We start from the raw sequence: 56,834 nt of genomic DNA on the forward strand, positions 1-56,834 counted from the left end.
ATTTTCACTCTGACCTGTTCCTTTCATTATAAATTAGTGAAGATTTTGTAAGAAAAAGGTTTAAGATAACTATTGTCAAAATTCAATTTATTTTTTGATAAATTTAGTTATTTGTTTAATTTAGGATTAGTTGGATCTGGTAATAAGAAGGGTGGGGCATCATTTAGAGATGATTCACCATAAGTTTCATATTCTCTATATCCACCCATTTTCCCATTTGTTTTCATTAAAGCGCTTACGAAGGCGAGTAGTAAGAAGACAGTAGGAGCCCCAATTATTAATGCAGCACCAAAGAGATATCCAACAATAAATTCTGGAAAACTATGATTTCCTAAAAATTCATGACTGCCCAAAAGAAAATCAAACATTTAGTTTTAAAATTTTTTTTATTATAAACTAAATTACTGTTTTAAGATTTTTTTTAATATATTCTTCTCCTCTTGTAGGATTTCCCCAAATAATTTCTCCATTTTTAAAGGAAACGCAACCCGGCCCTCCTCTTTTGATTTTTTGCAAATCTTTAATCTTTACTAAATTAATTGGAACTTTAATGTTTCTTTTTGCCTTGCTAAATAAAGCAGCTAAATCTGCAGCTATTTGAAGATCTTGTTCAGATGCTGCTTGAGATGAAGACTTCAAAACTACATGACTGCCTGGTGATTCCTGTGCATGAAACCATAAATCTCCTTTTTTTGAGTACTTAAAGCTTATCAAGTCATTTTGCCGCATATTTCTCCCTACCTGAAGCTTCAATCCTGTTGGAGTGTCTACTTGAATTGGTGAAGATTGTATCTCAGATGTACTCTTCTTATCTTCTCTTTGCCTCTTAATATTGATATTAAACTCGTTGCAAATTTCTTCCATAATTTCTTCTAGTAGTCTGATTCTCATAAAAGGTTTTTCATGATTTAAAGAATTTAAATTTTCTATGAGTGTAGTGAATTCATCCAATCTATCCATATTTGTTTTGTAAATACTTAATCTTTCTTTTATCAATTCTCTAGATCTCTTTAGTTTTTTTGACTTTTTATATAGTTTTTGTCCTTTAATAATATCTCGTTTCTTAATTTCATTTGAAGAGAATATATTGTCAGCTTTTTCTTTATATATCTCGTAGCTTTCCGATTTTGTAAGAAGATCATATTGAATATTAAAATTCTTTTTCTCAGTATTGGTCTGTTTAAAAATTATCCCTTCAATTTTCTTTTCCAATAATTCAAGTTTTTTTTGTTTCAGATAATAATCATAATAATTCTCTAAACTGGTGCATAAATCTATTTTATTTTCGCAATTAATTTCTTTATCAAAAAACCAAACGCAATAAAAATCTTTATTAAATTTGGAAAAGTTAAAGTTATTGTTTTTAAACCTATTTATCCAAATCTTCCAATTTTTAAAAATTTCCTTTAAGTCCGAATCGCCAATGAAATCGATATTTTTTTCCATTATTTTCGTATTGCCAGTTTTGCTAACAATCTCTAATTGTTTAGTGAGGATAGGGCTAACTCCTTGATAGGTATTTATTAAACAGTATTTCAAGGACTCAGGTACAGTTGAAATTGAGTCTTTCCATGATTGAAAAGACTCATCTTCTTTAGGTTTTTTTTTGAGATTGACTGGAGGGCTAGAATAAATTGATCCTGTTGAAATTGTTCTAAAACTAGATTGACTTGATTTAATTTGTTTACCAACTGCAATTATTTTATGTTTATTATCCAAATAGAAAATATTACTATGTTTTCCCATTAATTCAAAAATTAAATACTTATTAATTTCATCTCCAGGTTTTTTTGCAAAACTAAATTTTATAATTCTCTCGAAATCATCTTGATCAATCGAAATTAAAGCCATATACTTCAATCCGTATCTTATTTGTTTAGAAAGTGTGCTTTCTCTCCCAATCTTTTCTGGCTTATTTATCTTTAGTAGTCTAGGAGATTCTCCATTCCATGAAACTTCTAACCATGTTTGAGAATAAACTCCTCTGAAACATAATTGAATTGTATTAGGCTCTGGTTGTTGGGCAGTTTCAAACTTTGTAGGTAAAATGTTCTTTGTTAAATAATGCAAGACAGATCTAATAGATGTAATATCCATTATCTGTGGAACACCTTTTTGCATTATTCTTTTTTAATTCACAAGAAGTTTATTTTACTGTAAAAAATTTAATATGAAAAATCAAAAAAAACTTATTATCCTTACTGGACCTAGCGGGGTGGGTAAAGGAACAGTTATTAAAGAAATATTAGGTAAAGAAAAAAAATTTTGGCTTTCAATATCTGCGACTACTAGAGAACCTAGAGAGGGAGAGAAGGAAGGAGAAAATTACTACTTTTTAAATCAAGAAAAGTTTAAAGAAATGATTGAACAAAACCTGTTCCTTGAATGGGCTCAATTCGCTGGAAACTACTACGGAACACCTTTGTATTCTGTTAATGAGAAAATAAAAAAGGGATTTACAGTACTACTTGAAATTGAAGTAGAGGGTGCAAGGCAAATAAAAAATAAGTTTCCTAATTCAACTTCAATATTTTTACTTCCTCCGAATAAAGAAGAGTTAGAGAGAAGAATAAGAAATAGAGGTACAGAAAAAGAAGAGGCAATTAAAAAAAGACTCTCAAGGGCTAATTATGAGATTTCAGTATCAAATCAATTTGATTTTGCATTAACAAATCACAATGTTGATGAAACAGCAAAAAAAATAATCAAGTTAATAAAAACTTGATTATTTTCTCTTTTATCAGCTCATTGGATGGAATAATAAATCTGGGAAAAACCTATTAAATTCAATAATTATTCCAGCTGTAAGGCTTAGCCAAATTGCTGCTACCACTGGGGCAGATCTGACAAATTTTGTGTTTAGAATTTTGAACATTTGTTTTATAAAAGTTTTTTAAAGATGTTTAGCGAGGACCATTAAGTGTAATATTGTTGTCTTTCTCTCTTAAATCCCCATTCCTACCTTGTTTATTAGCAAGAAGAGGCCATTGCGCTCCTTTTACAAGACATTTTCTGGCTAAGTCTAGGTCAATAATGATCTCAAGATCTGCTGGATTCTTAGTCTTTTTTGATTCAATCAGATACTCTCTTCCTGACCAACCTATAATTCCAGCTATGTAAATAAACAATACTCCTGGAATAAGTAAATCTCCCTCATGACCTCTATTTAAAAGAGCACCCCATGGTTCAAGTGGAGGTCCAATAATTAAATGTGGAAGACCATCATCTCCGCATGATGCTTTTCCATATCTTTCAAATCTTGAGATGTCTTTTTGAGTAGTTGCAGAACTTGCTCTCTCAATGAATTTAGGGTTTTCAGAGCATTTTGTTAGGGCTGTTGCAGTATATTCTGTGCTTGCTCTGTCTACGTTTAAAGCAGGCCCATTGGCAGCTAGAGCAATTGGAGTAATTCCTAGGAACAGAAAAACTGAGGTTATAATTGAAAAAAAGAATTTCATAAGTTGCAATCTTTAATTCCTAAATAGTGTGTTAATTAAGAAATTAATATTAAAATAGAACAAGTTGTATCAAATATGCACAAAGTTTTAGCTATTGAAACAAGTTGTGATGAGACATCTGTCTCAATAGTTTCTAACATTAACGATAGTTTTAAAATTCATTCAAATATAATTGCAACTCAAATTAAAGATCATTCAAAATGGGGAGGAGTTGTTCCTGAGCTTGCAGCTAGAAAGCACTTGGAGTTATTACCTTTTGTTTTAGAAAAGGCTTTAAAAGAATCAAAAATCAAAATTGAGGAAATTGATTATATTGCATCAACTGTAGCTCCTGGATTAGTTGGATGTTTAAGAGTTGGCTCCATAACTGCAAGATCACTCTGCATATTACATTCAAAGCCATTTGTGGGAATTCATCATTTAGAGGGACATTTATCTTCAATTCTATTTTCAGAAAACTATCCAAAGCAATCTTACCTTACATTACTTGTTAGTGGAGGACATACTGAATTGATAAAGGTTGATGATAGAAGAGTGATGCGAAGACTTGGGAAAAGTTTTGATGATGCCGCCGGAGAAGCATTTGATAAGGTTGGAAGATTATTAGGTCTTAGTTATCCTGGAGGACCAGCAATTGAAAAGATTGCTAAAAATGGAGACCCTATGAAATTTAATTTACCAAAATGCAGGATTTCTGATAAAAAAGGTGGATTTCTTAAATATGATTTCTCTTTTAGTGGTTTAAAAACAGCTGTATTAAGACTAGTTGAGAAAATAAATTTAGATGGGAAGAACGTCCCAGTTTCAGATATTGCTGCGAGTTTTGAGAGAGTTGTTGCAGAAGTCTTGGTAGAGAGAACTATAAGATGTGCAGAAGATCATGGCTTGGATAATATTGTTGTAGTTGGTGGAGTGGCTGCTAATAATACATTAAGAAAAATGATGAAAAGTGAAGCTTGTAAAAAATCAATTAAAGTTCATTTAGCTCCCCTTAATCTTTGTACGGATAACGCGGCAATGATTGGAGCAGCGGCATTGTTCAGGATCAAATTTAAGGAGCATTTAAGTTCACTTAAATTAGGTGTTTCGGGAAGACTATCAATTGAACAAGCAAATACCCTTTATGAAGAAAATCCTCCTTTCTAACTGCAATGAATAAACAACCTAAAATAGAGATCAAAGAGACAAAAAACTTCGTTGATAAAAAAGAACTGAATTTATGGAAAAGAGGTTTTACTCCTCAAGCTGAAATATGGAATGGAAGAATGGCAACTGTCGGGATAGGAATAATTTTTATTATTATTGCTTTGATAAGCCAATTTTCTTAATAAAGATAAAATTCATTTGACTTAAAAGTATTTTTAAGAGATTCAATAAAAATTAGTTTTGTTCAGCCTATATATAAATTAAAAAGTATTGTATTTAATGGACTTGCGATAAGATTATTGATTTAATCAAAATAACTCATATTTTTATCATTTATAAGTTTATATGACGCCTGAAAGGCTTGGATTACTTTGGGGAATAACTGTATTCGCAGGCGCTTGTGCTAGATTATTTTCTTCTTTTACAGGATTCCCAAGTGTCGTTATTTTATTGCTTTCGGGATTATTCATTGGAAGATCAGGCTTTGGACTTGTTGAACCTTTGGATCTCGGACAAGGACTTGAAACTATTGTTGGTCTCTTAGTCTGCTTGGTTTTGTTTGAAGGAGGACTAAATTTAAAACTGCCTGAAGGGAATGTAAGAAATACCGTTTTAAAAATTTCATTGGTCAGACTATTTATTTCGTTATCCGCTGGAATTTTTATTGCTCATTGGCTGGCAGGCCTTTCATGGCCAGTAGCAGGAATATATAGTGCCATAGTACTTGCTACTGGACCAACAGTTGTCTCTCCATTAGTTGAACAAATAAAGCTAGCTTCACCTCTTTCGGAAGTTTTAAAAGCAGAGGGGTTGTTACTTGAACCAATTGGAGCAGTACTAGCATTGTTACTCTTAGAACTAACTTTAGGAGACCTACGTGGGATTAACGATGTATTTATTGCATTAATGCAAAGGCTGGGAGGCGGAGTTTTAATAGGTTTAAGTGCAGGTTGGTTACTATCAGAAATTTTAAAAAAAATAAAAAATGAAGCCTCATTTGGCATAGAGCTACAAGTTACCCTTGGCTTTATTTTCCTTGTGTATGGAATTTGTGAATATTTCTTGCCGGAATCAGGCTTGCCTGCTTCTGTAGCTTCAGGTTTTATTGTAGGTAAAAGAGAAGTAATTGATAGGGAAAGATTGGATAATTTAATAGGTGAATTAGCTCAATTAGCAATTACTGTTCTTTTCCCTCTTTTGGCAGCTGATGTTTCTTGGGGTGAATTAAGTCCGCTAGGTTGGGGAGGTGTTGTTTGCGTTTTTATGTTGATGATAATTGTTCGTCCTATAGCTATCTGGATTGCAACAAAGGGAAGAGAATTAGACTTAAAAGAGAAAATATTTTTAGCCTGGTTAGCCCCCAGAGGGATTGTGACTGCGGCGGTGGCCTCTCTTTTTTCTATAAGATTAGAACAGGCTGGTATTCTTGGAGCTGGACGTCTTCAGGGTTTAGTATTTCTTACAATTTTAATGACAGTAGGAATCCAAGGTCTCACAGCTAAACCTTTAGCAAATAGTCTTGAATTATGCCAAAAAGATTCTTAGATTGATTTAAGACATCTTTCAATGCGCGATATATCACTCTTACTCTCTGAGAAAAGCTCCCAACTTTGAATTAAATCCGGCCCACTTAGAGAACCAAAAAAGGCAACTCTTAATGATTTCATCAAAATACCTTTTTTAACTTTATGCATTTTTGAGATTTCATTTATTATCTCCTTTGCTTTATCTTTGTCTAGTTTTAAATAATTTTGCTCTATTAAATAATTTAAGATTAGTTTTAGGGATTCTTTACTATCATTATTTTTGAGAAAATCTTGACCTTCTTTTTGAATTGGAGGTAGTAAAAAAAATGGTTTTGATTGATCAATGGCGTCTGTCAAAAGGGTCATCGAGTCTTTAATTAAAATTGTTAATTGAATAGCCCATTCTTGAGATGGCGGATCCCAGTCCATATTATCCCAGTATCTCCTAATGATCCCACTTAACTTTTCTGTCTCCATATTTTTTATATATTGAGAATTAATCCAGTTTAGTTTTTCCCAATTAAATTTAGCCCCAGCTTTATTAATATCTGATAAGTCAAAAATTTTAGATATCTCATCAAGTGAAAGTATTTCACTCTCGGCAGATTTTGGAGACCAACCTAGAAAGGCCATGTAGTTCGCTAAAGCCTCAGGTAAATATCCCATATCTCTAAATTCGTCGATTGAAGTAACGCAATCTCTCTTAGATAATTTTTTCCCTTCGTTATTTAGTATTAGTGGTGTATGTGAAAAAGTTGGTAGTTTGAAACCTAACGCTTCATAAATCAATATTTGTTTTGCAGTGTTAGAGATATGGTCTTCCCCCCTTACTACATTAGTGATATTCATGAAATTATCATCAATTACAACTGCAAGATTATACAAAGGATCTCCAATCTCATATCCCATGGCTCTTCTTGATAAAACCAAATCACCGCCTAAGTCCTTCCCTTGCCATTTGATTTCACCTCTTATTTGATCTACCCATTTAATTTGTATGTTTTCATCAATCTTGAACCTTATTACTGAAGAGCGTCCTTGGGATATGAATGTTTCTATTTCTTTATTCGAGAGATTTCTGTGTCTATTATCGTGCTTTGGAGGTAATCCTTTCTTTTTTTGTTCCCCTCTTAATTCGGAAATCTCATCTTCTGTAGTAAAGCATCTATAAGCAGCTCCACAATCTAATAACTTTTTGATGTATTTTTTGTGAATTGAAATTCGGTCACTTTGCTTTAAAGGTTCCTCATCCCATTTAATTCCAAGCCATTTCAATCCCTCTAAAATGTTTTTAGCGTACTCAGATTTAGATCGAAAAAAATCTGTATCTTCTATTCTTATGAGGAATTTCCCACCTATTTTTTTTGCATACAACCAGTTGAATAAAGCTGTTCGAGCTGTACCAATATGAAATAAACCTGTTGGACTTGGGGCTAATCTTAAACGTCTTTCCAAATTTCTTTTAGAAAAAACGGGACCGACGGGATTCGAACCCGCAACTTCCGCCGTGACAGGGCGGTGCTCTAACCAGTTGAACTACGGTCCCACAATTTGTTCCAACTTTAATTGGAACTTCATCATTAAAATTATCAGATCATAATACTTAATTAATGTTGTTGTAATAAAAAAAATTTATTAATTTGAGGATTTAAAGAAATAGTTAATTTTAAAGCTTTCCTGAATTAGATAAATATTTATTTTTGAGGTCTAAATCCAGCAGGTTCTATCAACCTAACTTGATTGCCTCGAGCGGTAAATTCTCTGCCTTGGTCACTTTGTACTACTACTCTCCCACCAGATTTAACTCTGATGACTCTTGCACGAACCCATCCTAAAGCTGCTGATTCGAGGACTTTAACTACGTCCCCAGGTTGAAGATCTAACTCCATCTTATGAAAAAAATGATTTGCATAATGTTGATCAAACGCGTCGTGGAGGACTTGAACCCCCGACATCAGGTTTTGGAGACCTGCGTTCTACCAACTGAACTAACGACGCATCTAAATAATTATAAGCGCCTTTGTGACCAATAAGTTGATTAATTTACAACTTTATCGATCAAAGCGTTGTTTTACGCGAGTAGCTTTCCCTACTCTATCTCTTAGATAGAATAACTTAGCTCTTCTTACTTTACCTCTACGTTCAACTTTTAGAGAGGCAACCTGTGGACTATGTAGCATAAATACTCTCTCAACGCCTATACCTTGGAAAATTCTTCTTACTGTAATAGTCTGATTGATACCTCCATGCCTTTTTGCTATGACGACACCTTCATAAGGTTGAACTCTTTCTTTATTACCCTCTGTAATTTTTACGCCAACTTTAACAGTGTCCCCAACATAGATTTCAGGTAATTCTTTTTTTAATTGCTCATTCTCAAATTCCTCAATAAGGTTGGAGACGCATATTTTTTTTGTAGTATCAGAAACCAATTTTTCTTCTTTTTGTTCAACTGCTACATCAATTGATCCGTCAGCGTTTGTACTGGTTTCTAATTCATTTTCTTTTTTCTCTTTAGCCATTTTGATCTTTTTTATCCTACAAGTTCTATATCTTAACCTTTTGACTCGCCATTAGTAACCTTTTTGGTAAATGAAATTGTTTTTGAAAACATTTGGAATCCAGTTATGAGCATCCATAAAACTCCAAGGGAATTAAAAAATACATATATTAATTCGCCATTACCTCCAAGCCATTCCCCCTCATGTAGAGACATTAACCAATGAACTTGGTCTCTAGAATAACCTAATAAATCTTTTGACACCCTGTAGAGAACCCCGGTAATTGAAGATATAAACAATGGAAGAAAAACCCAAGGCGCCAAAGCCTTATGAAATTGCCTAGAATTAGATAAAAATTTCATTCCTGTTTCCCATTGTTATTGATAGATTTAAGATAGCTAAGACCAAAATGGCTATCTTGATGAAATTTAGCTATTACCATTATTTATTCCAATGAAACATTTTGCAGATCTCTTATTAAATAAAAATAATTCTAAAACTAATGATCAAATTCCTTTTATCCAGAGGAGAAGAGGAATTGAAATAAAGTCTGCACGTGAAATTAATCTGATGAAAAAATCTAGTAGGATAGTTGCAACAGTGCTTAGAGAAATTAATGATTTAATTGAACCTGGAATGAGTACAAAAGATTTAGATGATTTCGCAGAAAAGAGGATAAAAAGTTTTGGAGCTGTACCTAGTTTTAAGGGGTACCATGGTTTCCCTTCAAGTATTTGTTCTAGTATTAATAATGAGGTTGTGCATGGAATACCAAATAAAAATAAAATAATTAAAAATGGTGACTTAGTTAAAATTGATACAGGAGCATATTTAGACGGTTTCCATGGGGATAGTTGTATATCAATTTGTGTAGGAGAAGTTAGTCCAAAGACCCAAAATCTCAGTGATGTAGCATTAAAAGCTTTGTATGCAGGTCTTTCAAAAATCAAGGCAGGAAATACACTTCTTGATGTTGCGGGGGAAATTGAAGATTTAGTTATAAAAAATGGCTTTAGTGTTGTTGAGGATTACACAGGCCATGGAGTTGGAAGAAATCTCCATGAAGAACCATCGGTTTTTAATTTTCGGACAAAAGAATTGCCCAATGTCGTTCTTCGCGAAGGAATGACATTGGCGGTGGAACCTATCGTTAACGAAGGGACTAAATTTTGTAAAACATTAAATGATAGATGGACTGTAATAACAAAAGATGGTAAATTATCTGCGCAATGGGAGCATACAATAGTCGTTTTAAAAGATGGGATTGAAATATTGACAGATAGAGATTTCTAGATTCTAAGATTTGTATTTATAAATAATTTGGCAATACAAAAAAGTAAAAAACTCTTTCAGTGGGAAAAGTAGATAACTTATGGGGTTTGGACTAATTATTATTAAATAATTTTTTGAATTGATTAAATCATAAATTTTTTTAGACACAAATTTGGGACTCATAATTCCGATAGGATTAAGTTCTGATTTGAAGGGCCCTAAGATGATTTTTTTTATAATTAATTTTTCCTTAGTATCTTTGTTCTGAAAATATTTTTTGAAAGACACTAATTGACCAATAAGGGATTTGCTTATCTCATATGATGGATTTAGGGCTGGTAATATTTCTGCTTCAGATGTATTTATCCAAATCTCTTTTTTTATTAGTGACTCATTGGTTAGAGCAATATCCTCAAATAAATTTAAAAACTTGAATTTGCTTAATGCATTTATTTCTATTGAGTTTTCATAATTGGAATTTTCTCTACTCAAGTTGTAGATTCCGTGGTTCAAGATTAATATGTCAATCTTTTTTAGATGATTTTTTAGTGCAGATTCTTTCCCACATTCCCATTTAACCCATTCATTTGGAGATTCAAGATTTATTTCATAATCACTTTTACTGTGAGTAAATCCAATCACTTTATATCCTTTTTGACGAAACAATTTTGTTAGTTCTTTCCCTAAAGCACCAGAAGCTCCAGTAATCCCAACAGTTTTTTTGTTTTTTATTGAATTTAACATTTTGTTTGATTTCGACGAAATATCAAAGAATTACAATAAATTTACCTAAAAAAATTTTTTTTATTTATTTATTTGATTAAAACTCATAAATAAATATTTGTTTAGTTAGTAAAAAAATATTATCTTAAACCTATTGATTAACAATTCTACTAAATTATGAGCGATATATTATTAATTGGCTCATGTGAGCCATTTAGTGGTAAGTCTGCATTGGTTCTTGGGATAGCAAAAAGACTTTTACAGGAGAACAAAAAAGTACGTATTGGTAAACCACTAGCCACATGTATAGAACTTACGAATCTTCCTTCAATGTCTTATGAAGGATTAATAGATGATGATGTTAAGTTTATTGGATCTACATTAAATATCGAAGAGGAGAATTTAATTTCCTCAGTAGGGTTGTTGGATAATATATCAGCTGAAAAAAGAATCTCTAACAAAGATTTGCTCCCAGGCAAAGGGTTTGATCAAATTGAGGGATTGGTTAATGATAATTTTGAAGGATTAAACATCCTAGAAGCGGCTGGAAGTCTTCATGAAGGAATGATTTATGGCTTAAGTCTCCCCCAACTAGCAGAGAGTTTAGATGCAAAGGTCTTAATCGTAAATTTATGGGAAGATTGTAAAAGCGTAGATGCATTACTTGATGCGAAAAAACAATTGGGAGAGCATTTAGCTGGAGTTGTTCTAAATGCAGTGCGACCTCAAGAAGTCGAAAAAGTTAAAAATGAAATAATACCCTCTCTTGAAGACATGAATATTGAAGTGTTTGGGGTGATGCCTAAATCACCACTGCTCAGAAGTGTAACTGTCGGAGAGCTTGTAAGAAGATTAGATGCCCAAGTAATTTGTTGCCCCGAAAAAGATCAATTACTAGTTGAGACATTAAGTATTGGGGCAATGGGTGTTAATTCTGCAATGGAATTTTTCAGAAGAAGAAGAAATATGGCTGTAGTGACTGGCGCTGATAGAACTGATATTCAACTTGCGGCTTTGGAGGCTTCGACTCAATGTCTTATTCTAACCGGTTTGGGAGAACCTTTATCACAACTTATTCATAGAGCAGAGGAATTGGAGGTGCCAATTTTGAAAGTAGAACTAGACACTCTCTCTTCTGTAGAAATTATTGAACAAGCTTTTGGTCATGTAAGAATACACGAATCAATCAAAGCTTCTTATGCTGTTCAATTAGTTCAGGAGAACGTAAATTTACAAAGAATTCTCAAAAAGATAGATTTTCCCTGCAATTTTCCAGATAAATGCTAATTTCAAATATAGGATCCATTTTATTTTGAGTCGCTCTTTAGATTTACCTCCAACACAAGGCGTTGATGCCTTAGCACAAGAACTCGCAAAACTCCAAGATAATGGAAAAAGGAGGATTGCATTTTTGGGCAGTAGACATGTACCAGTTGTCGATATCCACTTGATTGAGTTGATAGCAAGGTCATTGGCAGAGGAAGAACATAATATTCTTACTTCAGGATCTCAAGGAGTAAATGCTGCTGTGATTCGAGCTGTGTTGGATATTAATCCATCATTATTGACTGTTTTATTACCACAAAGCCTTGATAGACAATTACCCGAAATCAAGCATCAACTTGAAAGAGTTATTCATTTGGTTGAAAAAAGTGAAAATGATGAATTGCCTTTGCCACTCGCAAGCAGCCTTTGTAACCAAGAAATAATTTCTAGGTGTGATCAATTAATATGTTTTGCCTTTCACGATAGTGAAACCTTGCTTAATAGTTGTAGATGTGCAGAAGAGATGGGAAAGGTGGTTAGTTTGTTATTTTTTGATTAAATAAATCAATTTTTCTTTATTTAAATTTGATTTATGCTAAAAATAATCTTGCATTCAAAAAATTTACGATGGCAGAAAGCTTTTCATTTGATGTGGTTTCTGATTTTGAGAGACAGGAATTAGTTAATACTTTAGATCAAGTAAAAAGAGAAATTTCTCAACGCTATGATTTGAAAGGGACTGGTTCAACAGTTGATTTAGATAAAGAAAATATTTCTATAACCACTAATAGTGAACTTACATTAAATGCTATAAATGACATCATCAGACAAAAGGCAATAAAAAGAAACTTATCTTTGAAAATTTTCGATTATGGTGAAATTGAAATAGTGAGCGGCAATAAAGTAAAACAGACCATTTTATTGAAACAAGGCATCAAACAAGAAATAGCAAAAAAAATTAGTAAAAATATTAGAGATCAGATTAAAAAAATAAATGTAAGCATTAATGGAGAAACACTAAGAATCTCGAGCAAGAGCAAAAATGATCTTCAACTGGCAATTAAGCTTGTTGGTCAATTGGAAGAATCTTTGAATATTCCTCTAAAGGCCAATAATTTTAGATAAAATCTTAAAAAGATAATTTAAAAAATATGGTAGATCATCCAGAATCTCTTATTAAGAAATTACTCATGAAGGTAAAAGAATATCCCCGTTTTTCAAGGGGAGAAATAGAAAAATTTTGTTGGATGGCAGTACATGAGCATAAGCATGGAGTTTTGCCCTCTGAATATGACATTAGAGAAATAGATGAAGACCTTTATTTAAAACTTTTGCAGGAATTTAAATCAAAAATTAAATAAATATAATATTTATATTTCTTTCACAATTATTAAAAAAATATTTTAATTAAATGCTCTATTAATGCACTAATTAATTAGATTAAATACTATTAAAGAAAAGAATAATTTAATGTCAACATCCTTTAAAAATGTCACCCCAACCGGTCCAGGTGGAACAGCAACCCTACTAATTGTATTGTCTTTTACTGGCTTTCTTTTACTTACTCAGGCTCTATTTGTTGTCCCCTCCGGACAGGTTGCAGTAGTTACAACATTAGGGAAAGTAAGCGGTCCTTCTAGGAGGGCTGGCTTGAACTTTAAGCTCCCATTCGTTCAGTCTGTATATCCATTTGATATAAAAACTCAAGTTCAACCTGAAAAATTTGAAACTTTAACTAAGGATCTTCAAGTTATTAGGGCCACAGCCACTGTCAAATATTCGGTCAAACCTAATGAAGCAGGAAGAATTTTCGCAACAATTGCAAGTAGAAATAGTGATGTATATCAAAAAATTGTTCAGCCATCTTTACTAAAAGCTCTCAAATCTGTCTTTTCTCAATATGAGCTAGAGACAATAGCCACAGAATTTGCAGTCATTTCTGAAAAAGTAGGAGATACAGTAGCTCAAGAATTGAATTCATTCGATTATGTAGACGTTAAAAGTTTAGACTTGACAGGGTTAGAGATAGCAGAAGAATATAGAGCAGCCATTGAACAAAAGCAAATAGCCGGTCAACAATTATTAAGGGCAAAAACTGAGGTTGAAATTGCAGAACAAGAAGCTCTTAGATATGAGACATTAAATAGAAGCCTTGATGATCAAGTGCTTTTCAAATTATTTCTAGACAAATGGGACGGTAGTACTCAAGTTGTACCTGGTCTGCCAGGTTCAGAAGGTGGCAGCCCACCAGTAATTGTTGGTGGTAGAAGGTAATTAAAGATTGTTTTTTTAACTAATAATTCTGGAATTTTGTCCCACTAGAAAAGAAAGTAAGTTTTCAAACTTTTATGGAATTAAAAGATTCATCGAAAGCTTCTATCGTTTTATCAATCTCTTCCTCGCTATGAGCTAATGATGTGAAGCCTGCTTCAAAAGGACTTGGTGCTAAGTAAACACCTCTTTGAAGCATTTCTCTGTGCAACTTGCCAAATAGTTCTGCATTATTTGTTTTCGCTTCATCAAAGTTCCTAACTGGCCCATCACACAAGAAAAATCCAAACATAGCACTTACACTTCCACCATTTATTGTAATGCCATTATTTTCTGCAGATTGAATTATTCCTTCAATCAACCTAGATGTTATTGCATCTAATTTCTCGTATGTTCCTTCCTGTTTAAGTAGCTCTAGAGTTTTTATTCCAGCAGTCATTGCTAGTGGATTGCCGCTCAGAGTTCCTGCTTGGTAGACCGGTCCAGAAGGGGCAACCATTGACATTATTTCCTTTTTGCCTCCATAGGCTCCTACAGGTAAGCCTCCACCAATTACTTTCCCTAGTGTAGTTAAATCAGGAGTAACTCCAAATTTTTCTTGAGCGCCTCCATAACTGATTCGGAAACCAGTCATGACTTCATCAAAAACTAATAAGGACCCATTTTCAGTTGTTAATTCTCTTAATCCTTCTAAGAATCCAGGCTCAGGAGTAATAAAGCCAGCATTACCAACGATAGGTTCAAGAATCACTCCCGAAATTGCGTCAGGATTTTCAGAAAATAATTTTTTTACTGCTTCAAGATCATTATAAGGTGCAGTAAGTGTATTAGCAGTTGTTGTTCTTGGAACCCCTGGAGAATCGGGTAATCCCAAAGTGGCTACTCCTGAGCCTGCTTTCACTAAAAACATATCTGCATGACCGTGATAGCACCCGTCAAATTTGATAACTTTATCTCTTCCGGTGAATGCTCTCATAAGCCTTAAAACAGCCATACAGGCTTCAGTACCACTATTAACAAATCTAACCATTTCCACAGATGGGACGGCGTCTATAACCATCTCAGCGAGTTTGTTCTCTAAAACACACGGAGCACCGAAGCTGGTACCTTTCTCAATCGCTTCTTGTAATGCCGTTGTAACTTCAGGGTGAGCATGTCCGCATATAGCGGGCCCCCAGCTACCTATGTAGTCAATATATCTATTCCCATCGATATCCCAAGCAAAAGGGCCTTTAACTCTATCAAAAACAATGGGCTGTCCACCAACAGACTTGAAAGCTCTAACAGGAGAGCTAACTCCTCCAGGCATTAATTCTTGGGCGGCGGAGAAAACTTCTTCTGATTGGGTGCAATTTAATATGTCAGTCACAATTTAAATAAATGAAGCTTTGAGAATGATTTTGTCATGTTCTAACTTATAAATAAGTAAAAATTTTGTCAATCAGGTTGAAATTCTACATTATGATATTTTTATTGCGTTAGTTTCGATTGTAAATTATTAATTTTTGGGAAATTATGATAATGATTATTACTAATCTTCATAACTCTTTATTAATAAGCGTTTTCACGAATTAAAAAATTCCATCTATATTTTATTTATATTTCGAAAAAATTATCCTCATCCTCATAAAATTCTGAATTCATGTCATTTAATTGCAGATCAATCATTACAGGTACATGATCACTTGGGCGTATATTTGCTCTAGGTAAGCTGTCTATCACACAGCTCTTGAGTTTTGATGATAGTTCTTTGCTGATGTAGATATGGTCTATTCTCCAGCCTTTATTTAACTCGTATGCGTTATTACGGTAATCCCACCAACTCCAATGACCATTGTTTTTTTCAAAAATCCTGAATGAGTCTATTAATCTTCCTTTCAGAACATTATTTAGTGCGTTTCTCTCAATAATAGATGCCATTATCCCCCCTTCATATTTTTTTGGATCATGAATATCTATGTCAGATGGAGCAACATTAAAATCACCCATCAGACAAATTAATTCTCCTTTTTTTTCTTGCTCATCTATAAGAGTAGCCAGACAATTTAACCAATTAATTTTGTATTTGAACTTTTCGGATTCTAGTGAAGATCCATTAGGCACGTAAACATTTATTATTTTGACTCCATTAAAATCTGCAGAAATCAATCTTTTTTGATCTAGGAAAATTTCGATATTTTTATTAGAGGATGAACAATTGTAGAATCCTTTTTTAACGTTTTCTGCTTTTACTTTAGAAATAATAGCTACGCCATTATATGATTTTTGTCCATAGACCTCTACCGAATAGCCTAATTTTTCGAAAGATTCAGCTGGGAAACTATCATCTGTCACTTTTGTTTCCTGCAAACATAAAATGTCAGGATTAACTTTATCAATCCAATTTATTATTTGTGAAAGCCTAGTTCTTATAGAGTTAACATTCCAAGTTGCTATTAACAAATTTCTTCTAGAATATGTAAAATTAAATTAGCAAAGAATATTCGGCATTAAAGAATTTCTTTAATAAAAAAAATGAAAATTTATTTTTGTAGAAACAATTCAAAGTCAAAACTTCTAATCATTTTTCTGATCTCCTTTATTTCTTTAAAAGGTAATTTCCTTAATGCCGAATACTTATTTGAAGAATTAGAAATTGATAGTTCCACTAAAACAGAGGAGGATAAATCAGTACTTCCAACTAATCCTTTTGAAGTGGTAGAAATGTTTAGAAGATATAATAGTTTAAATGATGCAACTAATCCTTCTGATGCTATAGATGATGCGTTAGAGTCATTTAACAATATTGATAAAAATTAAGGTATTTAATTCGATAAATTGTAATTTTAAATTTTTAATATGTTAAAAAATCCTATCCCAAAAGTTACAAATAAAATGCAATATAGGGCAATAGGCATTGTTTATGGAAAATTTATTCCCAATGACAGTGAAAGATTAAATAGAGGGTATTTAACTGATGATAAAGGCGAGAAAATAGAAACAGTATTATTAGGAAAAGCACTATCTCTTATAAAAAAGTATATCGATTTAAAGAAAAGTTATTTTTGGGTTGTTTATCCAAAGAATAAAAATACCCAAAACCTACATTTACAAGTTGTGGGTATTTGGGATCCATATCAGCTGAATGATTTTTCAAGTGATTCTTCAAAAACAAACTTCTCTTCACTATTAGAGGATTTAGATTTAAAAGATAATTATTTTTCTGTTAGAGGATTATTGGTTTTTGTAAACACTCAAAAGAATGAGTGTGTTATAAAAATCTGTCCTGATTCAAAGCTACAGAATTTAAAAAATAAAAGTTTTAAATTAGTCATAAAAGGAGAGCTTTCTCTTGAACTTCTCAATAGTTTTTTAAGTCTAGATGTCATAAGAGAGGGAAATTCTTTGAAACTATTTAATTACGAAGTTATTGAAAAAAATCTTTCGAAAAAAATTAAAAAAAGTTGATTTTTATCAAAATTTTATTAACAAAGAAATCTAAGGTTTATGGAAGATATTTATATTGAATGTTCTCCAGGCATCTCTGGGGATATGTTGTTAGGAGCCTTTTATGACTTAGGGGTGCCTAAAAAAGTAATTGAACAACCACTTGTTGATCTTGGATTAACCGATAAATACAATCTAGATTTTAAAGAATCTAGAAGTTGTTCAATCCTTGGGATCAAGACGAAGGTTGAGAGTATTGATTGCGATTCAATTAAAAGAAATTGGAGAAGTATTAAAGAACTTATTTTAAATGGGCACTTAGAAGATAAATTACAGCAAATTATTTTTAAAGTATTTGAATCTTTAGCGAGTGCGGAAGGAAAAGTTCATGGTATTGAGCCTGAGGATGTACATTTTCATGAAATTGGAGCTATCGATTCATTAGTGGACATTATAGGAGTATGTGCTGCATTGAATTACTTAAATCCTAAGAAGGTTTATTGCAATGAGCCAATGTTGGGAAAAGGTTTTGTTCAAACAGAACATGGAAAATTATCTGTTCCCCCTCCTGCTGTAATTGAGTTAGTAAGGAAACAAAATATTAAAGTTGTTTCATGCTTAGAATCAATAAATGGTGAACTATCTACACCAACTGGAATTGCTTTACTTTCTAACTTAGTTGACTATTTGCAACCTCCTTCAAAATATTCTATTAACTCTTATGGAGTAGGCATTGGTAACCTAAAATTTCCATTCCCTAATTTGGTAAGAGTTTATAAAATTACTTCATTTGCAGATTCATTTATAAATGAACAAATTAATCCAAAGTGTGAAGAGATATCTGTCCAAGAAGCATGGATTGATGACCAAACACCCGAAGATATATCTAATTTTGTAGAGAAACTGAGAATTGAAGGGGCTTACGACGTATCTTATCAAGCTATCAATATGAAAAAAAATAGAATTGGATTTTCTATTCAGGCAATTTTGCCAATAGAGAAAAAAGAATTTTTTAGGCAGTTATGGTTTGATTACTCCAACACTATTGGAGTTCGTGAAAGGACTCAATCAAGGTGGATATTACTTAGAAGGAGAGGTGAATGTTCAACGACTTTTGGAAATATAAAAGTTAAACAGACTTTGAAGCCTGATGGATCAATAACTATGAAACCAGAAAATGACGAAGTTTTTAGATTGAAACTAGAGTATAAAAAATCAACTGACGAAATAAGAAAAATAATAAAAGATTCATGGAAAAACTTTAAAGCATTTGAAAACTGGAAATGAGATTTAATATAAGTAAAAAGTCGTATTGGAAATTTCTTAAAGAAATTAATTTTGTTGGTTTAAAAAGTATTTTCTTTATTTCAAGCTTGGTATATTTTTGCATCTATTTTTTTGATAATTTTGATAAAATTTCTTTCGATATCAATTTAGAAAAGAGTGGAATTAATTTATCTTTATCATTTTTATTTTGTTTATTAAGTATTTACCTTAATGCTTATGCATGGAAATACATAGTTAAATGGTTTGGGAAAGAATTTGAAAGTAATAATCTTGTTTCTTTTTATGTTTTAACCAATAGTCTTAAATATGTCCCAGGAGGTATTTGGCATTTTGTTGAAAGATTTAATTTTATAAGAAAAATAAGTAATCCTCAGATTGCTTTGTATTCGACACTTATAGAGCCTTACTTTATGTTGAGTGGATCTTTTCTGTTGGCATCGCTGGGAATAATTTTTTCACCACTTTACTCTTTTTTGATTTTGCCTTTAGTGTTTTTAAATAGGAAATTAATTTATGTTGTATTAAAAAGATTAGGTTCTCTTAAGGGGAGGGTATTTGAGGTTTTAAGACTGCCAAATTCAAAAGACCAATTTGAAAAGAGAATTAATATAATTTCTTTTTTCCCTGCTAAAGCTTTATTACTTGAAATTGGTTTTGTTTTATCTAAGTTTATTGGTTTTTATATTTGCCTCAATACTTTTAACACAAGTAATCCTCTCGATATCAAATTTTTATTAGTAATGTTTTCGTTGTCATGGACTTTAGGTTTGGTAGTCCCAACGGCTCCAGGAGGAGTTGGCGTTTTTGAAGCCTGCTTCCTTTTTTTTGTTGGCAGTAAGATTCCACATAATACGATTCTTGTTAGCTTAATTTATTTTAGAGTTATATCTACCTCGGCAGATTTGTTTTTGAGCTTCCCTTTTTTTATTAGAAAACTGTTTAAAAGAATTTAGTTTTTTTTCTCTAAACTTGGTATCAATGTAATTGATGCAATAAGGCCTAAAGTCATGATAAGAATTGCTGGTAATATAGCCTCTATCATTCTTTCATCTCCAGCATATTGATATATTCTCACAGACAATGTGTCGAAATCGAATGGTCTCAAAATAAATGTTAGGGGCAATTCTTTTATTGTGTCTACAAAAACTAAGAGTGATCCTACAAGTATTGGCCCTTGGAGTAGAGGTAAATGAATTCTTTTTATGATTCCAAGCCAATTTTCCCCTAGTCCAAGTGCAGCTTCATCAAGACTAGGAGAAATCCTTTCAAGACTTGAATCAACGGAACCCTTAGAAATTGTTAGAAATCGGACAATATAACCCCAAATTAGCAAGGAAATAGCAGTGAAATTGAACTTTGAAGAAGAAATGCTTATTAAAGATAAAGCTAATACTGTCCCTGGAATTGCGTAACCTATCCCCGCAAGGTTTGTTATGAGTCTTAGAAATAAACTTTTATTTGGACGTCTAGCCAGGGAAATAATTAAGGAGAATAGCATCGTTATTAATGCTGTACAAAGTCCAAGACTAATAGTCCTCAATGATAGAGTAAGTAATTCTAAAGAAAACCCTTTTTGAATTTGATCGATATTTAGCAGAACCCAAAAACATGGAATTCCAAAAGAGAAAATTGGAGGGAATAAGGATATAGTTATTGCCAAAAGCGCTCTAGTTTTTTTTAACTCCCATCCTTGAGAATCTTGTGCAGCAGGATTTTCACTCCACCTCTTTGATTTTCTTCTAGAGAACTTTTCGAAAATAATTAAAGCGAAAATAATTAACAAGGCAATTAAAGATAATCCAATAGCACTTTTTGGATTACCTTCAATTATCCAATTTTCGGCTATACCTGTAGAAATACTTGGAATATTTAATAATGCAAATGTCCCTAATTCATTCATTACTTCCATGCACATTAAACTTATTCCTGTTATTAGTGCAGGTAACGCCATTGGAAAAGCAATTTTAAAGAAGCTTCTCCAGGGCCCAACTCCTAATCCTCTACTAGCATTGATTTGATTTACTCCAAATTTATTAAAACTTTCGTTAGCAAGAATAAATACATATGGATAAGTAGAAATAGAAAGTATTAAACACCCCCACCATAAACCAGTTACTTGATACCCAAAAATACTTCCTAAATCCTGCAAAATAGCTGTTATTAGATATGCTGGAGCAGCTAGTGGAATTAGCTGGCAAATACGGAGAACTTTTCTGAACTTGAAATCACAATTTGAAAGTAACCATCCATTTAAGGTTCCTAAGCCTCCTCCAAGTAAACTTGTTAGGGTTAAAACTTTTAAAGTGCCTAGTACTTCTTCTCCTCCTGCAAAACCTAATGAAAAATCCCCATTAATAACGTAATCTATTCCTTCTAAAATAAAATTGGAAATTGGAAGAATTACTGAGATTGCAACAATAAAAGCAGTGATATAGAGAAGTTTTAGTCCAGTTACTACTTTCTTAAATTCTTTAATGAGTATTTTCAAAAATTAATTAAATCCTATTGTTAACTCTAATCTGAATTAAATCTACATGATGAAAGTTGATTCTTAATAGTTTCATGATCTAAGTTTTTCCCAATTAATACTATCTTGTTGGATTTCTCTTTTGTCCACTCTTCATCATCAAGAGAAAAACGTTTTCCTGATAAGTGAAATATGTGTTTTCTTTCACTTTCCATAAACCATAATATCCCTTTTGCTCTAAATACATTTTGTGATACTTGATTATCTAAGAAATATTGAAACTTCCTTAAGGAAAATGGTTCAAGTGTCTCATAAGAAACTGATGTAAACCCCTCTATATTATTAATCAAATCGTGAGAATGAGAAGAGTGATCGTGAGAATGAGAGGAGTGATCGTGAGAATGAGGGGAGTGATCGTGAGAATGAGAGGAGTGATCGTGAGAATGAGAAGAGTGCTCATGAGAATCATCTTCTACATTTTTCTGATTCTTATCGAATTGAAAAGTATCCGTCTCAAATAGACCCACGCTCATTATTGTTTCTAACCCAACTTCACTATTGGTTGATCTCAAGATCCTTGGTTCTGTTTTTATATTATTTATGAACTTTTCTATTTTCTTTAATTGTTCCTCTGTTACTAAATCAGATTTATTTAGAAGAAGGATATCTCCGTATAAAATTTGAGAATAGGCAACATTTGTGTTATTAATTTCAAAATCAAAATTTTCTCCATCAATAACAGTGATGATCGAATCTAATCTTACTTTTTCTCTAAGATCACCAGCGGCAAAAGTCATTGCTACTGGTAATGGATCTGCTAATCCAGTTGTCTCAACAATTAAATAGTCTATTTTTTCGGATCTTTCTAAAACTTTGGAAACTGTATTTAATAATTCGCCATTGATAGAACAACATATACATCCATTATTTAATTCGATCATATCTTCTGAACCTTCAATTATTAAGTCATTATCTATTCCAATCTCTCCAAATTCATTAACTAAAACAGCTGTTTTAATACCGACTTGATTTTTTAAAATATGATTTAAAAGTGTGGTTTTGCCAGAACCTAAAAATCCACTAATAATTGTAACTGGCAATAACTTTTTAGACATTTTTACGAATCGTTTTAAGTGAATAAATTTAAAATTGTAATTTTATTGATCGAAAATTTTGTTGATTTCTGAAGCTAATGTTTGATCAAGATTTGTAATACCTCCCAAATCATGTGTATTTAAACTGATTATTACTTTTGAATAAACATTTTCCCAGTTCGGATGATGGTTATATTTTTCACAGATTAAAGCAACCTTAGTCATAAAAGAAAAGGCTTGTATAAAATTAGCGAAATTAAATTCTCTTTGGATTTGTTTAGATTTAACTTCCCAGCCTGGAATTTTGACTACTAATTCCTTTAATTCTCCATCTTGTAAAAGGTAAGGTTCCATTTAAAAACTAATCTGAATTTTTTATATTATAGATCCTTTACTTTCTCTCACCAATTATATGTACGTTTATAATTCTTTCCTTTTGTTCAATTCTATGTTCCCACAAATAAACTGCTTGCCATGTGCCAAGAACAATTTTGCCGTCTTGAAAACTTAAAGATAAACAAGTATTTGTTAAGGATGTTTTAATATGTGCTGGCATATCGTCAGCTCCTTCTTGATAATGTTTGTAGTATATTTCTTCTCTATTTTTTGATAAAGATAAGTAGGAATCGTATGGAACTAATGATTGCATATATTTTTTTAAGTCTCTTAGTACATTTGGATCTGCATTCTCATTAATTGTTAGGCTGCAACTGGTATGAAGTGAAGTTAAATTGAAAATTCCGCAATCAAAATTATTTTCTTCAATAAATAAATTTAAATGATGAGTGATGTCAATAAAACCTTCGCCATGGGTTAAAAATTTTAATTTTGAAAATATTTGTTCCATTATAAGTCAAAATTTAATTATTCAATATTCTATTATGGACAAAAGATCTATGGTTTAAAGCATATATCAAATTTTTTATCTTAAAATAAAACCATACTAAATCTAAATTTTTGGCTGAAATACAATGGAATAAGCTGGGGGCTTATCTGAAAGAAACTCAAATATTAGGTTCGATCCAAAGCACTCTTTATTGGGATCAGAATACTGGTATGCCAAGGAAGGGAGCTACTTGGAGATCTGAACAACTTACTTACATTGCAAAAGTATTGCATGAAAGAAATTCTTCAGAAGAATTATCTAATTTAATACGATCTGCTAAAGATGAACTCTTAGATACCGAAAGAAATACCGATAATCAATTTTTTATTAAAGATAAAGAAAGAAATATTCATCTTTTATTGAAGGAATTTAATAGGGAAAAAAATTTGGATCCTAAATTAGTTGAGTCTTTAGCAAAGGCAAAATCTAAAGGTTATGAAAGCTGGCAGGAGGCCAAGAAAAAGTCAGATTTCAAAATTTTTCTTCCATTCTTTGAAGAATTAGTCAAATTGAGGATTGAAGAGGCAAAACAAATTCCTGATCAATATTCACCCTGGGAGACACTTGCCCAACCTTTTGAGCCTGAATTAACTTTGAAATGGTTAAATAAAATGTTTCAACCATTAAAAGAAACTATCCCTGAGTTAATTAGAGGAATTAAACAGTCAAAAAAAATTCATTGGGACTTAAGTCCAGAATCTCAACAAGATTTATGTTCTAAATTACTTGATGAGTTTGGGAGAGATAAAGATATCGTTGTTGTTGGTAAATCTCCCCATCCTTTTTCGATTACATTAGGGCCTAATGATTATAGGATTACGACAAGAATCGTTGAAGGTGAACCTTTATCAAGTTTTTTAGCAACTGCTCATGAGTGGGGACATTCAATTTATGAGCAAGGTCTACCATCTCAAAGCCATCAATGGTTTGCTTGGCCTTTAGGTCAAGCAACTTCTATGGGGATTCATGAAAGTCAATCTCTATTTTGGGAAAATAGAATTGTTAAATCCAAATCTTTTTCAAAAAGATTTTTTAAGAAATTTGTTTCAGCCGGATGTTCTCTAAATAAATCTTCAGAACTCTGGAAATCTATTAATCATTTGGAAGCCGGATTAAATAGGGTTGAGGCAGACGAATTGACTTATGGTTTACACATATTGATAAGAACCGAACTTGAAATTGATTTAATTGAAAGAGGATTACCTGCTAAAGACATCCCAGGCGAATGGAATAAAAGATATGATCAACTTCTAGGAATAAAACCATCTAATGATTCAGAAGGTTGCCTTCAAGATGTTCACTGGAGTGAAGGAGCTTTTGGATACTTCCCTTCATACTTGTTGGGACATCTAATAAGTGCACAAATATCTACTCAAATGGAGAAGGATATTGGTTTGATTGATAATTTAATAGAAAATGGTGAATATCAAAAGATAATTAATTGGTTGAAAAATAATATACATAAATATGGTAGATCAGTTAATTCCATGGAGTTGGTAAGAACAGTAACTAATGAAGAACTATCACCTCAATATTTTATTGATCATTTAAGTTCTAAAATAAATGATTTTATCTGAAACTTTACTTAAAAAGAATTTCGTTGAGTATGAGGATGTAAAATAAATAAAAATAAATGTTTGATGGCAAATCTTAATCAACCTCCAAGTAGGGTTACACCAAATTTATTGCATATACTCAATGCTTTCACTGATAGCTCAAATTCAATAGTTAATACTATCGTTGAATTGAATTCTAATACGATAAATAAATATGAATTAATTACAGAAACGGGTCATCTTAAGCTTGATAGGGTGGGTTATTCTTCTCTTGCTTATCCCTTTGCTTATGGATGTATTCCGAGGACATGGGATGAAGATGGAGATCCACTTGATGTGGAAATTATTGGAGTTACTGAGCCATTGATCCCGGGATCAATTGTTGAGGCAAGAATTATCGGGGTAATGAAATTTGATGATGGTGGAGAGGTAGACGATAAGGTTATAGCGGTTCTTTCTGATGATAAAAGAATGGATCATATCTTAAGTTTTGAGGATCTCGGAGAGCATTGGCTAAAAGAAACAAAGTATTATTGGGAACATTACAAAGACCTTAAAAAACCTGGGACATGTACTGTAAATGGTTTTTTTGGGATAGAAGAAGCTGTTAAAGTGATTAAAGATTGTGAAGATAGATATAAAAAAGAAATTGCTCCAAAACTAATAAATTAACTAAGTTTAGTTTTCCCTGAATTGTTCAAATATTTCAGTGAGTATTTTATCTGCTCCCTGACCTTTTAATTTATTAGCTAGTTCTTTTCCTATTTGCTCAGGATTATTAATATCCCCAATACATTGATCTTTAATCAGTATTTTTCCATCCAGAGAGGCAACCATGCCTGTGAGGTAAAGTTGTCCATTTTTAAAACCACTATTGACACCTATTGGAACTTGGCATCCACCTTCAAGCTCTCTTAAAAATGACCTCTCCGCAAGACATCTTTGACTAGTGGGTTTATCTTCTAAAACATTTATAATTTCTAAAACCTTTTTATCATCAGATTTACATTCGATACCTAGTGCACCTTGTCCAACGGCATGAAGAGAAATTTCATTTGGAATAATCTGATGAATTCTTGATTCGAATCCTAATCTCTTTAAACCAGCTGCAGCAAGAATTATGCAATCAAATTCTCCTGCATCTAATTTTTCTATTCTTGTAATAACATTTCCTCTGATATCTTTGAAATTAAGATGAGGGTACTTATTTCTTAATTGTGCAAGCCTTCTAAGAGAGCTTGTCCCTACAATTGAACCTGCAGGTAAAGTTTCTAATTTATAACAATCATTCTTTTTGCTAACTACTAAAGCATCTGCAGGGTCTTCTCTTTTTGTGATACATCCTAATTTAAGACCACTAGGTAAATTGGTTGGTAAATCTTTTAGAGAATGAACTGCTATATCTGCTTGGCCTACAAGCATTTGTGCTTCAAGTTCTTTTGTAAATAAACCTTTGTCCCCTATTTTTGCTAAGGCTACATCTAGAATTTTGTCTCCTTGAGTTGCCATAGCCTCTATAGATACCTCTAAATTGGGAATATTTTTTTCTAGTTGATCTTTGACCCATAAAGTTTGAACCATAGCTAGTTTGCTTCTTCTACTAGCTATTTTAAGTTTAAAGTTAGTCATTAAATATTATTTTGAATTAGATTAAAATTTATTCGAATTAATTTTAATCTATTACTTTGCAACTTTCTAATGCTGAAAATTATATTTAACTATTTTTATTTTATATATTCTTTTAAAACACCATTTCGATTTGGATGTCTAAGTTTTCTGAGAGCTTTTGCTTCTATTTGTCTAATTCTTTCACGTGTTACATCAAAAATCTGTCCTATTTCTTCAAGAGTTTTCATTCTTCCATCATCAATTCCATACCTCAATCTAAGAACATCTCTTTCCCTTGGACTTAGAGTCGCTAGAACTCCTTCTAAATCTTCTCTTAATAATGTTTTAGAAACATCTTGCTCCGGATTTTCTATATCTGCTTCTATGAAGTCTCCAAGTCTTGAGTCTTCCTCTTTGCCTATTGGAGTTTCTAAAGAAATAGGTAGCTGGGCACTTTTAGCGATAAATCTTAATTTTTCAATTGTCATTTCCATACTTTCAGCGATTTCTTCTTCACTTGGCTTCCTTCCGAATTCTTGGCTAAGAACTTTTGTCGTCTTTTTGATTCTGGAAATTGTCTCGTATAGATGCACTGGTAATCTAATAGTTCTACTTTGATCTGCAATTGCTCTAGTAATGGCTTGGCGAATCCACCAAGTAGCGTAAGTAGAGAATTTATAACCTTTTTCATGGTCAAATTTTTCAGCAGCCCTAATCAGACCCAAACTTCCTTCTTGAATTAAATCTTGAAATGATAAACCTCTATTCATATATTTTTTTGCAATGGAAACAACCAATCTTAAATTTGATTGAACCATTTTTTCTTTCGCTCTTCTTCCTAAAAGAAGTCTTCTTCTAAATTTGGAAAGAGGCATATCTATCAATTCAGCCCATTCTCTAACAGATGGGAAATGACCTTTTTCAGACTCGTATTGAGTTGCCAGTTCTTCTAATTGGAGTAAATCAGCAATTTTTCTTGCAAGTTCAATTTCTTCATCAGGTCTTAAAAGTCTAATTCTTCCGATTTCCTGAAGGTAAACTCTTATTGAATCTTCAGTGTATGTGCCTTTTGGCCCAAGCTTTATGTTTCCAAGCCCTTTATCTTCTTCTTCTTCAGAATTACTATATTCATTACTGTTATCTACGCTGCTTTCATTTAAATCAGAAGATGAATTTAAAGTTTGACTAATGTTATTAGTATCTTCTTCAACTGCTGTTTCTAGACTGGTATTGATTTTTTTATTAATCTTTTTTTTTGAACTAGGTTTGGAATTTTTTGATTCTGCTGCGACTGGACTCATGATTTACTCCTTTCTACGGTGAATTTAACTAGATAAAAATTTATTTAGGGCTAATTTGTACATTTAGTAGTAAATTTCCCGGTTAATTTTTAAAAGAACTTTCTTAAGAATTTGAATAAAAAAAGTTTTTTAAATTGTTGAAAAATTTAAATAGTGCTATAGATTACCTAAAGTAAAAAGTCTTGGGATTTCTCAGACAGGCAGATCATTTTTGAATTTTAACTCAATGATCAAAGCTTCATGTCTCCCTTAAGAGCAGGATACTTACAATGTGCAAAAAACACTTTGTGGAATGTTCAACAATCCAATACTAAGAAAAAGTTTTGAAGCCGGCAAGTAATCAGTTATTAAATATCTCCTACAAATTGGAAATTTTGCTTGATATAGGTAGTAGTAATGAAAGCTTTTACTATTTAGATGGAAATAATCTTGGGGTAGAAGTTGGGGATATTGTAAGTGTGAAATTAAGAGGGAGACTATTGAATGGGTTGGTGATCTCAAGAAAATACTTTTCGAGAATTAATAAAGATGAATCTAATATTACTGGAAAAAAAAGTATGAGATATTTGTTCGTTGAAGGTATTTTGCAGAAAAAAATAATTGATGACTCTTGGAGAGAATGGATAGAGTCACTAGCTTCGATTTATATGGTTAGTAATTTAAAAATGTTTAAAACTGCATTTCCTCCTGGCTGGATCGGTAAATATAAGAGTATTTCTCAAGGTTTAAAAGATCAAATATGGATTGAAACCAAAAAAGAATTTGATATTAAGAAAAGTGAATTAACCAAAAAAGAATTTTCTTTAATAAATACTTTGCCTGAAAAAGGTAATTGGCAAAGTGAATTAATAAAATCTGGTTTTAATTTCACTCAGATTAATTCAATGGTCAGTAAAAATTACCTTGTTAAATCTAAAAGAAAAAAAAATATAAATACTAAATTAAATTCTTTTTTAAATGATCGTATTGCACCTAAAAAACCAAATCTTACAAATGAGCAAAAAATTGCATTGCAAGAATTTCACGCAATGAAACCTGGAGATGTGTTGCTTCTATGGGGTGAAACAGGATCAGGTAAAACCGAAGTTTATATGAGAATTGCTGAAGATCAATTTCTTAAGAAAAAAAGTTGTTTGATACTTGCCCCAGAAATTGGACTAATTCCTCAACTTATTGATAGGTTTAGTCGACGATTTAATAATGTCGTTTACGAATATCATAGTAACTGTTCTTCCAGTCATAGAACTCTAGTTTGGAAGAAAGTCATTAATGCCAATGAACCTCTAATAGTAATAGGAACAAGGTCCGCAGTTTTTCTTCCAATTAAAAATCTAGGATTAATAATAATGGATGAAGAACATGATGTTTCATATAAACAAGATAGTCCTATGCCTTGTTATGACGCAAGAGAGATTGCTATTGAAATAGTAAAAAGGAATTCTGCAAAGTTAATTTTTGGGAGTGCAACCCCATCAATGAAGACTTGGAAAAAATGTTTTCTTGAAAATAATTTTAAACTGGTAAGAATGATTCAAAGAATATCCAGTAATGAGATTCCTGAAATAAGAATTATTGATATGCGAGATGAATTCAAGAAGGGAAATATGAAAATTTTATCCAATGAATTATTACAATTACTTCCTCAGCTACGCTTAAAAAATGAGCAGGCAATAATTTTGATCCCTAGGAGGGGGCATAGTGGGTTTTTGAGTTGTAGAAATTGCGGATATTTAATAAATTGTCCCAACTGTGACGTTCCTTTATCAGTACATCTAGGTTCACAAGGGAACAAATGGCTATGTTGTCATTGGTGTGATCATAAATCGAGATTGATCAATCGTTGCCCAGATTGTCATTCAACGGCCTTTAAGCCTTTTGGAATAGGAACCCAAAAGGTAATAGAGTTTTTAAATGAAGAATTTCCAGACTTAAGAGTACTTCGCTTTGATCGAGATACAACCTCAGGAAAAGATGGTCATAGAGATATTCTTTCAAAGTTTTCTAGAGGTGATGCTGATATTCTTGTGGGAACGCAAATGTTGGCAAAAGGGATTGACATACCCAATATTACTCTTTCAGTAGTTATTGCAGCAGATGGGTTGCTTCATCGTCCAGATATTTCGGCAGAAGAAAAATCATTACAATTGTTTTTACAATTAGCAGGCAGGGCAGGTAGGGCTCAAAAACAAGGAAAAGTAATTTTTCAAACATATAAACCTAACCATCCTGTAATTTCTTATCTTCAGAAAAGAGATTATGAAAGGTTCTTAATTGAAAACTCGAAATTGAGAAAAGATGCTAATTTATTCCCATTTTGCGAGATTTGCCTTCTTAAATTATCAGGTGAAAATTATGAATTAACTGAATCAATTGTAAGAAAATTAGCAAAATATTTACTTAATTTCTGTGAGAAAAAGAACTGGAAATTAATTGGCCCTGCTCCTAGTTTAATTGCTAAAGTAGGTAAAAAATTTAGATGGCAGATATTAATATACGGTCCTGAAGGAACAAAGATACCTTTACCTGATAGATCAATATTATGGAAACTTATTCCAAAAAATGTTTTTTTAACAATTGATGTTAATCCAGCTGAGTTGTAATTACTTTGATGGAAGCTGAGGTAAATCTGTACCTAATTTAAATCTATAGAATCTTAATAAATAAGCCAATATTATAATTATGAAAATAGTAGATATCCCAATCAAAAGTTTGTTGAGGCTCCAGAAAGAAAATTCAAGACTATTTATCTGTCCTTGATTTAAATTCCAAATTATTAGATTTTTTGTGATTTCTAAATTTGAATTATTTTTATCAGTTAGGATAGCTTTATTAGGGCGAATAATTTTGAAAATGAGTTCTAAATTATCAATACCTTTAATAGAATTTAGATCCAAATCTAACCTGTAAAAGTATTTTTTAAAAAAAATGAAGTTTTTTTGAGTAGTATTAATTTCTATATTAGTTGATCCTCCCGCTAACTTTCCAGCTGTATTTTGGGTAATTTTAAGAACTTGCTTTGTATCTTCTAGATTGAGATTTTTATGTTTCAAAGCAAAGGTTGATTCGTCTTGTTCAATTTCTGCGTTAGGAAAAATATCTTTCATATTCTCTTCAAATTTTAATTGCCAAGGAAATTTCTTTATGTATTTACTCTCTATCACTAAATTATTGGTTATTGAATCAATTTCACTAAGATCAAGGGTATCCTCAACTTTAACGCAGCCACTTAAAAGTGGAATTAATAATAATAGTATTATAAAAATGATCAGAGAAAAGCCTTTCTGAAAGGGTTTTGTTTCACCAGTTGGAGTCTCAGTTACATTAATAAATTTCTTTTTCTCCAATACTTCTTTTTTTTTGCGCAGTGAGTTAAGAGATTTTTTATTTAGTGATGGGTCGCTTTCAAACTGTACGTTCCAATTTTCTGGCTTTTTAATTTCAGGAGAGTCTATAACTTCCATTAAATATTTTGCGTTTTCTCTCGTCTTATTATCATAAGATTTTAGAAGTTCTTTACAAAACCTTTTAGCCTCCTCCTTTTTATTGATACCACAAAGAGCAGTAATTAAGATTGTTCTTAAATTCACTCCCTCTTTACTTGACGCAGGAAATGATTCTATTAAAGGCAAAAGAAATTCAATACAATAATGATACTCACCTATAGCTAAAGCAAGTTCTACTGTTTCTAAAACTTGCTCATAAGTTTTCATAAGTTAGGCGACTATCATTGTACCTATTCCGGAATTTGTGAAAATCTCAAGAAGTAATGAATGTTCTATTCTTCCATCAATTATATGAGCTGCTTTGACTCCTTGTGCTAAAGCTCGTATGCAGCATTCTGTCTTTGGAATCATCCCTTCAGTAACAATTTTTTTATCAATAAAATCTCTTGCCTCTTTAAGATTAGTTTTTTCAACGAGAGTATTTTTGTTATCTTTTTCTTTTAAAATCCCTTGAGTATCAGTAAGAAGAATAAGTTTTTCTGCATTTATTGCAGCAGCAATTTCTCCAGCGACAAAATCTGCATTAATGTTATGGGAAATACCCTCCAAGGTCGATCCAATACTAGAAATAATTGGGATATATCCTTTAGAAATAAGAGGATCTAATATTTCAGGATTGATTTTTGTAACTTCTCCCACTAACCCATGGCTCCCATCTCCTAGTTCTCTAGATTGAATTAAGTTACCATCAAGACCTGATATTCCCACAGCTAAGGAACCAGTTTTATTAATGCCTTTGACAATTTGTTTGTTAACTCTACCCATTAGAACCATCTCGACAATTTCCATTGTTTTTTGATCAGTAATTCTTAATCCATTTTCGAATTTAGGGGATATTTCTAATTTCTTTAACCAATTATTAATCTCGGGTCCACCTCCATGAATTACGATCGGACAAACCCCAACGGTTGATAAAAGTGCTATGTCTCTAAAAAAAGCATTTTTTAAATCATCATCCTCCATAACAGAACCACCATACTTGATAACAATTTTTCTACCAGAGAAACTTTGTATATATGGAAGTGCTTCGCTTAATATTGATACTCTTTGAGAATCATTCATTATTAAAATACATTAAAACTTGATTGAATTGATAAATTAGGTTTTTACAAATATATCCCTATATTCAATAAAAGAGAATAAAATCAAATTCTTTTTTATTATCGTCGATAATAAATTCTGATTCAAGACCTTTGACGAAAAACCTGTTTAACCTTTCTTGTTTTTCAATCCATTTTTCTAGAGGGACAGCGTTTAATTCGAAACGCATTCTGAGACCATTTTTTTCTTCCTTTGTAATTTCTTCTATTTCTTTTAATTGAGGGGGGTTATCCTCGTCCCATAAATTTAAAGATTCTAATGACGATTCAAGATGAGCTTTTATCCCATACCTCCATCTTGTGACATCTTTAACTAATGCTGTTAATTCTTTTGGCCTATTAAATTTATTTGTCGCAAAATTTGTCTTATCTAACAACTCTACAGGAGGTATTTCGGAAGTCTTTAAACCTAATCCAATTAGAAAAATAGGTACTCCATAAAAAAAAGTAGGTACACTTAAATTCACTGAGTCTGTAAAATAAGCAGTCATTCCAACAAAAGCTAATACACCCCCAGCGGTTACGATTAAGTTTCCAGGCGATAAGTATTTCTTCATTTTGATTTAGTAGAATGAGTTTTAAAAGGGCTAATAAGTATTATGCAAGATCCTAATACTGCAAATCAAGGAGATTTAATTTTTAAACTTGATCAAGATAGAGCATGGCTACTAGAAAATCTTGATAAGGGTAAATGGCCAGAAATCAGAAGCGAACTTGCCGCGCTTGAAAGAAAAATAAGCAAATTAATTATAAGTGTTCAAGAAAATAACGTTGATATCTGATTTAAAAAGGTATTTCATCAACTTCAGGTACTAAAGGTGAACTATCCCAACTAGATTTTTTAGTGGTTTCTTTATTTTCAAATGACTCATTATTTTGTTTTTGATCAGACTTAATAACGTCAACTGGTGATATTTGATGAATCTTTGAAGCTGTTAGTTCTGGTTGCTTTTCTTTTGTTCCGTCTTTTCTTGTGACAGAATTCATCTTTAGACGTCCTTCAATAACAATATTTTGCCCCTCCTTTAGTTCGTCTACCATTTCTTGGGCAATATTTCCCCATCCTATGATCTTGAGATCTCTGGTTGGATCTTCACTACGTAATCCTTTAAAATTAACAATCATTTCTGCAATTGGAGTTTGGTTCTCTTTGGTATACCTCATTTGGGGAGCGCTATTAATTACCGCCTGAATTAAACAATGATTCATTACTTACTATTTAATTAAAGACATACTGATGCAGAATCAAGAAAATTGCTATAAAAATGTTTGGATCCTATCAGGAACTTCGGATGGACCTGAAATAGCTAATAGGCTTCTTGAACTTAAGTATTCAGTTTTTGCAAGTGTTTTGACTTATAAAGCAGGGCAAGCATATATTGAAAATCCTAAGTTACATATCATTACGGGTAAATTAAATAATAAAGATGAAATAATAAATTTCATAAAAAAAAATAAAATCAAATTCGTTGTTGATGCAACTCATCCTTTTGCAGTGATAATTTCTAAAAATCTTAATGAAGCTTGTAAGGAAATTAATAAACCTCTCTTACTTTTTGAGAGAAATTCTTTAATAAATAACACTAATAATTTTTTTCATATTGATAATTTAAAGGATATAAATAATGTTGATCTAGAAAACAAGAACATTCTTCTGGCAATAGGTTCAAGATTCCTTAGCGATACAGCTAATTATTATATGAATTGTAAAGCGAATGTATTTACAAGGGTACTTCCAACTTACGAAGGTATAACCAAAGCTTTTGGATCATGTATAAAAAATTCAAATATAGCGATCCTCCAACCAAGTAGAGGTGAAAACAGCATTCTAGAAAAAAAACTCTGTGAATTTTGGGGGATAGATTATGTTCTATGCAGAGAATCTGGAAGTTATTCCCAGAAAAACTGGGAAAGAACTATTTCTGGTAGTACGATGAAGTTATTTTTGGTAAAAAGGCCAAAATTAGTAAATGACAATTCTTACTCTTTCAATCAATACCAGGATTTGATAAATCACATAATTAAAACAAATATTGATGTTTAATTCATTATGGAAATATTAGTTATTATCGCGACTGAATCAAGTAAAACAAATGCTGTGCGTATGGCTAAATTACTCATAAAAGAAAAACTTGCAGCTTGTGTTTCAATTAAGCAAATTTTTTCAGTTTATGAGTGGGATGGTGATATTCAAGAAACTAAAGAGTTTGAAATTACAATAAAAAGTAAACCAGAATTTAAAGATGATTTAATTGATTTTTTACATAAAATTTCCACATATGATGTCCCACAAATTATTTATAAAAAATACCATGCTGAGATTAAATATTATGATTGGCTGAATAAGACTATTTGATAAAACTTATTTTATTAGTTCTTTGAGATCAATATTCGATCGAGATCCTAATTGTGTAATTATTTGTCCAGCACAAATTGAACCTATCTCTCCGCATTTTTTGAGGGAATAATTATTTATTAATCCATGTATAAATCCTCCGGCATAAATATCTCCTGCTCCTGTAGTATCAATAACCTTCCCTTTAATGATTGACTTAATTACTTCTGATTTGTTTTTGTTAATTATTAGAGAACCATCGCTACCTAGAGTTACTACAACTAATTCACATAGGGAAGAGAGGTCTTCCTGGCAATTTGCCAATTGATCCTTTTCAAATAGACTTAAAACCTCAGATTCATTACAAAAAACTATGTCTACATAGTTATCAATTAATTCCAAGAAGCTCTCTCGATGTCTATCTATACAAAACGAATCAGACAAAGAAAGGATTATTTTTGTATTTGATAGTTTTGCAATTTGAGCAGCTTTAAGAAAAGCATTTTTAGCTAATACGCTATCCCATAAATAACCTTCTAAATATAAGTATTTACTTTCTTTGATCAAACTACAATCAATGTCTTTTGGTTCAAACTCTATTGATGCGCCAAGGTAAGTGCACATAGTTCTTTGAGCATCTGGTGTAATCAAAATAATTGAATGAGCGGTTGAGGCCCCTTCATTAATGGGTGGAGTATTAAATATAGTTTTACTTTTTTTTATATCAGAAGAAAAGAAATTACCAAATTGATCATTTTTCACCCTCCCAATAAACTGCACATCATTACCTAACCCTGCTAAACATACAACGGTGTTAGCTGAGGACCCACCTGATATTTGTTTGATAACCTGGCAATTCTTTAACAATTTCTGAGATTCATCAGAATTAATAAGATTCATTGATCCTTTCTCTAAATTATTTATCTCAAGAAATTCATCTTCAATATTTACAATAATATCAACTATTGCATTGCCTAGACCAATGAGGTCAACTCTTTGATTTTGTTCAAGATGTCTAAAGGATTCCCGCATTAGTTTTTAAATAAACTACCTTAGAAGAGCTCTTTTGGGTCCATGAATTGGGTCCTCAATTACTATTGTTTGATCTCTGTTAGCCCCTAATGAGACGATGGCAATAGGGACCTCCATTAGTTCGGCTAAAAATCTTAGGTAATTCATTGCATTTTGAGGGAGGTCAGATAGTTTTCTGCAATTTGCTGTTGAACATTGCCAACCTTTTAATTTTTTGAAGATTGGCTTACATTTTTTTAAATCATCTGAATTAGTAGGAAAGTAATCTATTTCCTCTCCCTCCAGATCATAAGCAATGCAAACTTCAATTTCGTCTAATTCATCTAATACATCTAGTTTTGTAATAGCTAAACAATCAAGACCATTTACAGATACGGAATATTTACCAATAACTCCATCAAACCACCCACACCTCCTTCTTCTCCCAGTAGTGGTTCCAAATTCACTGCCTCGATCGCAGAGTTGATCATTAATACTTCCCTGTAATTCTGTTGGAAATGGACCTTCCCCCACTCTTGTGGTGTATGCTTTCGCAACTCCTATGACTCTGTCAATTAATGTGGGACCAACTCCAGACCCAATACATGCCCCACCTGATATGGGGTTTGATGAGGTGACAAAAGGGTATGTTCCATGATCCAAGTCAAGCAAAGTACCTTGGGCACCTTCGAATAGAATGTTCTTTTTATTCTTTGAGGCTGCATGAATAGTTCTCGTGCAGTCAACCACATGCTTAGATAATCTTTCTCCATAGTTGAGATATTCTCTAACAATGTCATCTTTTTTGAGTGGTTCGATACCATAGATTTTTTCTAAAAGTCCGTTTTTTTCTCTTAATGGAACTTCTATCACGTCAATTAACCTTTCCTTGCTGAGTAGATCTCTTACTCTAATACCATTCCTTTGAGATTTATCCGCATAAGTTGGACCAATCCCCCGGCCAGTTGTCCCAATTTTATTTGTACCTCTATCAGCTTCCATGGCTTCATCTAATATTCGGTGATAAGGCATTGTTACATGTGATGTTGATGATATTTTTAATCCTGAGATGTCAATTCCATTTTCAATTAACATATCGATTTCTTTTAGTAAGATTTTTGGATCTACAACTGTCCCTGATCCAATCAAACAAGTAGTATTTTTATAAAGTATCCCTGAAGGAATTAAATGTAATTTCAAGACTTTATCATCTACGACTATAGTATGCCCTGCATTTACACCACCTTGATAGCGAACGACAACATCAGCCGAGCGACTAAGCAAATCGGTTATTTTACCTTTTCCTTCGTCACCCCATTGGGCTCCGATTACAACAACATTGGCCAATTTTAGTAGAGCATTATTTTTGTGCGAATATTTAATATATTCAAAAATCTTTGTTTACTTTTAAAAAGTAAATGAATTGTATCAACTTTCTCTAAGAACCATTTTTTCAGCAAGAGAAAATTCTTTTGTTAAACGCTCTTTAAGTTTATCCGGTAAAGGCCTACTTGCAAAGTTTTTGTAATGGCCTGCCATGGCATTTAATGCTGTTTGCATGGTAGTAAATGATTGGGTTTTATTTACCATTCCTCTATTTCTGTATCTAGAAATATAGTCAGTTATTAAGGTAAGAGCTTCACTTCTAACTTCATCTTTATTTGGAGAATCTTTTGGTGTATCAACAGCTGTTTGTAATGTTTGGACCACCGAAATCGTATCCTTTGTATAATCACCTGTCATTGAGGTTTTTACAGCTAAAGAGGGGGAGCTAAATAGTGTAAAAACAATAATTAAGGATATTGAAAAAGATATAGCTTTAGTAAGATTTTTTAAAAAATTTTTTGTTGTCCAATTCAGTAACATAACTTAGCTCCCAAAAAAATAAGCCTTAAGATTTTTTATTGTACATTATTTTTGATTCGGAAATAAATGTTTCCAATAATTTATCAGTACTAATTTTAAACTTAGTATTATTTGTTCTGCACAAAAGTTCTACTTCTTTATTAACAGAATCTCTGCCAATAATTATCTGAAAAGGAATTCCAATTAATTCAGCATCTTTAAATTTCACGCCAGCTCTATCGTTTCTATCATCAAGAAGCACATCAATTTTATTAATTATAAAGTTGTTATAGATTTGCTCAGTAAGGTCATTTTGAATAGGATCTTTTAGGTTTGTTGGAATAATAATAACTTCAAAAGGAGAAATCTGGATAGGCCAACAAATTCCCTTTTGATCATGATTCTGTTCGATAGCAGCTTGAGCTATTCTTGTCACTCCAATTCCATAACAACCCATCCATAAATTTTTTAGTTGACCATCCTTATCAGAGAACTTTGCATTTAATTTTTCACTATATTTTTGACCTAGTTGGAAAATATGTCCAATCTCGATACCTTTTTTTTCTTTAAGTTCCTCATTATTATAAATACTTACTTTATCTCCTTTTTTTGCATTCCTAATATCCCCAATTAGATAATCTTTCGAAGCAAAAGAAAAATCTCGAAAAACTCTATGGAAATTAACTTTATTCCCTCCACTTATAAATTTTGAGAGGCTACTTGCAGAATGGTCTATTATTCTAGTCCATTTTTTATCCCAAGTAGAACTAGCTTTAATAGTTTTATTATCTAAATCCGGCCCTATAAAACCTAAGGAAAAATCAACTAGATTTTTTTCGATAGTATTTTTATCTTCAATCTTTTTAAGATTAAGGAGATTGAGATTATGAAGTTTATTTATTAAGTTAAAAAGCTTTACTTCATTAATATGTTGATCGCCTCTTATGCATGCAAGAATTGGGACCTCAAATTTACCTTCGAACTGTGCAAGGAATACTACTACTTTAATAATCTGAGTAGGTTCTAAATTGTTATTAGCGCAAACTTCTAGGATTGTTTTTTGTTGAGGTGTTTCTAACCACCCTAAAATATTATCTTTTAGTGGAATAGGTTGAGAGGGAAGAGAAACAGCTTTTTCAATATTTGCAGCATAAGAACCACTTTGAGTAAACAAAATGGAATCTTCCCCCGCATCAGCAGTGACCATAAATTCTTTAGAGGAGGCACCGCCTATTGCTCCGCTATCAGCTTCAACCCCTACTGTCTCAAGTCCACAAGATTTAAAAATATTTTCATAAGCATTGCCTACTTTTTCATAGAAAGAAGCAAGATCGTTTTCTGAAGAATGAAAAGAATAACCATCTTTCATTATAAATTCTCTACTTCTCATCAATCCAAACCTTGGCCTTATTTCATCTCTAAATTTTGTCTGAATTTGATAGAAACATAGAGGTAATTGCTTATAGGAGTTGATAGTCTCAGATGCAATACTCGTAATAACCTCTTCGTGAGTTGGAGCTAAACCAAATTCTTTACCTTGTCTATCTTTGAGATTAAACATTATTCCTTCCCCAGCAGTATATCCTTCCCACCTTTCACTTTTTTTCCATAAATCTGCAGGATGAAGTTGGGGTAATAATAATTTTGTACAACCAATACTATTAAGTTCTCTCTCTATTATTGCGGATATTTTTTCAATAACTCTAAGCATTATTGGCATGTATGCATAAATACCGCTGTTAACTCTACGAATATACCCAGCTTTTAAAAGTAATTGATGTGAAATAATCTCAGCTTCAGAAGGTGTGTCACGAAGTGTCCCCAGAGGAAATGAGGTTGTTACGCGCATACAAAAAAATCCTTAATAATATTTAATTTTATCAATTAAGATAAAAAAAGAATCTAAAGTGTCTTGAGTCCCTCAACGCGGCTAGTCTAAAAATATACTTTCTGCTAACTTCTTCAGTAATGAATTTCAAAATCTTTTAAAAGTTCATTATTACTAAACATTTTCTTAAGTTTATGGAAAATATAGATTCCAATATTTCTAGCGAAGAGGAATTAGTAGGTATTGATGAAGTTCAGAAATTCCTTAACAGATCAAGAGCTTCTGTCTATAGGTATACAAATACAGATTTAAGAAATCTAAACCCTAGCTTTAATCCAAGAAAATTAAATCCCGAATTTAGAACTGATCAAAAAGATCCTTTAAAATTCCATCCCAATGAAGTTGCTAGATTTGCAAAAGATATTTTAAGAATTAAGGAAGTCACTGTGGAGGTCTTCAATACACCTTCCTCCGCTGCCCAAAATATTCTGGTACAAATATTGGACGAACTAAAATCTATTAGGTCTTTGCTAGAAAAAGAGTAATTAAAAAGCTAATAATTAATGTTTTGATTTATTGACATTTTGAATGTAGGATAATGATGTTAAATTATCTCCTTAATCTTTCCCAATTAAGAGTTCTTGAGTTACACGAAATCAAAGCAGTTTATTCAAAGTAAATCAAGCGAAGTATCTTCTCTTCGTTCTGCTCGAATTGATTTCGAAAGAGATGATGATGACCCCTTAAGCATAAGGAGTTTATCAATAACATCTTTAGGTATTATTCTTGCCTTTTTGACAATTTTATTACCTTCAATAAGCATTTTAATTGGCAGACCTTTGTCTCAAGGAAAAGAGATAATTCATAATCACGATCTTAAAAAAGATGGACCTTAGCTCAATACCTCCATCTCCAATGAAGGGAATAGTAAATATTGTTGTTGAAATACCTGCAGGGAGTAGGAATAAATATGAATATTGCTCTGATGCAGGAATAATGGCCTTAGATAGAGTATTGCATTCTTCAGTGAGGTACCCTTTTGATTATGGTTTTATCCCAAATACCCTTGCTGACGATGGAGCTCCTCTTGATGCAATGGTGATAATGGATGAGCCTACTTTTGCTGGTTGTCTAATAAAAGCGAGACCTATTGGGGTTTTGGATATGCATGATTGTGGTGCATATGATGGAAAACTTTTATGTGTGCCTATTGCTAATCCTAGGCAGGCTAATATATTGAGTATTAATCAAATTGCTCCTAATCAGCTTGAGGATGTTGCTGAATTTTTTAGAACAAGTAAAGGACTTGATGGAAGAGCAGTTCAAATTGATGGCTGGAGAGATTTTGATGTGGTCGACAATTTGTTGAAAAATTGCACTCCCCTAAAAAAGAAAAACTTTAAAGTACTTAAGAAATCAAACATTAGTAAATTAAATTGAAAAAAATAATTTTTTATAGTTATTTAAAATGCTCTACTTGCCGAAAAGCTGCAAAGTGGCTTGAAAGCAAAGATTTCGAATTCCAATTAATAGATATTGTAAAAGAACCACCACTTGTTAATTATTTAAATCTAGCCTTGGAACAATACTCTTATGATAAGAAAAGGATTTTTAATACAAGAGGTAAAGCCTTCAAAACACATAATCTTGATATTTACAGTTTATCAAGGGAAGAAATTATTCAACTTCTTTTAAGTGACGGCAAATTAATAAAAAGACCATTTTTGATTTACGAAGGAAAAAAAGTAATATTAGGTTTTAACGAAATTGAATATGCCAAACAATTTATTTAAGTTTAAAAAATCAAAAATTTATTAATTTTATGCCTGCTTCTATTAAAAGTTTTTTAAAAGAATGGGGTCTACTAATCCTGTTAACTTTTTTTGTTTCTTCTTGTAGATCATTTTTCGCAGAACCTCGATATATTCCCTCTGGTTCAATGCTCCCAGAATTACAAATAAACGATAGGTTAATTATAGAAAAATTTTCGCTAAGAAACTCTTTACCAAAAAGAGGAGATATTGTTGTCTTTAACTCACCTTACTCTTTTGACGAAAAATTAATTGCATCAAGATTTAAGCCTTTACCAAAAAAAAGATATTGTTTTTTAATGAGTTTCCCTCCGATGTCATTTATTCCTGGTTTAAGGGATAAAGCTTGCGATGCGTATATTAAAAGAGTGGTGGCACTCCCAGGAGAAATTGTAAGTGTAAACTCTAAAGGTGAATTAATAATAAATAATAAATTAATTCCAGAACCTTATGTCTCTTATAAGTGCTCATTATCTCTCTTTACTAAATGTGGCAAATTTGAAAATTTAAAAGTTCCAAAAGATCATTTTTTAGTTTTAGGCGATAATAGGTCAAATAGCTGGGATGGTAGATATTGGCCTGGAAGTAAATTTCTTCATAAAAAGGAGATAATTGGTAAAGCATATTTCAGATTTTGGCCTCTTAGTCAAGTTGGCTTTTTCAATAATTAAAACATTTTTTCAGAGTCTGAATTCATCAAAATAAATTTTTAAAAAGGGTTTTAAATTAAAGTGCTCCTGAAGCAGTTGAATCAATTATTCCTCCTAGATGTGTTGTAATATTAAGAGCGCTAATCACAGGGGACTTATTGTGATCATTAAAAAGGTCAATTATAGTTATACCGCCATTACCTTGTTTTATCATCCAAATATTTGAATAATTAATCCCAAGGATATTGCAAACTATAGTTTTATTCACTGCATCATGAGCGACCAGAAGGCTTAGATCATTATCCTTTTGAGATAAACAAATTTTGTCAAAAGCTTCTACGGACCTTTCTGATACATGTTTTATAGATTCACCTTCGGGCATTAATACTTGTTCAGGTTTATCATGCCAATTTTCTAATAAAGCAGGCCACTGTTCTCTGATTTCTGATTCCAGTTTACCCTCCCATAATCCGTGACTAATCTCTACTAGTGCATCTATTTTTTCTATTTTTAAATCTTTGCTATTTTGAAGGATTATTTGTGCAGTCTCATAAGGCCTATGCATTGAACTTGAAAATGCCTTATTGAAAGAAATATTTCTCAAATATTCAAAAGTCTTTCTAGCTTGATCTTTTCCGTTTTCATTTAAAGGGATATCAATTTGGCCTTGGAATCTTCCTTCTTTGTTCCAGTTAGTTTCACCATGTCTTATTAAAAATATTCTAGAATCTCCAATTTTATTTGGAATATTTTTATTCAGATGGGAAGTTTGATTTAAGCATTCAATTTGGGTCGTAAAAGAGTTCTCTTTCCTTGAAATATTGAGTATGGAGAAAGAAGCATTTTCTAATCTTATTTTCCTAAAACCTTGCTTAGGCTTTCCTAATAATAAGAGGATTAAACATCTTAGAATCGCATTATGGCCTACGACTAAAATATTTACATCATCTTTGTCTAGATATATTTTTAAAATATCTTCTAGAAAATTTGTTGCTTGATAAAATAACTCTTGAATTGGTTTATAAGTTTTATTGTCATTTCTTTTTAAGATTAGATTTTCAGGATCATTTTTCCATATAGGGTAAATTTCTGGATATTTTTTTTTAATTTCATCAATTTTTAGACCAGACCATTCACTAAGATCTACCTCTAGCAAATCATTATCGAATTCAATATTTTGTTCTTTATTGAAGTTCTTGATAATTGTTTTTGCCGTCTCTGCTGCTCTAATCAGTGGAGAGGAATAAACTTTATCGAAGTTTATTTTTGATAATGCTTCTCCTGCTTTTCTGGCTTGTTCGTAACCTTCATCAGTTAATAATGAATCATCTGTTCTTCCTTGAATTAATCCTTTCGCATTGAAACTGCTAAGTCCATGCCTAACTAAAACTAATCTAATAGTCATTATATAAATTTGAAAATTAAGATAATTTAATCATCTCATGGCGTGATTAAAATAGATATATAAATATTAGAAACTTCAATGATAACTATGAATAGGTTTCAACAATATAATAAGTTATGATCCTTAAAAATATTTCTAAGACAAAACTCTCTTTAGCTTTTATTTCTATAGTCATAACTTTTTTTGTATGGCAACAAGGCTTAAGAGATAGTCTAAATAGACCATCTGTTTCATTTGATATAAGTCAAAAAGAGCAAGAAATTGCCGAATTATCAATCCAATCAATACCTCTGAATCTTAAAAAATTTTTTATCATAAATGACCCTGTTGATCAAATAAATAAATCTCTCTCTGACACCTCATTTGATGAACTAACAGAAAGAAATAAATTAATTCGAATAATATCTTCAGAATCAAATGATCCTATAGTCTATAAATATTTATCAAAAGATTTAGAAAATAAAGACTTTAAATTACTGATTGATGAGATAGAAAAGATTTCCAATAATAATTCATATAAACCAAATTCTGATAAATTTGATTTATTTAAAGGGGATAGATTTTTATATCACCTTTTAAGTCGGAAATTTGATTTTGACGATAGTGCATTAATAACAAAATCATTTTCAAGCAAAATGTTTTTAAAAATATTAGCCATCAGACTAATGCCACTTTTAATAGTACTTCTTGGTTCAATTCTGGCTTTAAAAATATTATGGACTAACATATCTTCGAAAAAGTTTGGTTGGCAAGAAATTAAATCCTTAGATTTTGAATTAATAGATATGGTTTTATTAATTGCAGGTGGATTTGTTGTTTTAGGAGAAGTGGTATCGCCTTTGTTTTCTATCAGCTTAGTTGAACTTTTTTCTAAAAATATCTCTAACGAATTATCTCAATCCTTAAAAATATTCTTTGGATATCTTTTTATGGCTATTCCTCCATTAGTAATTGTTTATTATCAAATTAAATCTATGAATGGTGAATTTACATTTAAAAAGGATTATTTACAGTTTAATTTCTTGCCAATAAAATATGCAATTATTCAGGGAATTAAAGGTTGGTTAACAATAGTTCCTTTTGTTTTATTAATATCTCTAATTATGAATAGTCTGATCGATAATCAGAATGGTAGTAACCCTTTGCTGGAAATTGTCCTTAATAATAATAATAACTTATCATTTTTCCTATTGTTTGTAACAACAACTCTATTGGCTCCTCTATTTGAAGAGATTATATTCCGTGGTATTTTACTCCCAACTCTTTCAAGAGATTTTGGAGTAATTTCGGGCATCATAGTTTCAGCTTTTATCTTTGCATTAGCTCATTTAAGTTTGGGAGAGATGCCGCCATTATTTGTTCTAGGGATTGGATTAGGAATTACAAGAATTGCTTCAGGGAGTTTGTTCTCTTCAGTTATTATGCATTCTTTATGGAATGGATTGACTTTCTTAAATTTGTTCTTATTGAGGACATAAAGAATTTAATTTTCGACTTGCGAATCAAACAAATAGATGTTTATTTAATTAATAACACTTCTTTTATTTAAAAATAAATCATAAATGAAACCTTATGGGAATCAAATTAATTTGAAAAAAAAAGTTTCATATGAAAGTAAAAAAAATTCCGAAAAAATATCCATACTTAATATCAAATTAATACATCAAATTTTCGACACCATTAATATCTCTCTTTTGGTATTAATTTTCACCTTATTTTTCTTATCTTTTGATAGTCAAAGAAAATGGTCAAATACATATAAAACTTTATCTAAAACAAGAGCTAATAATAATAATCTCATTGATTATATTTCTAAAATTGAGGAGTTTTACATTATTGAACTTGAGTCTCTCAATATTTATAGAAAAACTAAACCAAAAGATTTAATATATTTAGATAAACTTGCAGAAAAAAAAGAAAGTGTATTTAAGAAAAATTTAAGTAGTTTCATTAAAGGTTTTAGAGATAGCAAATACCAAAGAGGATATTGATGAAAAAATACAAAAAAATTGTTCATCTAAAACCCCTTGACCAAAGAAGATTTAAATTTCTCTATATTTTTAGCTTACTATTAATATTTAGTCTAATTGGTAGGTTAGTTAAATTGCAAGTCTTTAACGCCTCTGATTTGCAAAGGAAAGCTAGATTAATACAGTCTTCTAAAACTAACTCCTTAAAAAAAAGGAGATCAATTGTTGATAGAAATAATAGACTAATTGCTTACGATAAACCGCTATATAAATTGTGGGCCCATCCAAAATATTTTAATTTTCCTGGTGATTCAATTAACAGAGTTCGCAGTATTGAAGAAGTTACAGAAAAATTGTCATCTATCTTGGATATTAATGATGAAATACTCTTGAGGAAATTTAATAATAAAATGAGTGGTATCATGATTTTGGATAAAATTTCCGAAGAAAAGGCAGAAAAAATTAAGAACCTTCAAATAAGCGGACTTGATTTGTTTAAATATTCGCAGAGATATTATCCTCAAGGGGAGCTTTACTCTAATCTTGTAGGCTTTGTTAATGATGAGAATAAAGGTTCAGCAGGTTTGGAGCTTCATTTAGATAATAAAATTAAAGTTTTTAATAAAAGTAATTTAATAAAGAGAGGAGGAGATGGAACTCCTCTACCGGATAATTCAGCCCCAGGTGATTTTATTTCTGATTACAAAAGTTTAGGCCTAACTTTAGATTCAAAATTACAGAAAGCGTCATTCAATGCTTTATTAAAGCAAGTAAGTAAATGGAGAGCAAAGAAGGGATTTGCCATAGTTATGAATGTTAATAATGGTCGGATTCTCTCTTTGGTTACAGTTCCGTCATATGATCCAAATAAATTTTGGCAGTATGATTCTGAACTCTTTAGGGGTTGGTATTCTCAAGATTTATTTGAGCCTGGTTCAACTTTTAAACCTATTAATCTTGCCTTAGCTTTAGAAGAAAAAGTAATCCAGAAAGATGGATTAGTTGAAGATATTGGAAAGATTAATGTTGGAGGATGGACACTTACTAATTGGGATAAAAAAGGTAATGGATACATTGACTATCCAAAAGTTTTGCAAGTTTCAAGTAATGTTGGGATGGTAAAAATAATGCAAAATTTAGACCCCACAATTTATTGGAATCGGCTAAAAAATTTAGGTATAAATAAAAATTTAGAGACTGACTTATTTGAATCAACTGCTGGCCAACTAAAGAGAAAAGATTTATTCGTAAATCAATCAATTGAGCCTGCCGTAACTTCTTTTGGTAAAGGTTTCTCGATCTCACCGCTTAAATTGGTTCAACTTCATGCGGCTCTAGCAAATGGGGGTTTTGAAGTGACTCCTCATGTAACCTCAACTCACAAAGAAAGATTTAATAAAAATCCAAAAAAACAATTTTTTTCACAGGAGGTTTCTAAAACTGTTCTGGAATGGATGGAGAGCGTAGTTGATAAAGGTAGTGGATATGGAGCAAAAATCGAGGGTTATAGGATAGCCGGGAAAACGGGCACTTCTCAAAAAGCCTTAAATGGTTCGTATACAAGCAAGAAAGTTTGTAGTTTTGTCGCGACCTTACCAGTTAATGATCCAAAGTATGTTGTCCTAGTAGTCATTGATGAGCCATCTAAATCATATGCATATGGTTCAACTGTTGCGGTACCAGTCGCTAAAGAAATTATGGAGAGTTTGATAGTAATTGAAAAAATACCTCCTAAGATTAAAGATCAAAGAATGATTGTTAAAAAACCCTAAAATTTTCCAATTTTATAAATATTTAGTTCATTATCTGATGATTTCACCAGAAATAAAAGCTAGTTTATGTATATATGCTCATCTAGATATGAAATCAATTTTAGAACAATTATCCTCAATGACCATTGTTGTTGCTGATACTGGAGATTTGGATTCGATAAAGAAATTTCAGCCAAGGGACGCCACTACCAACCCATCGCTAATACTTGCTGCTGCCAAGAACCCTGATTATGTGAAATTAATTGATAAAGCTTTAGAAAGTTCAGAAAATGCATTGACTCAAGGATTCTCTGAAATTGAATTAATTAAAGAAACTATTGACCAAGTTTCAGTATTTTTTGGAAAAGAAATATTGAAAATTATTTCAGGGCGCGTATCTACAGAAGTTGATGCAAGACTTAGCTTTGACACTGAAGCTACGGTAGAAAAAGCGAGAAAATTGATCAGTCTTTACAAAAATTTTGGAATTGAAAAGGAAAGAGTTTTGATTAAGATTGCCGCAACTTGGGAGGGAATTAAGGCAGCTGAAATTTTGGAAAAAGAGGGTATTAAGTGCAACTTAACTTTACTTTTTAACTTCTGCCAAGCGGTAACTTGTGCAAATGCAAAGATAACTCTAATTTCTCCCTTCGTCGGCCGCATATTGGATTGGCATAAAGCAAAAACTGGCAAAACTACTTTTGTTGGTGCTGAAGACCCTGGTGTTATTTCTGTTACACAAATTTATAAGTACTTTAAAGAAAAGGGATTCAAGACAGAAGTAATGGGAGCGAGTTTTAGAAATATTGATGAAATAAAAGAATTAGCAGGTTGCGATCTTTTAACAATAGCACCAAAATTTCTTGAGGAACTAAAAAAAGAAAAAGGAGAGTTAATTAGAAAATTAGATGTAAGTACCCAAATAAACAACTCTATTAACTACAAATTTGAAGAAAAAGATTTCAGATTAAGTATGTTAGAAGATCAAATGGCGAGTGAGAAGCTTAGTGAAGGTATTACTGGATTCAGTAAGGCTATAGAAGAATTGGAAGAGCTGCTACTTAAGAGATATTCAGAAATTAAAAATAATAAATTAATTTCTGCTAACTAAATTTAATTTTGAATTGAAAAAGAATTAAGCACCACTTTTTGTTAAAAGTCTTCTGATAACTCTTTTTGCAATATCTTCATAACTCATTTCTCCTGATAATATTTGAGCAATACGTTTAGGTGCAGTTTTTCTTTTGACACCTAATTGGTATCCAGTTCTGGGAAACCTATAAAATACTTGGGCTATTCTCCTTCCCCAAGCCATTGATTTCCCCCAAAAGTTGTTAATTTTTTTTGTATAAAGATTTAAATCATCTACTTTTCCTGAAAAGTATTGATCTATGTATTCTGCAGCATAAAAACTGCTAATTAAAGATGGTCTAATTCCTTCAGCTAAAAATGGATCACATAGAGATGCTGCATCTCCAACCGCTAAAATTTTGTCACCATTAATTGAGTGGAAGCCATTCCATATTCTCAGTTTTCTACTAATTGTTTTATGAGGAAAATCATCAAAACCAAAGCTTTTGAGAACTTGTTTATTTATCTCCTGATTTTCTAAGAGAGCATTATTTATAAAAGTCCCTAAACCAATATTTAGACTTTCTCTTAGGGGGAATGCCCATGCAAACCCATATTTTATAAATCCAAACTCAAATCTAACTGCATCCTTAGGTATTTCACCTAACCCTTTTAATCTTAATGAGATTGTGTTTGCAAATTTCGGTTTTCTTGGCCCTAAATTGAAATATCCTGCCCATTTGGATTGGGACCCATCTGCAATAACAATAAATTCTGATATATATTTTATTTTGTTATTGCATGAAATTTCCCATTTATCATTTTTTTTTATGATTTTTTCTATCAATAATGGTCTTATTATCTGAACTCCTTTACTTAAGGACTCATCAAGTAATAATTGATCAAGTCTCTCTCTCTTAATAATCCAAAATGGGGACTCACCAGTCAGATCAGCAGTTACATTATCTGCAGCCCTCCATCTGAATTCAACACTCTTAATTTTTGATTCTATAGAATCTTCTATATCTAAAGGAAGAAATCTTTGCATTGAAGATGCCATCCCACCTGCACATGGTTTGTAGTTATTGAATTTTTCTTTTTCAATAATTAAAACAGAATATCCTTTCTTTGATAGGTTAAGAGCGGTGGAAGATCCTGATAAACCTCCACCAATTATTACAACATCAAACTCTATCAAACTTTTAGAATTTCCTTCTCTTTTTCAGATAATTTAGTTTCTATTAAGGCAATATATTTATCAGTAATTTTCTGAATTTCAGATTGATTATCTCTCGATTCGTCAATAGAGATAAGACCATCTTTTTCCTCTTTTTTTTCTTTATCAACTGCATCTCTTCTAATGTTTCTCAAAGCTACTTTTCCTTCCTCCGCATATTTAGAGGCTAATTTACAAAATTCTTTTCTTCTTTCTTCTGTTAAAGGAGGAACATTTATTCTTATTAATTTACCATCATTATTTGGAGTAATACCTAGATCACTCATAGAAATAGATTTCTCAATCGCTTGCAAACATGAAATATCAAACGGTTGTATTGAAATTGTTTGTGAATCAACAGTGCTTATTGTGGCAAGTGATTTGATTGGTGTTTCTGCTCCATAGTACTCAACACTTACTCTATCTAACAAAGAAGCATTAGCTCTGCCAGTCCTAATTGTATTAAAGTTTCTTTGCGTTGCTTCAACACTTTTATTCATATTTTCTTGAATTTCTTGTTCTTTCATAATAAAAAATTTAAATAAGCTTTAACTAATTAATGAACCTATAGGATCCCCAGAAACAGCTTTAGAGATGTTCCCTTTTTTGAATATATCAAATACCATAATAGGGATATTGTTATCTTTGCATAGTGCAATTGCAGTACTATCCATTACTGCGATTTCATCACTAAGAACCTGTTGATAACTAAGAGTAGAATATTTTTTTGCGTCTTTATATTTATTAGGATCACAATTATAAACTCCGTCAACTTTGGTAGCCTTCATAACAACTTCAGCATTTATCTCTGCTGCCCTCAGAGCCGCTGTAGTGTCAGTTGTGAAAAATGGATTTCCGCATCCACCTCCGAAGACTACAACTCTACCTTTTTCAAGGTGTCTCATAGCTCTTCTTCTAATATAGGGTTCTGCAATTTCCTGCATTTCTATTGCAGTTTGAACTCTGGTTGCAACTCCTACTCTTTCTAAACCATCTTGGAGTGAAATAGCATTCATCACTGTTGCGAGCATCCCAACATAATCAGCAGTCGCTCTATCCATGCCATCTGCAGACCCTTTGAGCCCCCTAAAAATATTTCCACCCCCAACAACTATTGCAAGTTGAACATTATTTTCGACTACTTTTGAAACATCCTCTGCAATTGACTGAACTATAGCAGGATCTATACCATAAGGTTTTTCACCCATTAGTGCTTCACCACTAAGTTTTAAGAGAACTCTTTTGTAAGTCATTCAATAATTATACTTTTAAGACCTTAGCAAGTAAATGCACCAAATTTATTTTTTGTTCAGATATTGCTTGCTTCTTTAAACATTTCTAAACCTGCCTAAAGAAAATTTAAGTAATAATTGGTTTCAACTAAAATTCAACACACTTTTGTGCTTTTATTCCTTGTTCTTTAAAAGGATGTCTTATAAGTTTCATTTCTGTAACTAGATCAGCGTAATTTATAATAGAATCAGATGCTCCTCTCCCAGTTAAAACAATATGGTTTTTTCTATTACTTAGGCTTTTTAAAAAAGTGATTATTTCTTCTGAAGCAAGATAACCAAGTTTTGTAGCAATATTAATTTCATCAAGAATTATAAGTTTATAAGATTCGTTCTTTATGTATTTTTTAGCTAGTTGCCATGCTTCTTGAACTAATTTTTCGTCTCTTATTCTATCTTGTGTTTCCCAAGTAAATCCTTCTCCTAATGAGTGCCAAGATATGTTTGAAGACAGATTTTTAAGTGCTTTTTCTTCTCCAGTGGTCCAGCCTCCTTTGATAAATTGAATGATTGCCACTTTATGACCGTGCCCTATCGTCCTTAGAGCCATTCCCAAAGATGCAGTTGTTTTCCCCTTTCCATTCCCTGTAAAAACAATCAATAATCCTTTTTTTGTCTTTCTAATTTGTAGTCTTTCTGCTTGAATTTCTTTTCTTTGCTGCATTCTTTTTTTATATGAACTCTCATCGCTATCTGATGATAGTTTGCCCCCCATACCGATTTTATTTGCTTGATTATCGAGGTTGAATATTTTCTCGGAAGATGAAGGTTTTTTCATATAACTATAATTTTAATTTAATGATTATAAATCTTTAAATATTTTTAGCTCTTTTAACTTTTAATAGTGCATTATTTACTGCCTGTTGCTGATCTCTCTTAGTAATCCAGTGGTGATAAGTTTGAGTATGTAGGCTAACTGAATGCCCCATCATTCTGGCAGCCACAGTATCAGGTAAATCATAAAAAATTGTTCTTACTGCCCAAGCATGTCTTAGATCATACGGTTTTATTTGTAAAGAGTAACGATTGAACTGATTTGTAATTTTTTTTCCAATATTTTGTAAGGTTGTTATTTTAAGGTCTCTATTAATATTTGGAAGTAGTTCTGGATTTTCACCAAGTTTTGATAATTCGAACTTTTCTACCCATTCAGGATGAAATGGCCAAACTTGATGTTCCCCTGTTTTAGTCGTAGGTAAAACTCTAATAATTTTGTCTCCAAAATTTTTAAGGGAACTTAAATCACAAAAAAATACTTCATGATTTCTTAATCCATATGTAGCCATTAATCCAAAAACAAATTTCCAAGATTTGTTTGGTATCGTCTCCCAAAGTTTCTCTATTAACTCGTCTGTGGGTAGATCCCTAAATACTGATTTATGCAGACCATATCCTCTAGAATTTAATTTCCAATCCTCTGGTAGTTTAATGTCCAAAAACTTAGCTAAAACACTTAGAGAAGTAGCACATTGTTTTCTGCTTCTGCTACCTTCATTGTAACTTTCAAGTGTTTTTTGAAATATTTTTTCTAAAGGTTCATTCTCAAAAGAATTATAAATATTTAGGATTCTTTTCATATATGGTTTGTATGAACTTCTCCAAGTAGTTTTTCTTGTGCTGCTTAAAAATTCACTTTTGCTTTCTTTAAAAAAAAATTCCTCAAATTGATTTAATCTATTTGGTAATTCAAAACCATTTTTTATCTGCTTTTTATTAGAGATACCTATCCAATTAATCCACTCAAATTGATTCAATTCCAGTTGTAAATTGATTAACTGTAGTTTTTTTTTGGCTTCCTCTAATCCAGAAATATCAGCCTTTATACCAAGAGATATTCTTTGTATCTTGAAATTATTTTTATCTTCTTTGGAGGGTAATGATCCTCTAATATTTAATTTTTCTCCCCTTTTCTCAATTTTAAGCTTGCTGCCTTTGGTAGCAAATTTATCATTGACATTATTAATTTCCTGAATTACGTTCATTTACTTATATAATTGACCATATCATGACGTTTTTAATGTTGATTTTCAATCTGCATGAATTTTAAATGGATAAAATAGGCGTCTTATTAATGAATTTAGGAGGGCCTGAACGCATTACTGATGTGGGCCCATTCTTATATAATCTTTTTTCTGATCCAGAGATAATCAGGACACCTTTTCCTGCTTTTCAAAAGCCTCTAGCCTGGTTAATTAGTACTCTTAGGAGTACTACTTCACAACAAGCTTATCTTTCTATAGGTGGAGGTTCACCTATCAGAAGAATAACTGAACAACAAGCGAGAGAATTGCAATCTAAATTAAGAGATAAGGGGTTTAATGCCACTACCTATATAGCTATGAGATACTGGCATCCTTTTACGGAATCAGCTATTGCTGATATGAAAGCAGATGGTATAGATCAAGTTGTTGTAATACCTTTGTATCCACACTTTTCAATAAGTACTAGTGGTTCAAGCTTTAGAGAATTAAAAAAATTACGAGATTCTGATAATGATTTTAAAAAAGTACCAATGAGATGTGTAAGGAGTTGGTTCAGTCAATCAGGTTATTTAAAGTCAATGGTCGAATTAATATCAGAACAAATTTCACTTTGTGAATCACCTTCAAATGCTCATGTGTTTTTTACTGCTCATGGAGTTCCTAAGAGTTACGTAGAGGAAGCTGGAGATCCTTATAAGCAACAAATTGAAGATTGTTCTTTATTGATAATAAATGAGTTAGAAAAATGTTTAGGGCACAGTAACCCTTTTACACTTTCCTATCAAAGCAGAGTTGGTCCGGTTGAATGGTTGAAGCCTTATACGGAAGAAGTATTGGCTGATCTTGGAAGGTCAAATGTTAATGACCTAATTGTGGTTCCCATAAGTTTCGTTGGAGAGCATATTGAAACATTGCAAGAAATTGACATTGAATATAAAGAAATTGCGAAAAAGGCTGGTATTAAAAACTTTCGAAGAGTTAAGGCTTTAAATACTCATCCTACTTTTATTGAAGGACTTAGTGATCTAGTGATTTCTTGCTTGGAAGGCCCCCTAGTTAATATAGAGGAGGCTTCTCAGTTGCCTGAAAAAGTTAAACTTTACCCGCAAGAGAAATGGCAATGGGGTTGGAATAATAGTTCAGAGGTTTGGAACGGAAGGGTTGCAATGATTGTTTTTCTGGTACTTTTTATTGAACTTATTTCAGGATCTGGACCTTTACATAAGCTAGGCATTTTATAAAGATCAAATAAAATTTATTTGAATTTTTTAAACATTATTGAAAGGTTTTTTGAGTATATTTCTGACATTACATTTCTAAATGAGGCAAAAGTATTTAATTAAGTTTAATATTTAAAGTAAATATTGAATTTCTTTAGTGACTCTTACTTCGAGATCCTTTTCAAAGGGTAGTTCAAAAAATGAAAATCCAATTTGGATAACTGGTGCAGATGCACTAATGGATTCTCTAAAAATTCATGGGGTAAAAGTTATATTTGGATATCCAGGAGGAGCTATTCTTCCAATATATGATGCTGTTCATAAGGCAGAACAAGATGGTTGGTTAAAGCATTATATGGTGAGACACGAACAAGGTGGTTCACATGCAGCTGATGGATATGCCAGATCTACTGGTGAAGTGGGGGTATGTTTTGGAACCTCAGGTCCAGGGGCAACAAATTTAGTAACTGGGATTGCCACTGCTCAAATGGATTCAGTACCTCTCGTTGTAGTTACAGGTCAAGTCCCAAGACCTGCTATAGGGACAGATGCTTTTCAAGAAACAGATATTTTTGGCATAACTCTTCCAATAGTAAAACATTCATGGGTGATAAGAGATCCTTCAGATATAGCTAAAGTAGTTTCTGAAGCTTTTTTTATTGCCTCCTCTGGAAGACCCGGTCCTGTTTTAATTGATATACCCAAAGATGTAGGTCAAGAATTCTTTAATTATAAAAGAGTTCTGCCCGGTGAAATTATTCCTAAAGGATTTAAGAGAAATGGAGATATTAATGATTGCGATATCAAAAAAGCAATTAAGTTAATAGAAGATTCTGAAAGACCCCTTCTATATGTTGGAGGTGGGGCAATATCTTCAGGTGCTCATGATGAAATAAGAACTTTCGCAAAGAATTATCAAATACCAGTTACTACAACCTTAATGGGGAAAGGTGCTTTTGATGAAAAAGACAATTTATCAGTTGGAATGTTAGGAATGCACGGAACTGCTTACGCAAATTTTGCAGTTACAGAATGTGATCTTTTAATTGCTATTGGAGCTAGATTCGATGATAGAGTTACAGGGAAATTAGATACTTTTGCACCTAATGCAAAGGTAATACATATAGATATTGATCCAGCTGAAGTTAATAAAAATAGACGTGTAGATGTTGCAATTGTCTCTGACGTTTCAAAAGCTGTCCTTAAAATTAATGAAAAATTTGTTAGTAATAAATTTACTTGTCAGACGAAGAACTGGTTAGAAAAAATTGATTCTTGGAAAAATAAACACCCTTTATATGACCCTCCTAAAGAAGGAGAAATTTATCCTCAGGAAGTTCTTTTAAAAGTTAGGGAACTTTCACCAGAAGCTTATGTAACTACAGATGTAGGACAGCATCAAATGTGGGCTGCTCAATATCTGAGGAATTCTCCAAGAAAATGGATTAGTAGTGCAGGCTTAGGTACTATGGGTTTTGGATTGCCAGCAGCAATTGGAGTTAAAGCAGCTTTACCTAATTCAGATGTAATTTGTATCGCAGGAGATGCAAGTGTTTTAATGAATATTCAAGAATTAGGAACTTTATCTCAATATGGTTTAAAGGTGAAAGTGATTATCATAAATAATCGCTGGCAAGGTATGGTGAGGCAATGGCAGGAAAGTTTCTACGATGAAAGGTATTCCTCATCTGACATGAGTTGTGGTGAACCTGACTTTGTAAAACTTGCTGAGTCTTTTGGAGTTAAAGGATATTTAATCTCTGATAGAAAACAACTACAGAATGAATTGAGAAATGCTCTTGATCACGACGACCCTGCCTTGATAAATATTCTTGTAAGAAGAGGCGAAAATTGCTATCCAATGGTTCCTCCGGGGAAAAGTAACGCTCAAATGGTTGGATACGTTAATTGTGAATAATAATTCTTTAAAATACGTTTTTTATAAAATTAACTTTAAGACAAATCAAAAAATTAAAAATTTCTGAATTGAAAAATTTTTCAAAACTTTTAATTATAATATCCTTATTTGTTATTCATCCTGTAATAGTTAACTCGGCTGAAATTCTTCAAATTATAAGTTCAAATACTATTTTGGTGGGGGATCAGAATAGGAATCTAAATATTAGATTATTTTGTGTAGATGTAAATGAAAATGATGAGCTCGAAGCAACTAATTTACTCAAGAGTGAATTCCCAAGGGGAAGCAAAGTAAAAATAAAACCTTTTGGTTTTAAAGATAATTTATTGTTAGCAAAAGTTTCTAATATTAAAGGTACTAAGGAAATGACAGAATTATTAGTTGCTAAAGATTTAACTAGTAAAGTTTGTACAAGTTAACTATTTCTCAGAGCAAATAAAATTCCATTGCCTCGAGATTGTATTGCTTCTTCTCCAGGAATTAAATTCATTTTTTAATTTGTATGTGCATAAATTTGAGATATCTATATTTGCATTAGGGATGTTCTCATTTAAAAGTTGCCTGTAGGCAGATCTTTTAAGATCAAGTTGATTTAAGTTTTGCTCTTTCAAGTGATTTGAATCTCTAGAATAGAGATCTTTTTCAGTTTTAGTCAAATTGACAGTTATTTTTTTGTTCTCGGCCTTTTTATAAAATTCTTTTAGTGTCATCTTATCAACTAGATAATGTTCCTTCGATATCGATGGCCCTATTGCGATAAGTAAGTCATCTCTAGATGTTCCAAAATTATCGAAAATTTTAACCAGATTTTTTATTATTTTTTTTTCTAAACCTTTTCTTCCACAATGCAAGGCTGCTACATTTCTTGTCTTTTTATCTGCAAAAAATATTGGCATGCAATCAGCTGTGTAAATCCACAAGTTTTGATTGCATTTATTACCAACAAGACCATCTGCATAAGTCTTACTCCCTTCTTGCGAATGTGATCCAAAAACTATCACATTACTGTGAATTTGATTTAAAACACAATTTACATAATTCTCATTAAAATAATTACTTAATAATTGAGGAGATTTCTCAGAGCAAGACTTCGTAAAATATGCATGTTTGAAATTATATTGACTAAGGATAGGTGATA

General features: G+C 31.9%; 65 protein-coding genes and 2 tRNA genes (2 of these 67 running past the window's edge). 32 read left to right on the forward strand and 35 right to left on the reverse strand.

Annotation, left to right across the window (positions count from 1 at the left end; translation table 11 throughout):
• The 3 genes from tatC to HA144_RS02605 form a co-directional block, all read right to left on the reverse strand.
• On the reverse strand, positions 1 to 27 hold the 5' end (the start) of the coding sequence (gene tatC / locus HA144_RS02595; protein ID WP_209042166.1) for a twin-arginine translocase subunit TatC. The gene continues 732 nt to the left of window position 1, outside the view; 27 of the gene's 759 nt are visible here — the first part of the coding sequence; it begins with the start codon at positions 25 to 27; its stop codon lies off the left edge, out of view.
• Between the two features lie 80 nt (positions 28 to 107).
• Entirely contained in the window at positions 108 to 368 is a 261-nt protein-coding gene (locus HA144_RS02600; protein ID WP_209042168.1) for a hypothetical protein, read from the reverse strand.
• A gap of 28 nt (positions 369 to 396) precedes the next feature.
• On the reverse strand, positions 397 to 2,097 hold the full coding sequence (locus HA144_RS02605; RefSeq protein WP_209042559.1) for an NFACT RNA binding domain-containing protein: 1,701 nt from the start codon (positions 2,095 to 2,097) through the stop codon (positions 397 to 399).
• Between the two features lie 73 nt (positions 2,098 to 2,170).
• Between HA144_RS02605 and gmk the strand changes: the two genes are divergently transcribed.
• A complete protein-coding gene (gene gmk / locus HA144_RS02610) occupies positions 2,171 to 2,725 on the forward strand; it encodes a guanylate kinase (protein WP_209042170.1) in 555 nt (184 codons plus the stop codon).
• A gap of 15 nt (positions 2,726 to 2,740) precedes the next feature.
• Here gmk and psaJ read toward each other — a convergent pair whose 3' ends face one another.
• Complete coding sequence (gene psaJ / locus HA144_RS02615) at positions 2,741 to 2,875, reverse strand: photosystem I reaction center subunit IX (protein WP_011862490.1); 135 nt, start codon at positions 2,873 to 2,875, stop codon at positions 2,741 to 2,743.
• A 28-nt stretch (positions 2,876 to 2,903) separates the two neighbouring features.
• Positions 2,904 to 3,458 (reverse strand): Photosystem I reaction center subunit III, encoded by a 555-nt coding sequence (locus tag HA144_RS02620; protein ID WP_209042172.1) that lies wholly within the window; start codon positions 3,456 to 3,458, stop codon positions 2,904 to 2,906.
• Between the two features lie 75 nt (positions 3,459 to 3,533).
• Between HA144_RS02620 and tsaD the strand changes: the two genes are divergently transcribed.
• From tsaD to HA144_RS02635, 3 genes are all read left to right on the forward strand, one after another.
• Positions 3,534 to 4,604, forward strand: a complete 1,071-nt coding sequence (tsaD, locus tag HA144_RS02625; RefSeq protein WP_209042174.1) for a tRNA (adenosine(37)-N6)-threonylcarbamoyltransferase complex transferase subunit TsaD — start codon at positions 3,534 to 3,536, stop codon at positions 4,602 to 4,604.
• A 5-nt stretch (positions 4,605 to 4,609) separates the two neighbouring features.
• A complete protein-coding gene (locus HA144_RS02630; protein ID WP_025933243.1) occupies positions 4,610 to 4,786 on the forward strand; it encodes a high light inducible protein in 177 nt (58 codons plus the stop codon).
• 163 nt (positions 4,787 to 4,949) lie between these two features.
• On the forward strand, positions 4,950 to 6,149 hold the full coding sequence (locus HA144_RS02635; RefSeq protein ID WP_209042176.1) for a cation:proton antiporter: 1,200 nt from the start codon (positions 4,950 to 4,952) through the stop codon (positions 6,147 to 6,149).
• Here the strand turns inward: HA144_RS02635 and gltX are convergent.
• From gltX to HA144_RS02665, 6 genes are all read right to left on the reverse strand, one after another.
• Complete coding sequence (gltX, locus tag HA144_RS02640) at positions 6,146 to 7,585, reverse strand: glutamate--tRNA ligase (RefSeq protein WP_209042177.1); 1,440 nt, start codon at positions 7,583 to 7,585, stop codon at positions 6,146 to 6,148. The genes HA144_RS02635 and gltX overlap by 4 nt on opposite strands.
• 17 nt (positions 7,586 to 7,602) lie before the next feature.
• Positions 7,603 to 7,676: transfer RNA gene (locus HA144_RS02645), tRNA-Asp, on the reverse strand.
• 148 nt (positions 7,677 to 7,824) lie between these two features.
• Positions 7,825 to 8,019, reverse strand: a complete 195-nt coding sequence (locus HA144_RS02650; protein WP_002807701.1) for a hypothetical protein — start codon at positions 8,017 to 8,019, stop codon at positions 7,825 to 7,827.
• A 36-nt stretch (positions 8,020 to 8,055) separates the two neighbouring features.
• Positions 8,056 to 8,128, reverse strand: a tRNA-Trp gene (locus HA144_RS02655).
• A 53-nt stretch (positions 8,129 to 8,181) separates the two neighbouring features.
• Positions 8,182 to 8,652: a 50S ribosomal protein L19 gene (gene rplS / locus HA144_RS02660; protein ID WP_245152801.1), complete on the reverse strand. Its 471-nt coding sequence runs from the start codon at positions 8,650 to 8,652 to the stop codon at positions 8,182 to 8,184.
• A 32-nt stretch (positions 8,653 to 8,684) separates the two neighbouring features.
• Positions 8,685 to 8,894, reverse strand: a complete 210-nt coding sequence (locus HA144_RS02665) for a hypothetical protein (RefSeq protein ID WP_245152802.1) — start codon at positions 8,892 to 8,894, stop codon at positions 8,685 to 8,687.
• Positions 8,895 to 9,084: 190 nt separating this feature from the next.
• Between HA144_RS02665 and map the strand changes: the two genes are divergently transcribed.
• Entirely contained in the window at positions 9,085 to 9,924 is an 840-nt protein-coding gene (gene map / locus HA144_RS02670) for a type I methionyl aminopeptidase (protein ID WP_209042181.1), read from the forward strand.
• Positions 9,925 to 9,927: 3 nt separating this feature from the next.
• Here the strand turns inward: map and HA144_RS02675 are convergent, their stop codons facing one another.
• On the reverse strand, positions 9,928 to 10,647 hold the full coding sequence (locus HA144_RS02675) for an SDR family oxidoreductase (RefSeq protein ID WP_209042183.1): 720 nt from the start codon (positions 10,645 to 10,647) through the stop codon (positions 9,928 to 9,930).
• Positions 10,648 to 10,803: 156 nt separating this feature from the next.
• On the opposite strand from HA144_RS02675, the gene HA144_RS02680 reads away from it, so the two are divergent.
• From HA144_RS02680 to HA144_RS02700, 5 genes are all read left to right on the forward strand, one after another.
• A complete protein-coding gene (locus tag HA144_RS02680) occupies positions 10,804 to 11,913 on the forward strand; it encodes a phosphotransacetylase family protein (RefSeq protein WP_209042185.1) in 1,110 nt (369 codons plus the stop codon).
• A gap of 25 nt (positions 11,914 to 11,938) precedes the next feature.
• Complete coding sequence (locus HA144_RS02685; protein WP_209042187.1) at positions 11,939 to 12,451, forward strand: DNA recombination-mediator protein A; 513 nt, start codon at positions 11,939 to 11,941, stop codon at positions 12,449 to 12,451.
• A gap of 68 nt (positions 12,452 to 12,519) precedes the next feature.
• A complete protein-coding gene (locus HA144_RS02690; protein WP_209042189.1) occupies positions 12,520 to 13,017 on the forward strand; it encodes a YajQ family cyclic di-GMP-binding protein in 498 nt (165 codons plus the stop codon).
• Positions 13,018 to 13,043: 26 nt separating this feature from the next.
• Positions 13,044 to 13,253 (forward strand): hypothetical protein, encoded by a 210-nt coding sequence (locus HA144_RS02695; RefSeq protein ID WP_209042191.1) that lies wholly within the window; start codon positions 13,044 to 13,046, stop codon positions 13,251 to 13,253.
• Positions 13,254 to 13,362: 109 nt separating this feature from the next.
• Complete coding sequence (locus HA144_RS02700; RefSeq protein ID WP_209042192.1) at positions 13,363 to 14,166, forward strand: prohibitin family protein; 804 nt, start codon at positions 13,363 to 13,365, stop codon at positions 14,164 to 14,166.
• A 64-nt stretch (positions 14,167 to 14,230) separates the two neighbouring features.
• Here HA144_RS02700 and hemL read toward each other — a convergent pair whose 3' ends face one another.
• Complete coding sequence (gene hemL, locus HA144_RS02705; RefSeq protein WP_209042195.1) at positions 14,231 to 15,532, reverse strand: glutamate-1-semialdehyde 2,1-aminomutase; 1,302 nt, start codon at positions 15,530 to 15,532, stop codon at positions 14,231 to 14,233.
• A 227-nt stretch (positions 15,533 to 15,759) separates the two neighbouring features.
• Positions 15,760 to 16,605: an exodeoxyribonuclease III gene (gene xth / locus HA144_RS02710; protein WP_209042197.1), complete on the reverse strand. Its 846-nt coding sequence runs from the start codon at positions 16,603 to 16,605 to the stop codon at positions 15,760 to 15,762.
• A gap of 72 nt (positions 16,606 to 16,677) precedes the next feature.
• Between xth and HA144_RS02715 the strand changes: the two genes are divergently transcribed.
• From HA144_RS02715 to HA144_RS02730, 4 genes are read left to right on the forward strand one after another with little or no spacing between them, the layout of a single operon-like run.
• Positions 16,678 to 16,962 carry a hypothetical protein gene (locus HA144_RS02715; protein WP_209042199.1) on the forward strand — a complete coding sequence of 95 codons (285 nt, stop codon included), beginning with the start codon at positions 16,678 to 16,680 and terminating at the stop codon, positions 16,960 to 16,962.
• 39 nt (positions 16,963 to 17,001) lie between these two features.
• Positions 17,002 to 17,610 (forward strand): hypothetical protein, encoded by a 609-nt coding sequence (locus HA144_RS02720; RefSeq protein ID WP_209042201.1) that lies wholly within the window; start codon positions 17,002 to 17,004, stop codon positions 17,608 to 17,610.
• 39 nt (positions 17,611 to 17,649) lie between these two features.
• Positions 17,650 to 18,876: a nickel pincer cofactor biosynthesis protein LarC gene (larC, locus tag HA144_RS02725; RefSeq protein WP_209042203.1), complete on the forward strand. Its 1,227-nt coding sequence runs from the start codon at positions 17,650 to 17,652 to the stop codon at positions 18,874 to 18,876.
• Positions 18,873 to 19,829, forward strand: coding sequence for a lysylphosphatidylglycerol synthase domain-containing protein (locus HA144_RS02730; protein WP_209042205.1), 957 nt, complete (start codon positions 18,873 to 18,875; stop codon positions 19,827 to 19,829). The genes larC and HA144_RS02730 overlap by 4 nt, the downstream gene beginning before the upstream one ends.
• Here the strand turns inward: HA144_RS02730 and HA144_RS02735 are convergent.
• The 4 genes from HA144_RS02735 to HA144_RS02750 are packed head-to-tail and all read right to left on the reverse strand — an operon-like array spanning position 19,826 to position 23,284.
• Complete coding sequence (locus HA144_RS02735) at positions 19,826 to 21,364, reverse strand: ABC transporter permease (RefSeq protein ID WP_209042206.1); 1,539 nt, start codon at positions 21,362 to 21,364, stop codon at positions 19,826 to 19,828. The genes HA144_RS02730 and HA144_RS02735 overlap by 4 nt on opposite strands.
• Before the next feature lie 26 nt (positions 21,365 to 21,390).
• The gene (locus HA144_RS02740) at positions 21,391 to 22,458 is read right to left on the reverse strand and encodes a CobW family GTP-binding protein (RefSeq protein ID WP_209042208.1); all 1,068 of its coding nucleotides are present in this window, start codon (positions 22,456 to 22,458) and stop codon (positions 21,391 to 21,393) included.
• A 42-nt stretch (positions 22,459 to 22,500) separates the two neighbouring features.
• The gene (locus tag HA144_RS02745; protein ID WP_209042210.1) at positions 22,501 to 22,791 is read right to left on the reverse strand and encodes a 4a-hydroxytetrahydrobiopterin dehydratase; all 291 of its coding nucleotides are present in this window, start codon (positions 22,789 to 22,791) and stop codon (positions 22,501 to 22,503) included.
• A 37-nt stretch (positions 22,792 to 22,828) separates the two neighbouring features.
• Positions 22,829 to 23,284, reverse strand: a complete 456-nt coding sequence (locus tag HA144_RS02750) for a secondary thiamine-phosphate synthase enzyme YjbQ (RefSeq protein ID WP_209042211.1) — start codon at positions 23,282 to 23,284, stop codon at positions 22,829 to 22,831.
• 110 nt (positions 23,285 to 23,394) lie between these two features.
• Between HA144_RS02750 and HA144_RS02755 the strand changes: the two genes are divergently transcribed.
• Together HA144_RS02755 and HA144_RS02760 are read left to right on the forward strand one after the other, a co-directional pair.
• Positions 23,395 to 24,900, forward strand: a complete 1,506-nt coding sequence (locus tag HA144_RS02755; protein ID WP_209042212.1) for a carboxypeptidase M32 — start codon at positions 23,395 to 23,397, stop codon at positions 24,898 to 24,900.
• A gap of 63 nt (positions 24,901 to 24,963) precedes the next feature.
• A complete protein-coding gene (locus tag HA144_RS02760) occupies positions 24,964 to 25,551 on the forward strand; it encodes an inorganic diphosphatase (RefSeq protein WP_209042214.1) in 588 nt (195 codons plus the stop codon).
• Positions 25,552 to 25,557: 6 nt separating this feature from the next.
• On the opposite strand, the gene hemC is transcribed toward HA144_RS02760, so the two are convergent.
• Together hemC and rpoD are read right to left on the reverse strand one after the other, a co-directional pair.
• The gene (hemC, locus tag HA144_RS02765; protein ID WP_209042216.1) at positions 25,558 to 26,508 is read right to left on the reverse strand and encodes a hydroxymethylbilane synthase; all 951 of its coding nucleotides are present in this window, start codon (positions 26,506 to 26,508) and stop codon (positions 25,558 to 25,560) included.
• Positions 26,509 to 26,603: 95 nt separating this feature from the next.
• A complete protein-coding gene (gene rpoD, locus HA144_RS02770) occupies positions 26,604 to 27,788 on the reverse strand; it encodes an RNA polymerase sigma factor RpoD (protein ID WP_209042218.1) in 1,185 nt (394 codons plus the stop codon).
• 323 nt (positions 27,789 to 28,111) lie between these two features.
• On the opposite strand from rpoD, the gene priA reads away from it, so the two are divergent.
• Complete coding sequence (gene priA / locus HA144_RS02775; RefSeq protein WP_209042220.1) at positions 28,112 to 30,388, forward strand: replication restart helicase PriA; 2,277 nt, start codon at positions 28,112 to 28,114, stop codon at positions 30,386 to 30,388.
• Here priA and HA144_RS02780 read toward each other — a convergent pair whose 3' ends face one another.
• The 3 genes from HA144_RS02780 to HA144_RS02790 form a co-directional block, all read right to left on the reverse strand.
• Complete coding sequence (locus HA144_RS02780) at positions 30,389 to 31,498, reverse strand: DUF3153 domain-containing protein (RefSeq protein WP_209042222.1); 1,110 nt, start codon at positions 31,496 to 31,498, stop codon at positions 30,389 to 30,391.
• A 3-nt stretch (positions 31,499 to 31,501) separates the two neighbouring features.
• Positions 31,502 to 32,353, reverse strand: a complete 852-nt coding sequence (argB, locus tag HA144_RS02785; protein ID WP_209042223.1) for an acetylglutamate kinase — start codon at positions 32,351 to 32,353, stop codon at positions 31,502 to 31,504.
• 64 nt (positions 32,354 to 32,417) lie between these two features.
• Positions 32,418 to 32,948 (reverse strand): DUF2854 domain-containing protein, encoded by a 531-nt coding sequence (locus HA144_RS02790; protein ID WP_209042225.1) that lies wholly within the window; start codon positions 32,946 to 32,948, stop codon positions 32,418 to 32,420.
• Positions 32,949 to 32,990: 42 nt separating this feature from the next.
• On the opposite strand from HA144_RS02790, the gene HA144_RS02795 reads away from it, so the two are divergent.
• The gene (locus tag HA144_RS02795) at positions 32,991 to 33,173 is read left to right on the forward strand and encodes a hypothetical protein (protein ID WP_075440528.1); all 183 of its coding nucleotides are present in this window, start codon (positions 32,991 to 32,993) and stop codon (positions 33,171 to 33,173) included.
• 1 nt (position 33,174) lies between these two features.
• On the opposite strand, the gene HA144_RS02800 is transcribed toward HA144_RS02795, so the two are convergent.
• The gene (locus HA144_RS02800) at positions 33,175 to 33,600 is read right to left on the reverse strand and encodes a single-stranded DNA-binding protein (protein ID WP_209042227.1); all 426 of its coding nucleotides are present in this window, start codon (positions 33,598 to 33,600) and stop codon (positions 33,175 to 33,177) included.
• Between the two features lie 28 nt (positions 33,601 to 33,628).
• Between HA144_RS02800 and HA144_RS02805 the strand changes: the two genes are divergently transcribed.
• Together HA144_RS02805 and cutA are read left to right on the forward strand one after the other, a co-directional pair.
• Positions 33,629 to 34,435, forward strand: a complete 807-nt coding sequence (locus tag HA144_RS02805; RefSeq protein WP_209042229.1) for a precorrin-6A/cobalt-precorrin-6A reductase — start codon at positions 33,629 to 33,631, stop codon at positions 34,433 to 34,435.
• Between the two features lie 6 nt (positions 34,436 to 34,441).
• Complete coding sequence (gene cutA / locus HA144_RS02810; RefSeq protein WP_209042231.1) at positions 34,442 to 34,747, forward strand: divalent-cation tolerance protein CutA; 306 nt, start codon at positions 34,442 to 34,444, stop codon at positions 34,745 to 34,747.
• Positions 34,748 to 34,753: 6 nt separating this feature from the next.
• Here cutA and HA144_RS02815 read toward each other — a convergent pair whose 3' ends face one another.
• From HA144_RS02815 to HA144_RS02830, 4 genes are all read right to left on the reverse strand, one after another.
• Positions 34,754 to 35,758 (reverse strand): adenosine kinase, encoded by a 1,005-nt coding sequence (locus HA144_RS02815; protein WP_209042234.1) that lies wholly within the window; start codon positions 35,756 to 35,758, stop codon positions 34,754 to 34,756.
• 15 nt (positions 35,759 to 35,773) lie between these two features.
• Positions 35,774 to 37,084 carry an adenylosuccinate synthase gene (locus tag HA144_RS02820; protein WP_209042236.1) on the reverse strand — a complete coding sequence of 437 codons (1,311 nt, stop codon included), beginning with the start codon at positions 37,082 to 37,084 and terminating at the stop codon, positions 35,774 to 35,776.
• Positions 37,085 to 37,165: 81 nt separating this feature from the next.
• The gene (gene psb27, locus HA144_RS02825; RefSeq protein ID WP_209042238.1) at positions 37,166 to 37,603 is read right to left on the reverse strand and encodes a photosystem II protein Psb27; all 438 of its coding nucleotides are present in this window, start codon (positions 37,601 to 37,603) and stop codon (positions 37,166 to 37,168) included.
• Positions 37,604 to 37,628: 25 nt separating this feature from the next.
• The gene (locus tag HA144_RS02830) at positions 37,629 to 39,431 is read right to left on the reverse strand and encodes a proline--tRNA ligase (RefSeq protein WP_209042240.1); all 1,803 of its coding nucleotides are present in this window, start codon (positions 39,429 to 39,431) and stop codon (positions 37,629 to 37,631) included.
• Positions 39,432 to 39,604: 173 nt separating this feature from the next.
• Here HA144_RS02830 and HA144_RS02835 point away from each other — a divergent pair, with 173 nt between their 5' ends.
• From HA144_RS02835 to lepB, 5 genes are all read left to right on the forward strand, one after another.
• A complete protein-coding gene (locus tag HA144_RS02835) occupies positions 39,605 to 39,955 on the forward strand; it encodes a hypothetical protein (protein ID WP_025914328.1) in 351 nt (116 codons plus the stop codon).
• 96 nt (positions 39,956 to 40,051) lie between these two features.
• On the forward strand, positions 40,052 to 40,306 hold the full coding sequence (locus HA144_RS02840; protein WP_209042243.1) for a hypothetical protein: 255 nt from the start codon (positions 40,052 to 40,054) through the stop codon (positions 40,304 to 40,306).
• A complete protein-coding gene (locus HA144_RS02845; protein WP_209042245.1) occupies positions 40,296 to 40,850 on the forward strand; it encodes an inorganic diphosphatase in 555 nt (184 codons plus the stop codon). Before HA144_RS02840 ends, HA144_RS02845 begins: the two co-directional genes overlap by 11 nt.
• Positions 40,847 to 41,203, forward strand: coding sequence for a Spx/MgsR family RNA polymerase-binding regulatory protein (locus HA144_RS02850; RefSeq protein ID WP_209042247.1), 357 nt, complete (start codon positions 40,847 to 40,849; stop codon positions 41,201 to 41,203). Before HA144_RS02845 ends, HA144_RS02850 begins: the two co-directional genes overlap by 4 nt.
• A gap of 29 nt (positions 41,204 to 41,232) precedes the next feature.
• Positions 41,233 to 41,892 (forward strand): signal peptidase I, encoded by a 660-nt coding sequence (gene lepB / locus HA144_RS02855; protein ID WP_209042249.1) that lies wholly within the window; start codon positions 41,233 to 41,235, stop codon positions 41,890 to 41,892.
• 55 nt (positions 41,893 to 41,947) lie between these two features.
• Here lepB and HA144_RS02860 read toward each other — a convergent pair whose 3' ends face one another.
• Positions 41,948 to 43,276 carry a histidine phosphatase family protein gene (locus tag HA144_RS02860; protein WP_209042251.1) on the reverse strand — a complete coding sequence of 443 codons (1,329 nt, stop codon included), beginning with the start codon at positions 43,274 to 43,276 and terminating at the stop codon, positions 41,948 to 41,950.
• Positions 43,277 to 43,392: 116 nt separating this feature from the next.
• Between HA144_RS02860 and HA144_RS02865 the strand changes: the two genes are divergently transcribed.
• The 4 genes from HA144_RS02865 (at position 43,393) to tal (ending at position 48,108) form a co-directional block, all read left to right on the forward strand.
• Positions 43,393 to 44,754 carry a CPBP family intramembrane glutamic endopeptidase gene (locus tag HA144_RS02865; protein WP_209042253.1) on the forward strand — a complete coding sequence of 454 codons (1,362 nt, stop codon included), beginning with the start codon at positions 43,393 to 43,395 and terminating at the stop codon, positions 44,752 to 44,754.
• A gap of 84 nt (positions 44,755 to 44,838) precedes the next feature.
• The gene (locus HA144_RS02870) at positions 44,839 to 45,267 is read left to right on the forward strand and encodes a hypothetical protein (RefSeq protein WP_209042255.1); all 429 of its coding nucleotides are present in this window, start codon (positions 44,839 to 44,841) and stop codon (positions 45,265 to 45,267) included.
• Complete coding sequence (locus HA144_RS02875; protein ID WP_209042257.1) at positions 45,267 to 47,018, forward strand: peptidoglycan D,D-transpeptidase FtsI family protein; 1,752 nt, start codon at positions 45,267 to 45,269, stop codon at positions 47,016 to 47,018. Before HA144_RS02870 ends, HA144_RS02875 begins: the two co-directional genes overlap by 1 nt.
• Before the next feature lie 88 nt (positions 47,019 to 47,106).
• Complete coding sequence (tal, locus tag HA144_RS02880) at positions 47,107 to 48,108, forward strand: transaldolase (protein WP_209042563.1); 1,002 nt, start codon at positions 47,107 to 47,109, stop codon at positions 48,106 to 48,108.
• A 24-nt stretch (positions 48,109 to 48,132) separates the two neighbouring features.
• Here tal and HA144_RS02885 read toward each other — a convergent pair whose 3' ends face one another.
• From HA144_RS02885 to HA144_RS02905, 5 genes are all read right to left on the reverse strand, one after another.
• Positions 48,133 to 49,266 carry an NAD(P)/FAD-dependent oxidoreductase gene (locus tag HA144_RS02885; RefSeq protein WP_209042259.1) on the reverse strand — a complete coding sequence of 378 codons (1,134 nt, stop codon included), beginning with the start codon at positions 49,264 to 49,266 and terminating at the stop codon, positions 48,133 to 48,135.
• Positions 49,263 to 49,811, reverse strand: coding sequence for a ribosome recycling factor (gene frr, locus HA144_RS02890; RefSeq protein ID WP_209042261.1), 549 nt, complete (start codon positions 49,809 to 49,811; stop codon positions 49,263 to 49,265). Before frr ends, HA144_RS02885 begins: the two co-directional genes overlap by 4 nt.
• 21 nt (positions 49,812 to 49,832) lie before the next feature.
• On the reverse strand, positions 49,833 to 50,537 hold the full coding sequence (gene pyrH, locus HA144_RS02895) for a UMP kinase (protein WP_209042263.1): 705 nt from the start codon (positions 50,535 to 50,537) through the stop codon (positions 49,833 to 49,835).
• A 127-nt stretch (positions 50,538 to 50,664) separates the two neighbouring features.
• The gene (gene cobO, locus HA144_RS02900) at positions 50,665 to 51,354 is read right to left on the reverse strand and encodes a cob(I)yrinic acid a,c-diamide adenosyltransferase (RefSeq protein WP_209042265.1); all 690 of its coding nucleotides are present in this window, start codon (positions 51,352 to 51,354) and stop codon (positions 50,665 to 50,667) included.
• Between the two features lie 34 nt (positions 51,355 to 51,388).
• Entirely contained in the window at positions 51,389 to 52,558 is a 1,170-nt protein-coding gene (locus HA144_RS02905; protein WP_209042267.1) for a site-specific integrase, read from the reverse strand.
• Between the two features lie 65 nt (positions 52,559 to 52,623).
• On the opposite strand from HA144_RS02905, the gene hemH reads away from it, so the two are divergent.
• The 3 genes from hemH (at position 52,624) to HA144_RS02920 (ending at position 56,115) form a co-directional block, all read left to right on the forward strand.
• Positions 52,624 to 53,799: a ferrochelatase gene (gene hemH, locus HA144_RS02910; RefSeq protein WP_209042269.1), complete on the forward strand. Its 1,176-nt coding sequence runs from the start codon at positions 52,624 to 52,626 to the stop codon at positions 53,797 to 53,799.
• A 136-nt stretch (positions 53,800 to 53,935) separates the two neighbouring features.
• On the forward strand, positions 53,936 to 55,696 hold the full coding sequence (gene ilvB, locus HA144_RS02915) for a biosynthetic-type acetolactate synthase large subunit (RefSeq protein ID WP_209042271.1): 1,761 nt from the start codon (positions 53,936 to 53,938) through the stop codon (positions 55,694 to 55,696).
• Positions 55,697 to 55,764: 68 nt separating this feature from the next.
• Positions 55,765 to 56,115, forward strand: a complete 351-nt coding sequence (locus HA144_RS02920) for a hypothetical protein (protein ID WP_209042273.1) — start codon at positions 55,765 to 55,767, stop codon at positions 56,113 to 56,115.
• Here the strand turns inward: HA144_RS02920 and pgeF are convergent, their stop codons facing one another.
• Positions 56,116 to 56,834: the 3' portion of a peptidoglycan editing factor PgeF gene (pgeF, locus tag HA144_RS02925; RefSeq protein WP_348535042.1), read on the reverse strand. The gene runs 70 nt beyond the window's last position; only the last 719 of its 789 coding nucleotides appear in the window; the start codon falls outside the window, past its right edge; it ends in the stop codon at positions 56,116 to 56,118. It abuts the gene before it with no gap.

This window comes from Prochlorococcus marinus XMU1404 (genome assembly GCF_017696175.1).
Lineage (GTDB): Bacteria > Cyanobacteriota > Cyanobacteriia > PCC-6307 > Cyanobiaceae > Prochlorococcus_A > Prochlorococcus_A marinus_X.

Bases quoted from the DNA above. Each gene is read 5' to 3' on its own strand.
- HA144_RS02600 (WP_209042168.1), bottom strand. From the start codon at position 368: ATGTTTGATTTTCTTTTGGGCAGTCATGAATTTTTAGGAAATCATAGT.
- HA144_RS02605 (WP_209042559.1), bottom strand. From the start codon at position 2,097: ATGGATATTACATCTATTAGATCTGTCTTGCATTATTTAACAAAGAAC.
- gmk (WP_209042170.1), top strand. From the start codon at position 2,171: ATGAAAAATCAAAAAAAACTTATTATCCTTACTGGACCTAGCGGGGTG.
- psaJ (WP_011862490.1), bottom strand. From the start codon at position 2,875: ATGTTCAAAATTCTAAACACAAAATTTGTCAGATCTGCCCCAGTGGTA.
- HA144_RS02620 (WP_209042172.1), bottom strand. From the start codon at position 3,458: ATGAAATTCTTTTTTTCAATTATAACCTCAGTTTTTCTGTTCCTAGGA.
- tsaD (WP_209042174.1), top strand. From the start codon at position 3,534: ATGCACAAAGTTTTAGCTATTGAAACAAGTTGTGATGAGACATCTGTC.
- HA144_RS02630 (WP_025933243.1), top strand. From the start codon at position 4,610: ATGAATAAACAACCTAAAATAGAGATCAAAGAGACAAAAAACTTCGTT.
- HA144_RS02635 (WP_209042176.1), top strand. From the start codon at position 4,950: ATGACGCCTGAAAGGCTTGGATTACTTTGGGGAATAACTGTATTCGCA.
- HA144_RS02650 (WP_002807701.1), bottom strand. From the start codon at position 8,019: ATGGAGTTAGATCTTCAACCTGGGGACGTAGTTAAAGTCCTCGAATCA.
- rplS (WP_245152801.1), bottom strand. From the start codon at position 8,652: ATGGCTAAAGAGAAAAAAGAAAATGAATTAGAAACCAGTACAAACGCT.
- map (WP_209042181.1), top strand. From the start codon at position 9,085: ATGAAACATTTTGCAGATCTCTTATTAAATAAAAATAATTCTAAAACT.
- HA144_RS02675 (WP_209042183.1), bottom strand. From the start codon at position 10,647: ATGTTAAATTCAATAAAAAACAAAAAAACTGTTGGGATTACTGGAGCT.
- HA144_RS02680 (WP_209042185.1), top strand. From the start codon at position 10,804: ATGAGCGATATATTATTAATTGGCTCATGTGAGCCATTTAGTGGTAAG.
- HA144_RS02690 (WP_209042189.1), top strand. From the start codon at position 12,520: ATGGCAGAAAGCTTTTCATTTGATGTGGTTTCTGATTTTGAGAGACAG.
- HA144_RS02695 (WP_209042191.1), top strand. From the start codon at position 13,044: ATGGTAGATCATCCAGAATCTCTTATTAAGAAATTACTCATGAAGGTA.
- HA144_RS02700 (WP_209042192.1), top strand. From the start codon at position 13,363: ATGTCAACATCCTTTAAAAATGTCACCCCAACCGGTCCAGGTGGAACA.
- HA144_RS02715 (WP_209042199.1), top strand. From the start codon at position 16,678: ATGAAAATTTATTTTTGTAGAAACAATTCAAAGTCAAAACTTCTAATC.
- HA144_RS02720 (WP_209042201.1), top strand. From the start codon at position 17,002: ATGTTAAAAAATCCTATCCCAAAAGTTACAAATAAAATGCAATATAGG.
- larC (WP_209042203.1), top strand. From the start codon at position 17,650: ATGGAAGATATTTATATTGAATGTTCTCCAGGCATCTCTGGGGATATG.
- HA144_RS02730 (WP_209042205.1), top strand. From the start codon at position 18,873: ATGAGATTTAATATAAGTAAAAAGTCGTATTGGAAATTTCTTAAAGAA.
- HA144_RS02740 (WP_209042208.1), bottom strand. From the start codon at position 22,458: ATGTCTAAAAAGTTATTGCCAGTTACAATTATTAGTGGATTTTTAGGT.
- HA144_RS02745 (WP_209042210.1), bottom strand. From the start codon at position 22,791: ATGGAACCTTACCTTTTACAAGATGGAGAATTAAAGGAATTAGTAGTC.
- HA144_RS02750 (WP_209042211.1), bottom strand. From the start codon at position 23,284: ATGGAACAAATATTTTCAAAATTAAAATTTTTAACCCATGGCGAAGGT.
- HA144_RS02760 (WP_209042214.1), top strand. From the start codon at position 24,964: ATGGCAAATCTTAATCAACCTCCAAGTAGGGTTACACCAAATTTATTG.
- hemC (WP_209042216.1), bottom strand. From the start codon at position 26,508: ATGACTAACTTTAAACTTAAAATAGCTAGTAGAAGAAGCAAACTAGCT.
- rpoD (WP_209042218.1), bottom strand. From the start codon at position 27,788: ATGAGTCCAGTCGCAGCAGAATCAAAAAATTCCAAACCTAGTTCAAAA.
- HA144_RS02780 (WP_209042222.1), bottom strand. From the start codon at position 31,498: ATGAAAACTTATGAGCAAGTTTTAGAAACAGTAGAACTTGCTTTAGCT.
- argB (WP_209042223.1), bottom strand. From the start codon at position 32,353: ATGAATGATTCTCAAAGAGTATCAATATTAAGCGAAGCACTTCCATAT.
- HA144_RS02790 (WP_209042225.1), bottom strand. From the start codon at position 32,948: ATGAAGAAATACTTATCGCCTGGAAACTTAATCGTAACCGCTGGGGGT.
- HA144_RS02795 (WP_075440528.1), top strand. From the start codon at position 32,991: ATGCAAGATCCTAATACTGCAAATCAAGGAGATTTAATTTTTAAACTT.
- HA144_RS02800 (WP_209042227.1), bottom strand. From the start codon at position 33,600: ATGAATCATTGTTTAATTCAGGCGGTAATTAATAGCGCTCCCCAAATG.
- HA144_RS02805 (WP_209042229.1), top strand. From the start codon at position 33,629: ATGCAGAATCAAGAAAATTGCTATAAAAATGTTTGGATCCTATCAGGA.
- cutA (WP_209042231.1), top strand. From the start codon at position 34,442: ATGGAAATATTAGTTATTATCGCGACTGAATCAAGTAAAACAAATGCT.
- HA144_RS02815 (WP_209042234.1), bottom strand. From the start codon at position 35,758: ATGCGGGAATCCTTTAGACATCTTGAACAAAATCAAAGAGTTGACCTC.
- psb27 (WP_209042238.1), bottom strand. From the start codon at position 37,603: ATGTTACTGAATTGGACAACAAAAAATTTTTTAAAAAATCTTACTAAA.
- HA144_RS02830 (WP_209042240.1), bottom strand. From the start codon at position 39,431: ATGCGCGTAACAACCTCATTTCCTCTGGGGACACTTCGTGACACACCT.
- HA144_RS02835 (WP_025914328.1), top strand. From the start codon at position 39,605: ATGGAAAATATAGATTCCAATATTTCTAGCGAAGAGGAATTAGTAGGT.
- HA144_RS02845 (WP_209042245.1), top strand. From the start codon at position 40,296: ATGGACCTTAGCTCAATACCTCCATCTCCAATGAAGGGAATAGTAAAT.
- lepB (WP_209042249.1), top strand. From the start codon at position 41,233: ATGCCTGCTTCTATTAAAAGTTTTTTAAAAGAATGGGGTCTACTAATC.
- HA144_RS02860 (WP_209042251.1), bottom strand. From the start codon at position 43,276: ATGACTATTAGATTAGTTTTAGTTAGGCATGGACTTAGCAGTTTCAAT.
- HA144_RS02865 (WP_209042253.1), top strand. From the start codon at position 43,393: ATGATCCTTAAAAATATTTCTAAGACAAAACTCTCTTTAGCTTTTATT.
- HA144_RS02870 (WP_209042255.1), top strand. From the start codon at position 44,839: ATGAAACCTTATGGGAATCAAATTAATTTGAAAAAAAAAGTTTCATAT.
- HA144_RS02875 (WP_209042257.1), top strand. From the start codon at position 45,267: ATGAAAAAATACAAAAAAATTGTTCATCTAAAACCCCTTGACCAAAGA.
- tal (WP_209042563.1), top strand. From the start codon at position 47,107: ATGAAATCAATTTTAGAACAATTATCCTCAATGACCATTGTTGTTGCT.
- frr (WP_209042261.1), bottom strand. From the start codon at position 49,811: ATGAAAGAACAAGAAATTCAAGAAAATATGAATAAAAGTGTTGAAGCA.
- pyrH (WP_209042263.1), bottom strand. From the start codon at position 50,537: ATGACTTACAAAAGAGTTCTCTTAAAACTTAGTGGTGAAGCACTAATG.
- cobO (WP_209042265.1), bottom strand. From the start codon at position 51,354: ATGAAAAAACCTTCATCTTCCGAGAAAATATTCAACCTCGATAATCAA.
- HA144_RS02905 (WP_209042267.1), bottom strand. From the start codon at position 52,558: ATGAACGTAATTCAGGAAATTAATAATGTCAATGATAAATTTGCTACC.
- hemH (WP_209042269.1), top strand. From the start codon at position 52,624: ATGGATAAAATAGGCGTCTTATTAATGAATTTAGGAGGGCCTGAACGC.